The sequence below is a fragment of the Leifsonia sp. 71-9 genome (assembly GCF_001898805.1).
Taxonomy (GTDB): Bacteria; Actinomycetota; Actinomycetes; order Actinomycetales; family Microbacteriaceae; genus Leifsonia.
Genome location: NZ_MKVJ01000013.1, coordinates 1 through 52,954, shown reverse-complemented (window position 1 = coordinate 52,954; position 52,954 = coordinate 1). Strand labels below are relative to the sequence as shown.

Here is a 52,954-nt window from a genome sequence, read left to right as displayed (position 1 = left end):
ATGCCACGCCTGACTCGGGCGTTCCCGCGCGCCATCCGGCTGGTGGAGGAGGCTGCCCGGGCGGGGGAGCGGGGTGCGATCGTCACCTCCCGCCTCGGCCGCAGCTCGCCGCCGCCGAGCGCGGCCTGGCGCACGACGCAGTCCGCCGCCTCCTCGGCCGACTCGACGGCCGTCGACGAGCGCCGCGCGCGCAGCCAGGCCCGCGACTGGGGTCGCTTCACCCGCAACTTCGTCGTGCAGGCGAGCGCGGCGGAGTGGGCGCTGTGCTGGATGGCGGAGCTGCGCAACCGCCTCACCGCCCTGGCGCCCGGCCGGCCGTTGACCGACTCCCCGCACCTCGTCTACTTCCTCCACGACGAGGTGATCGTCCACACGCCCGCCGAGCTCGCGGACGAGACCGCGGCCGCCGTGGAGGAGTCCGCCCGGCTCGCGGGACGGCTGCTCTTCGGCGCGTTCCCCGTCGACTTCCCGGTCACCGCCGCCGTCGTCGACTCGTACGCCGAAGCGAAGTGACGCCGGCACGGAATTCCCGGGTGTCGGAGTTGGTTGTCAGTGGCGACCTGACCGAGGATGGAGACCATGACTGACACCGCCGCCGCCCCCACCGACCCCAACGCCGTCCTGGCCCGGTACCGGCAGCGCCGCGAGCAGGCGGTCACCGCCCCGCAGGGCAACCTGGCGCTCGTGAACACGCAGTGGATCACCGGCGACCCGGAGGCTCCGGCGCAGCCCGTCTGGGGCGTCCCCGGCCTGTGGTCGCCGCTCCCCGCCGGCCAGTCCGGCCTGAAGGTCACCGCGACGCCCGCGGACGGCATCACGGTCGACGGCACGCTCGTCGACGGTGAGGCGATCGTCCGCGGCAAGGACGACGCGAGCCCGAGCGCGATCACCTTCAGCGACACCGTCAGTGGCTTCGTCATCGCCAGCGAAGAGGGCGACTACGCGCTCCGCGTCTGGGACGCGGACTCCGAGGCGATCCAGGAGTTCGGCTCCATCGACGCGTTCCCGTTCAATCGCGAGTGGATCATCCAGGCGACCTTCAGCCCGATCGAGGGCGGCAAGTCCGTCGGCTTCGAGCACCTGAAGGACGACGGCAAGACCCGCGAGATGGTCATCCCGGGCGAGATCACTTTCAGCAAGGACGGCGTCGACTACAACCTCGCCGCGTTCAAGGCCGGTCGCGCGCTGCAACTCGTCTTCGCCGACAGCACCAACGGCGACAGCACGTACTCGGTCGGGCGCTTCCTCTTCGTCGTCCCCAACGAGGACGGCACCGTCACCCTCGACTTCAACCTCGCCGTGCTGCCGCCCTGCGCGTTCAGCTACAACTTCAACTGCCCGCTGCCGCCCGCGCAGAACCGCTTCGCCGTGCCGATCGAGGCCGGCGAGAAGAACGTGCTGAACAAGGAGGGCGCGCTCCTCCACTGAGGCGCGACGCGGCGGGACGGATCAGGCGGACTCCGCCGCCGGCCGGCGCCCACGGCGCGGACGCTCCGGCGAACGCGGCTGGAGTAGCACCTCCGGGTGCGCGCTGAGCGCGGCGGCGACCTCGTCGAGCCACTCGATCGCCGCGTTCGCCCCCAGTTCGGCGGCCCGGTTGGCGGCGAGCAGCGCGCGCGAGTCGGCGTCGTGCGTCAGCTCCCGGATGCGCTCCGCATAGGCGGTGCGGTAGTCGGCGACGATAGCGGCGGGGTCCGACCCGGCGATGGAGGCGGCGATGAGCACCTGGTCCTGCATCTCGTCCCAGTCCGGCTCGGTGTCCCGCGGCCCCGTGGTCAGCCACGCGCGCGCCTGCGTCTCGCCGTCCCCGGTGAGCGCGTGCAGCGGGAGGCCGTCCTCCGTCGCTCCCGCCGGCTCGATCAGCCCCTGGTCCGTCATGCGGTCGAGGGTCGAGTAGACCTGCCCGGCGTTGAGCTGGCGACGGTGGGCTGCGCGCGCCAGGAACTCGTTCTGCAGCTGCGAGCCGTACGCGGCGCCCTGCGTCAGCACGGCGAGGAAACCATTCTGAACGGACATACTCGGTATGCTATTCCGCCTCGGCGCGCGCGGCACGCGGGAATCGCCGAATCACAATCTTGTAACTCCGGCGCGTTGTCCGGCATAATCGTGGCAGAGGTCCCGGTGGGGCCCGCAAACTTCATACGCAGTCATGGCACACCCGCTCGTTGGTCGTTGGGGAAGACGCACCAAGCGATCGGAGGAAACCATGACGGGTCACGCAAGTCGGGGAGTGCTCTACGTGCACTCCTCTCCTGGCGCGCTCTGCCCCCACATCGAGTGGGCGGCCGGACGCGCCCTCGGTCGCGCCGTCAACTTCACGTGGGAGACGCAGCCGGTCTTGAAGGGTGCCCAGCGGGCCGAGTTCTTCTGGGAGGGCCCGCAGGGCACCGGAGCGCGCCTCGCCACCGCCCTGCGCGGCTGGGAGCACCTGCGCTTCGAGGTCACGGAGGACGCCGGTCTCGGCACCGACGGCGGCCGGTGGATGCACACCCCCGATCTCGGCGTGTTCTTCGCCCAGACCGACACCGTCGGCAACATGGTCGTGCCGGAGGACCGCATCCGCTACGCCATGGAGCTCGCGGGCGGCAACGCGCACGAACTGCAGCGCGAGCTGCGTCTCGCCCTCGGCCAGGCCTGGGACGAGGAGCTCGAGCCGTTCCGGCACGCGCACGACGACACGTCGGTCATCTGGCTGCACAAGGTCGGCTGACAGGATCCCGCGGCGGGCCCGGCGAACGCCGCCCGCCCGCGGTGAAACGGGAAAGGCCCCGGTCCAGTGGACCGGGGCCTTCTCACGTGCGCTGGGATCAGACCGAGCGGAACGCGACGACGGCGTTGTGGCCGCCGAAGCCGAACGAGTTGCTGATCGCGAGCTGCGGGCCGTCGCCGAGCGGCTGGGCCGAGCCCGAGACCTTCAGCGGGATCGCCGGGTCCTGCTCGGTGAGGTTGATCGTCGGCGGGGCGACGCGGTCGCGCATCGCGAAGATCGTGAACACGGCCTCCAGTGCGCCGGTGCCGCCGAGGAGGTGACCGGTGGACGCCTTCGTGGCCGACACGGGGATGCTGTGCACCCGGTCGCCGAACACCTCGCGCAGCGCGACGTACTCGGCCGGGTCGCCCACGGGCGTGCTGGTCGCGTGCGCGTTGATGTGGGTGACCTCGTCGGGCGAGGCGCCGGCCTGCTCCAGGGCGAGCCGCACGGCACGGCTCGCGCCGCGGCCCTCGGGGTCGTTCGCGGTGATGTGGTACGAGTCCGCGGTGACGCCGCCGCCGACGACCTCCGCGTAGATGCGGGCGCCGCGGGCGAGCGCGTGCTCCTCGGTCTCGAGCACCAGGGCGCCGGCGCCCTCACCCATGACGAAGCCGTCGCGGTCGACGCTGTAGGGGCGGGAGGCGGTGGCGGGGGAGTCGTTGCGGCGCGAGAGCGCCTGCATCGACGAGAAGGAGGCGATCGTGATCGGGTGGATGGCGGACTCGCTGCCGCCGGCGATGACGATGTCGGCGAGGCCTGCCTGCAGGTGCTCGTACGCGTTCACGAGCGACTCGGTGCTGGAGGCGCAGGCGGAGGCGACCGTGCGGGCGAACGCGCGGGCCTCGAAGTGCATGGAGATCGCGGCCGACGCGGCGTTGGGCATCAGCATCGGCACGGTCATGGGGAGGACGCGGCGCGGTCCGCGCTCGCGCAGGGTGTCCCACGCGTCGAGCAGGGTCCACACGCCGCCGATGCCGGTGGCGTAGTCGACGCCGAGGCGCTCGGGGACGACCTCGGGCGAGCCCGCGTCGGCCCAGGCCTCCATCGCGGAGACGAGGGCGAGCTGGCTCGACGGGTCGAGGCGCTTGGCGACGGGGCGCTCGAGCACGGTGTCGGGGCGCACCTTGGCCTCGGCGGCGAAGGTGACGGGCAGCTCGTACTTTTCGACCCACTCGTGTTCGAGGGTGCGGGCTCCGGACTCACCGGCGAGCAGGCCCTGCCAGCTCTCCGGGGCGGTGCCACCGAGCGGGGAGGTAGCGCCCACGCCGGTGACGACGATCTTCTTGGTCATTACGACAACTCTCCGTTGTTCGGTAACGTCGGACTCGCGCGGGCGCACGAGAACTCGCGCGGGCGGCGGCCGGAGGGCGCGCCGCCCGCGCGGAGGACGATTCTTGCGGGGCCTAGGCGTCCTGCGCCTTGACGATGAACTCGACCGCGTCGCCGACCGTCTTGAGGTTCTTGACCTCCTCGTCGGGGATCTTGACGTCGAACTTGTCCTCGGCGTTGACCACGATGGTCATCATCGAGATGGAGTCGATGTCGAGGTCGTCCGTGAACGACTTGTCCAGCTCGACGGTGTCGGTCGCGATGCCGGTCTCGTCGTTGATGAGCTCGGCCAGGCCGGCAAGAACTTCTTCGGTGGACAATGCCATGGTGTTATCTCCTTGAGGGGTGTCGTTTTGACCGTTGATCAGTCTAGGGCAGGGCCTACGGCAGCACGACGACCTGCGCGCCGAAGACCAGACCGGCGCCGAAGCCGATCTGCAGCGCGAGGCCGCCGGACAGCTCCGGGTGCTCCTGGAGCAGCCGGTGCGTGGCGAGGGGGATGGAGGCGGCGGAGGTGTTGCCCGTCGTCTCGATGTCGCGGGCGATCGCGACGGTCTCGGGCAGCTTGAGCTGCTTGGCGAACTCGTCCACGATCCGCATGTTGGCCTGATGCGGGATGAACGCGGCGAGCTGGTCGGGGGTCACGCCGGCGGCGTCGAGCGCCTCCTTGGCGACCTTGGCCATCTCCCACACGGCCCAGCGGAAGACCGTCTGGCCCTCCTGGCGCAGGGTCGGCCACGGCTTCTCGCCGTCGCGGAACTCGGTGAGCGTGTTGTCCATCCCGACCGCGTCGGCCTTGGACCCGTCCGAGCCCCAGATCGTCTTGGAGATGCCGGGGTACTCGCTCGGGCCCACCACGACCGCGCCAGCGCCGTCGCCCAGCAGGAACGAGATGGTGCGGTCGGTCGGGTCGACGACGTCGGAGAGCTTCTCGGCTCCCACGACGAGCGCGTAGTGCGCGACACCGGTGCGGATGAGGGCGTCGGCCTGGGCGATGCCGTAGGCGTAGCCGGCGCAGGCGGCGTTCATGTCGTACGCGGCGGCGGGGTTGGCGCCGACGCGGTCGGCCAGCACGGCGGCCAGCGAGGGTGTCTGGCGCGGGTTGGAGATCGTGGCGACGATGACCGCGTCGATCAGCTTCGGGTCGACGCCCGACTTCGCGATGGCCTCCTTCGACGCCTCGGTCGCGAGGTCGACCGCGCCGATGTCGTGGCTGGCACGGGTGCGGGTGATGATGCCGGTGCGCTGGCGGATCCACTCGTCGGACGAGTTGATCGGGCCGACGAGGTCGTCGTTGGGCACCACACGGTCACCGCGGGCCGCGCCGATGGAGAGGATGCGGGTGTACTGCGGGCCGTGGGACTGCTGCAGGGTGGGGTGGGTCATCCGGGTCCTCCTAGGCGGCCTGGTCGATGAGGTCGAACGCGGCGGGCAGGTCGTCGGGCGTCTTGATGGCGACGCTCGGCACACCCTTGAGGCCGCGCTTCGCGAGCCCGACGAGGGCGCCGGCCGGGGCGACCTCGATGATGCCGGTCACGCCCGCCTCCTGGAACGACTGCATGGTGAGGTCCCAGCGGACGGGCGAGGAGACCTGGCCCACCAGCAGGCGGAGGAACTCGGCGCCGTCGGTGACGCGGGAGCCGTCCTTGTTCGTCCAGAGCGGCAGCGTCGGGTCCTGCGTGGACAGGGTGGCGGCGAACTGCTCCAGCACGGGCGCGGCCGGAGCCATGTACCGCGTGTGGAACGCACCGGCGACCTGGAGCGGGATGACGCGGGCACGGGCCGGCGGGTTCTCGCTCAGGGCCGCGAGCGCGTCGAGGGCGCCCGCGACGACGATCTGGCCGCCGCCGTTGTAGTTGGCGGGGGAGAGTCCGAGGGTCTCGAGCTGCGCGAGCAGCTCCGCCTCGTCGGCGCCGATCACGGCGCTCATCCCGGTCGGGGTCTCGGCGGCGGCGCGGGCCATGGCGGCCCCGCGCTCACGGACGAACGCCACGGCGTCCGTCTCGCTCAGGACGTCCGCGCCGGCGGCGGCCGTCAGCTCGCCGACCGAGTGCCCGGCGATGCCGCCGACCTTCTCGCGGCGGCCGTCAGCCAGGAGCGCCGACAGCGTCAGCAGGCCGGCCGAGACGATGAGCGGCTGCGCCACCGCGGTGTCGCGGATGGTGTCCGCGTCGCTCACCGTGCCGTGCGCGACGAGGTCGATGCCGACGGCGTCGGAGATGCCGGTCAGCTGGTCGCGGAAGGCCGTCTCCGTCAACCAGGGGTCGAGGAAGCCGGGGGTCTGGGAGCCCTGGCCCGGGCACACGATCACAATCACTTGACTAAGTCTGCCAATCTTCCGCCGTGCGGATGTGTCGAATGGATACGAAGTATCGAGAGAAGCTCTGTGGAAGTCTACAAAGACTCAGGTGCGGCGCGATGCTTCCGGCTCGTTGATCGAGCCGACGATGAGCGCGGCCTGCAGGATGAGCGCCTCGCGGGCTCCCGTCGCATCCCAGCCGATGACGTCCGAGACGCGCTTCAGGCGGTAGCGGACGGTGTTCGGGTGGACGAACAGCTCGCGGGCCGTCGCCTCCAGGGAGCGGCCGTTGTCGAGGTAGCACCACAGGGTGGTGAGGAGCTCCGTCGAGTGGGCCTGCAGCGGGCGGTAGATGCGGCTGATCAGGGTCGCGCGCGCCAGCCCGTCGCCCGCCAGCGCACGCTCCGGGAGGAGGTCGTCGGCGTGCACGGGGCGTGGGCAGTTGCGCCACGCCTTCGCCACGGCGAACCCGGCCAGGGCGGCCTTCGCGCTCTTGGAGGCGTCCACCAGGCTCGCCACCTCGTGACCGAGCACCAGATGACCGGCGCCGAACTCGGGCTCCAGCTGCTGGGCGATCTCGAGGAAGCTGACGGCCGGCGTCGCGCCGATCGCGTCCTCTGGCACGCTGTCGCTCGGCCAGGCGCGGCCGATCACGAGCACGAGCCGGTTGCCCTGCACGCCGATGAGCACGTCCGCCGACATGTGCCGCGCGGTGCGCCGCAGCTGGTCGACGTCGAGCATGCGCGGCGCGGTTCCGACCAGTACGCTGACCTCGCCGTGCCCGTGCCAGCCGAGCGCGGCGATCCGGCTCGGCAGCTCGTCGTCGTACTCGCCGGTGAGGATGCTGTCGACCACGAGGGCCTCCAGGCGCGCGTCCCACAGGCCGCGGGCCTCGGCGGCGCGGGCGTAGACATCGGCCGCGGCGAACGCGATCTCGCGCGAGTAGAGCAGGATCGCCTCCCGCAGCGCCTCGCCGCCGCCGACCTTCACGCGCTCCTCGACCACCTCCACGGTGATCTTGATGAGCTGAAGGGTCTGCTGGAGGCTGACGCTCCGGAGCAGCTCACGAGGAGCCGCCCCGAAGACGTCGGCCGCGATCCAGGGCGTCGAGCGCGGGTCGTCGAACCACGAGATGAACGACGAGATGCCCGCCTGCGCGACCAGCCCGACCGCACTGCGGCGGCCGGGCGGCATGTCGCGATACCAGGGGAGCGTGTCCTCGAGCCGCTTGAGCGTGGTCGTGGCGAGCTCGCCCGAGATCTTGCGCAGCCACGCAAGGGTCTCGGCCTTGGTCCTCTCGACTGAACTCGGCACGGGAGTCGTCAGGACTCGCCGCCCGCGGAGCCGGTGGTGCCGGCGTTCACGTCGTGCAGCAGGTACTTCTCGATCGCCCACGCCGGCGCGTTCGGGTCCACCTGGCCCCGGGCTGCGAGCAGCTCGAGGGTGCGGACGACGAGCGACGGGCCGTCGATCTTGAAGAACCGGCGGGCGGCCGCGCGGGTGTCCGAGAAGCCGAAGCCGTCGGCGCCGAGCGTGGCGTACTCGCCGGGCACGAACTGACGGATCTGGTCCGGCACCGCGTGCATGTAGTCGGTGACCGCGACGAACGGGCCGTCGGAGCCCTCGAGCTTGCGGGTGACGTACGGCACCTGCTTCTCCTGCTGCGGGTAGAGGAAGTTGTGCTCCTCCGCCGCCAGGCCGTCGCGGCGCAGCTCGCCCCACGAGGTGACGCTCCACACGTCGGCCGAGACGCCCCAGTCCTGCGCGAGCAAGTGCTGGGCCTCGAGCGCCCACGGCACCGAGACGCCGGAGGCGAGCAGCTGGGCCTTGGGCCCGGCCACGTCGGACGCACTGAGCTTGTGGATGCCGCGGACGATGCCGTCCACATCCACGCCCTCGGGCTCGGCCGGCTGCACGATCGGCTCGTTGTAGACCGTCAGGTAGTACATGACGTTCGGGTCCGGGTGGTTGCCGCCGTACATGCGCTCGAGGCCGGCGCGCACGATGTGCCCGATCTCGTAGCCGTAGGCCGGGTCGTACGACAGGACCGCGGGGTTCGTCGACGAGAGCAGCAGCGAGTGGCCGTCGGCGTGCTGCAGACCCTCACCCGTGAGGGTGGTGCGGCCGGCGGTGGCGCCGATCATGAAACCGCGCGCCATCTGGTCGCCTGCGGCCCAGATCGCGTCGCCGGTGCGCTGGAACCCGAACATCGAGTAGAAGACGTAGACCGGGATGAGCGGCTCGCCCTGCGTCGCGTACGAGGTGCCGACGTTGGTGAACGCCGCGAGGGCGCCCGCCTCGTTGATGCCGACGTGGATGATCTGTCCCTGCGGGCTCTCCTTGTAGGCCAGGAGCAGCTCGCGGTCGACCGACGTGTAGTGCTGGCCGTTCGGGTTGTAGATCTTCGCGTTCGGGAAGAACGCGTCCATGCCGAAGGTGCGCGCCTCGTCCGGGATGATCGGGACGATGCGGTGACCGAAGTCCTTCGCGCGCAGCAGGTCCTTGAGCAGGCGGACGAACGCCATGGTGGTGGCGATCTCCTGCGTGCCGGAGCCCTTCTTGGCGATCGCGTAGGCGGAGTCGTCCGGGAGGTTGAGCTGCGTGTACTTGGCGCGGCGCTCCGGCAGGTACCCGCCGAGCGCGCGACGGCGGTCGTGCAGGTATTGGATGGCCTCGTCCTGCGGTCCCGGGTTGTAGTACGGGGGCAGGTACGGGTTCTCCTCGAGCTGCGCGTCCGTCACCGGGATGCGCATCGCGTCGCGGAACGTCTTGAGGTTGTCCAGCGTCATCTTCTTCATCTGGTGGGTCGCGTTGCGGCCCTCGAAGCTCGGACCGAGGCCGTAGCCCTTGATGGTCTTCGCGATGATGACGGTGGGCTGGCCCTTGTGCTCCACGGCCGCCTTGAACGCCGCGTAGACCTTGCGGTAGTCGTGGCCGCCGCGCTTGAGGCCCCACACCTGGTCGTCGGTGTAGTCCTCGACGAGCTTGAGGGTGCGCGGGTCGCGACCGAAGAAGTTCTCGCGCACGTAGGCGCCGTTCTCGGTCTTGTAGGTCTGGTAGTCGCCGTCCGGCGTCTGGTTCATCAGGTTGACGAGCGCGCCGTCGGCGTCGCGGGCGAGCAGGTCGTCCCACTCGCGGCCCCAGATGACCTTGATGACGTTCCAGCCGGCACCGCGGAAATAGCTCTCGAGCTCCTGGATGATCTTGCCGTTGCCCCGCACCGGGCCGTCGAGGCGCTGGAGGTTGGCGTTGATGACGAAGGTCAGGTTGTCGAGCTTCTCGTTCGCCGCGACCTGCAGCTGACCGCGCGACTCGACCTCGTCCATCTCGCCGTCGCCGAGGAACGCCCAGACGTGCTGGTCGGAGGCGTCCTTGATGCCGCGGTTGGTGACGTACTTGTTGAGCTGCGCCTGGTAGATGGCGTTGATCGGGCCGAGACCCATCGACACCGTCGGGAACTGCCAGAACTCCGGCATGAGCCGCGGGTGCGGGTACGACGACAGACCGCCTCCGGCGTGCGACTTCTCCTGGCGGAAGCCGTCGAGCTGGTCGGCGCTGAGCCGGCCCTCGAGGAACGCGCGGGCGTAGGTGCCAGGGGAGGCGTGGCCCTGGATGAAGATCTGGTCTCCGCCGCCGGGGTGGTCCTGGCCGCGGAAGAAGTGGTTGAACCCGACCTCGTAGAGGGCCGCGCTCGACGCGTACGTCGAGATGTGGCCGCCGACGGCGATGCCGGGGCGCTGCGCGCGGTGCACGAGGATGGCCGCGTTCCAGCGGATCCACGCACGGTAGCGGCGCTCGATCTCCTCGTCGCCGGGGAACTCCGGCTCGTTCTCGGGAGAGATGGTGTTGATGTAATCCGTGGTCGGGACCATCGGAACACCGAGGTGCAGTTCTTTGGAGCGCTTGAGCAGGCTCAGCATGATTTCACGAGCACGCTCGTGGCCGTGAGCCGCAACCAGTGCGTCGAGGGATTCCTGCCATTCGGCGGTCTCCTCCGGGTCCGAGTCGATGTTGTTCACCGAGTACGGGTCCTGGTCGTTTACAGTCACCCTCGACCTCTTTCTTGTGTCGGATGGATCGTGGACGGCTCGCACCGCTGTCGGTTCACGACAAACGAGCGGGCACCATCGTTCAGCCTAGCCTCACTCCGACCCTCCCCGTGACCGCGTCCTTGGCACTCGCAGCGGACGGGTCTAGGCTGTCTCCTCGTGCGCCGGCGCGAGGCCCTGCTCCTGCGAGGGCGACGCAGGCGATGAAAGGACGACACACACCTCATGGCTCTGGAGAACGACACCCAGGCTCCCGACTTCGAGCTCCTCAACCAGCACGGCCAGACCGTGCGGCTCTCCGACTTCCGCGGCCGCAAGGCGGTCGCCCTGGTCTTCTTCCCGCTCGCGTTCTCCGGCACCTGCACCGGCGAGCTCTGCGCCCTGCGCGACAACCTGGCGCTCTTCGACGACCACCGCGTCGAGCTGCTCGGCATCTCCGTCGACTCCAAGTTCACGCTGCGCGCGTGGGCCGAGCAGGAGGGCTACGACTTCAGCCTCCTGGCCGACTTCTGGCCGCACGGCGAGATCGCCAAGGAGTACGGTGTCTTCCTCGCCGAGAAGGGCTTCGCCAACCGCGCGACCTTCCTCATCGACGAGTCGGGCATCATCCGCGCCTCCTTCATCACCGCCCCCGGCGAGGCCCGCTCCATCGAGGCCTACCGCGCCGCACTGGAGCTGCTGCCCGTCCACGTCGGCTGACGCCGCCGCCGGCCGCCTCCCGCTAGGCTGGACCGGCACCAGGGCCTTTAGCTCAGCTGGTAGAGCGCCACGTTTACACCGTGGATGTCGTCGGTTCGATCCCGGCAGGGCCCACCATCGTCGCGGAGTCGTCGGTTCGATGCAGCGCCGCGAGGCAGGGCCCACCTCACCTCACCTCTCCCGCCGCCCACATTCGTGCCGAATGTCGGGAATGGGGCGCGCTTTCCCGACATTCGGCACGAATGTCAGGCCATTCGGCCGTCCGCGTTCAGCTCGATCGTCGCGTCGATGCCGATCCGCGCGAGGAAGGACTCGTCGTGGCTGATGACCAGGAGAGCTCCCCGGTAGGCGTCGAGCGCCTCCGCGAGCTGTTCGACGCTCGCGATGTCGAGGTTGTTCGTCGGCTCGTCGAGAACGAGGAATTGGGCGGGCGGATCGGCCAGCAGCACCCGGGCGAGTGCGACCCGGAAACGTTCGCCGCCCGAGAGCGTCCGCACCGCGCGGTCCGGGGTGCCCCCGCGCAGCAGCAGGCGCGCCAGCTGGTTGCGGATGTCGCCGGTGGTCGATCGCGGTGCGACGACGCGCACGTTCTCGATGGCGCTCAGGTCGTCGTCCACGCTGTCGAGCCGTTGGGGAAGATATCCCACGCGGCTCGTGAGGAGCTCCGCCTCCACACGCGCTGGCCGTGAGGCGTCGCAGCCCAGTAGTCGCTCGACCAGCGTCGTCTTGCCCGAGCCGTTCGGCCCCACGAGCGCCACGCGTTCGGGCCCCTGGATCACGACACTCCGGTCGGCGTCCCGGAACTCGGCGATGCGACGGCCGCGCGGCACGTCCGGGTCGGGAAGGACGAGGTGGATGTGCTCGTCCTCGCGGACCCGGGCGTCCGCCGCGTCCACGGCCGCCTGAGCGCTCCGCACCTTGTCGTCGTGCGTGCCGCGGAGTGCTCCGGCGGAGGCTTGCGCCTTGCTCGCACGTGCGCCCGCCAGGATCTTCGGAATGCCCCCGTCGCGCTGGGTCTTGGCGCCGGTACGTTCCCTGCGGGCGAGCTTCACCTCGGCCTCGGCTCGCTGCCGCTTCTCGACCTTCAGCGCCTGCTGCGCCGAGCGTGCGGCCTGCTGGGCGGCGGCCTGCTCACCGTCCTGGTGCGCCTTCCATGCGCTGTACGGGCCGCCGAACGACTCCAGGCGCCCGCCGTGGAGCTCGGCGGTGGTCTCCATCCGCTCGAGCAGCTCGAGGTCGTGGCTCACGACGACCACTGTGCCCGGCCACTCGTCCAGGAGCTCGCCGAGCAGCGCACGGGTGGGGCGATCGAGATTGTTGGTGGGCTCGTCGAGGAGGGTGACCGGAGTGCGCGCGAGACGGAGGCCGGTCAGGGCGATCAGCATCGCCTGTCCTCCGGAGACCTCCGCGACACGGCGGTCCAGGTCGTCTGCGGAGAAGCCGATGCGGTGCAGGGCTTCGTCGGCGCGGGCCTCGATGTCCCAGTCGTCGCCGATCGCGTCGAAGTGACGCGGGTCGGGATCGCCGCCCTCGATGGCGGCGATGGCTGCGAGGACGCGGTCGATGCCCAGTAGCTCGGCGACGGTCGTGCGGCGGCTCAGGGTGAGTGTCTGCGGGAGGTAGCCGACGTCGCCGACGGTGTCGATCCGGCCCGCGGTAGGGGTGAGCGACCCCGCGATCAAGCGGAGCAGCGTGGACTTCCCGGCGCCGTTGCGTCCGACCAATCCGGTGCGGCCGGGCGTGAAGGTGCAGCTGACGCCCGAGAGCGCGGCAGCGCCGTCGGGCCAGTCGAAAGCGACGTCGTGAAGGGTGATGGACGGTTTCGTGGACATGGAGCAATCTCTCTGCGCTGCCCGCGGGCGTGCGGCGGGCGAAGGATCGAGTCGGGATGGTGCAGGGCGCCACGAAAGGCGGCGCGCACGGCACGCGAACGCGGCACGGCGGGGCGCACGACGACGGATGGTCGACGCCTGGACAGGCGGACTCGATCCGTGCGTGCGGGCCCGGAGTGGGGACGGTCACCGGGGCGGGAGCAGCCCTCCCGCGCGGAGAAAGCCACCGGCGTGCCGGTGGCTAGATTCTGTCGACCTCGATCTCCATGCGTCCAGCCTAACAGCCGGCCGTCGCTAGACTCGCGGCATGCCCGAGGGAGCGTATCGCTGGTTCGTCTACGCCGAGCTCGCCCTCGCCGCCGTCACGTTCGTGGCGCTCTGCTTCATCGTCGCGCCGTACGGCGGGCGGCACGGCCGCACCGGATGGGGGCCGACCGTGCCGGCGCGGGTCGGCTGGGTGGTCATGGAGGCGCCAGCGTCGATCCTGTTCCTCGGCTTCTACCTGCTGGGGGAGCATCGCGGCGAGCTCGTGCCGTTGCTCTTCCTGCTGCTCTGGCAGGCGCACTACGTGCAGCGGGCGTTCGTCTACCCGCTGCTGATGCGGTCGGGATCGCGGATGCCGGTGGCGGTGATGCTGCTCGCGATCCTGTTCAACCTGCTCAACGCGTGGGTCAACGCGCGCTGGATCTCGGAGTACGGGTCCTATCCCGTCGCGTGGCTCGCGGATCCGCGGTTCTGGATCGGCGTGGTGCTGTTCGCGGTCGGCTACCTGCTGAACGTGTCCTCCGACCGGATCCTGCGGAGGCTGCGCGGCGACGGGACGACCGGCTACCGCATCCCGCACGGCGGCGGCTTCCGCCTCGTGTCGAGCCCGAACTACCTGGGCGAGATCGTGGAGTGGACGGGCTGGGCGATCGCCACGTGGTCGCTGGCGGGGGCCTCCTTCGCCCTCTACACGATCGCGAACCTGGCGCCACGGGCGATGGCGAACCACCGCTGGTACCGCGACACCTTCCCGGACTATCCGGCCGACCGCCGCGCTCTGCTGCCGTACGTGCTCTGACGGGACCGGATGACGGTGGCCGCCCGTAGGGTGGCCGCGTGCCGGAGAACGTCGAGCAGTGGTGGGCGCGCCGCCAGTGGTCCAAGGGGACCGCCGTGCCCTACGCCGTCGGCGCGTACCGGCCCGACTGGGAGCGCTACCCGACCCTCGTGCGGCAATACCATCCCGATCTCAACCACGGCATCGTGCTGACCCAGGTGCCGCCCGCGGCCGACGTCTACCTGCTGTGGGAGTGCGACTCCGGGCACCGGTTCATCGCGACGCCGGCGGAGCAGCGGGCACGTCCGGGCGGCACCCGGCGCCGCTCGGCGTGGTGCCCGTTCTGCTCGGAGGCCGCCGCTCCCCGGCGGGTGCGGCCGGCCGCCGACCCGGAGGCGCGCCCCCACCTCTGCGGGCACCCGCGGGATCCGCGCCGGCTCGAGCACGATCCGGACGACGACCGCTGCTGGCTCTGCCGCCGGCTCGACCGCACGAGCATGACCCGCGAGCAGCTCGTCGCCCTCGCCGCCCCTGGTTCGCGCGTCGCGGTGTCGAACGAGAACAGCTCGGCGGCCACGCACTCGTGGCAGTGCGCCGACGGGCATCCCGCGTTCCGCGCGAGCATCGAGCGCATCATCGACGGCCGCCGCTGCCCGGTGTGCCGGCACGCCAAGGAGGGCGCGGGGCAGCTGCCGGTGGGCACCGCCTTCCACAGCAGGTTCGCGCCGACCCCGGCCTCCGCCGCCGAGCCCGAACTGAAGCAGCGTCTCGCCGAGCGCCTCGACGTGGATCTGAGCCGCAACGCGGTGCGGGTCGCGCGTCCCTTCCACTCGCACCTGGAGGTCTGGCCCGACATCCTCATCCCGGAGCTGCAGGTGGCGATCGAGTACGACACGACCGGCCGGCACGGGCTGGAGCACGTCGGCCCGCGGGAGGCGTCCGACCGCACGAAGGACCGCCTGCTCCGCGCGGCTGGGTGGGAGGTCGTGCGCGTGCGCTGCGGCAAGCTGCAGCCGCTCGGCCCGTACGACATCGTCGCCGGCGGCGTGTCGGCGAAGGTCGTCGACCGCATCCTGGACCGGCTCGGCGAGATCCGCGGCGAGCTGCTCGTCGCCGCCTACCGACGCTGAAACTCCGCCCTCGTGCACGGGCGCGCCGCTGGCTACCCTGGGAGGCGAACCGGACGGACGAAGGAGATCCCGATGTCATCGACGCTCAACCCCTACCTCAACTTCCGCGGCCAGGCCCGGGAGGCGATGGACTTCTACGCCTCGGTGTTCGGCGGCGAGGTCACCCGCAGCACGTTCGCCGAGTTCCAGGTCAGCCAGGAGCCCTCCGAAGCCGAGTGGATCATGCACTCGCAGATCACGACGCCGGCCGGCTTCACCCTGATGGCCGCCGACGTGCCCGCGCACATGGACCTCAAGCCGGGCTCCACCATCTCGATCTCGCTCAGCGGCGACGACGAGGCGGAGCTGACCGGCTACTACGAGAAGCTGGTCGACGGCGGCACCGTGCTCGAGCCGCTCTCCAAGGCGCCCTGGGGCGACAGCTTCGGGATGGCGATCGACAAGTTCGGCACGCAGTGGCTCGTGAACATCGCGGGAGCAGCGGCCGCGCAGAGCTGAGCGACGGCCGCATCGTGACCTCCGCCTCCGCAGCGGGACCGGTCGTCGTGGGTGTGCTCTCCGGGCAGCATCGCGTCGTCGTCCGCGAGGCGGCCGCCCTGGCGGCCGGGTTGGGGCGCGCGCTGCTGTGCGCGACGGTCGCCGCCGACAGCTATCTCGAGGAGTGGGACCCGGCCGACGGCCGCGACCAGGGCTCCCTGCATCCGGCCGGGATGGATTCCGACGATCACGCGATCGCACTGGCGCTGGCCGGGTCGATCCGCGACACGCTCGGCGAGGGCGCGCCCGAGTGGAGCCTCCGGGTGCTCGCCGGGGATCCCCGGCACGCTCTCGCGCGACTGGCGACCGAGGTGGATGCGCGACTCATCGTGGTGGGAGCGCACCCACATGGCTTCGGTCACGCCGTCGAGGGGCTGCTGTCGGGGTCCGTGGCGACCCGGCTGGCGCACGACCAGCAGCGACCCGTCGTCGTCATCCCCGTGCCGACGGGCGCCGCCGTCGACCTCCTCGACTGACACCGGACTCCCGCCGCAACCGACGCCGGGCATTCCCGCGGGCACCGGGCCGGGACTATGGTCGAGCCGACCCGACCGGGAGGTGGTCGTCATGTGCCGTTGGCTCGCATACTCCGGAGAACCGCTCAAGCCCTCCGTGCTCATCCTGGACGCGCAGCATTCGCTGGTCGCCCAGTCCCTCAACTCGCCGCTCGGCGCGGAGACCGTGAACGGCGACGGGTTCGGCTTCGGCTGGTATCCCGAGGGCTCGGTCGCCGGCAGCATGCCGGCCCTGTTCCACAGCATCGAACCCGCCTGGCACGACGAGAACCTGCGGGAGCTGACCGACTCGATCGCCAGCCCGATCTTCTTCGGGCACGTGCGCGCCGCGGCGGGGCCGCCCATCCAGCGCACCAACTGCCACCCGTTCCGGCACGGCAACTGGATGTTCATGCACAACGGGTTCCTGGGCGGCTTCGAGGCGATGAAGCGCGACCTGACCTTCGCGGTCGACGCGTCGCTCTACCCGGAGATCCGGGGGACCACCGATTCCGAGGTGCTGTTCTACCTCGCCCTCACCTTCGGCTTGCAGGACGACCCGGTCGGTGGGATGGCGCGCGCCGTGCGCCACATCGAGAAGGTCGGGGAGGAGAAAGGGATCGCGTTCCCGATGCAGGGGACGATCGCCCTCTCCGACGGAGCCACCCTCTGGGCCTTCCGCTACTCGACGGCGCACCGCACCCGCACGCTGTTCCACTCGGCCGCCATCCCGGAGCTGCGCCAGATGTACCCGGACGCCGATCAGCTGAACCTGTTCGGCGACCACGCGAAGGTCATCGTCTCGGAGCCGCTGAACGACCTCCCTGGCGCGTTCGTGGAGGTGCCGGAGTCGACCGTCGCGATACTGGACGACTCCGGCTACCGTCACGAGCACTTCCTCGACGACGGCGAGTGAGCGCGGCGGCCGCGGCTCAGCCGTCGCCGAGCACGCGCCGCACGAACGCGTCGACCCGCTCGCGGAGGGTGTCGATGCGCTGCCGGCGCGCCGCCTCCACGTCGAAGCCGATGTAGGCGGTGGCCGGGCGCTTGCGCGCGTTCACCGAGCACTCGAACGCCGAGCAGACGAGGGTGCCGACGGTGTTGCCGTCGCGCCCCGCCTTGCCGGCGCGCTTCGCGATGAAGAAGACGACCTCGTTGGGGAGGTGGACGTCTTCGCACCACGAGCACTGCGGCCGCGAGCGGACGGAGCCCTCGGCGCGGCGCAGCAGCAGGCCCACGGGTTCGCCGTCGATCTCGGCGACGACGTAGCCGACGTTCGGGAGCTTGCGATCGCGCCAGCCCAGGAAGTCGATGTCGTTCCAGGCGACCGCGTCGAGGTCGGGGAGGGCGAGCTCTTTGCGCTCGCGGACGGAGGCGTTGACGAAGGACGCGCGGATGCGCGCATCGGAAAGGGGAAGCATGGGTAGGCCTAACGTGTCGAGAATTCTGTCCTGAAAACGGGCGCGCACGATGGCGCACCCGGGGTCACCGAGTGGGGGACAGGGTTATCTCACGCCGGCGCTGAGGGCGCCGACGACCTCCAGACGCCCGATGGGCCGAAGGGGAGGAGTGGAAGACACGAGCCCGAGTCTACGCCCCGAGGCTGGCCGGTGTCGGCGGAGGGGAGGAGGATCGGTGCGATCGACCAGAACGATCTCCAGAAGGGACCACCAGGATGTCCACGCTCCCCACCCCCGTCGACCCGCCCGCGCTCGTGCACAGCCCCGCCTTCGCCCAGGGGATGATCGCCCCCGCCGGCCCGACGCTCTACGTCGGCGGCCAGAACGGCATCGACGGCGACGGTGTGCTCCGCGACGGCCTCGGCCCGCAGACCGAGCAGGCGCTCCGCAACGTGCTCGCGGTGCTCGACGCCGCGGGTTCCGGCCCGGAGTGCGTCGTGAAGCTCACCATCCACCTCGACCCGTCGATCGACCCGACCGACGCCTACGCGGCCACCCGGACGGTGTGGGGCGACCATCGCACCGCCGTGACCGTTCTCGCGGTCGCGCCCGCGAATCCCGGCGCCCTGGTCGAGATCGAGGCGGTGGCCGTGCTGCGCTCCTGAGGAGCGCTCGGCCGCGGTCTACGCCTGGGCGATCGGTGCGGGCGCGGTGACGCGCCCCGGGCGGCACAGCAGGAGCGCACCGACCGCGCCGACGAGCCCGAACACCGCGAGGGCGGCATTCAAGCCGAAGCACATGATGAGGAACGGCGGGGCGGCGGCCAGCAGCACTGCGAGCTGGACGCGCCAGGCGGCGGGGCGCCGGGTCCGCACCGGATCCGCTGCCGGTGCGCGTTCGAACCGCACGAGCACCAGCGAAAGCACCGCGACGAGGACGAGGGCGGCGGCGAGGACCAGCGGCCGCGTCGCCCACCAGGCGGCGCTCCCGGGTGCGGGCAGGGGCAACGGCAGCAGCAGGCAGATGCCCGTCACCGCGATGATGCAGGTGAGGTGCCAGAGGTAGACCGTCATCAGACGGCTGCCGACCGCGAACGTCAGGGCCTGCGCCGCGCGCGTGCGCATCAGGGCGGTGAGTGCCGGATGCAGCAGCGCGAGCACGCACAGCTGCGCGATCCCGAGCAGGCCGAGCGCGAACAGCGGCGGGTACTGGTTGGTCAGCATGTCGGGGGAGTAGAGGCCGGCGGCGACGCCCGCGCCGAGCAGTGCGAGGGAGGCGGCGGCGACGCCGGCGAGCACGCCACGGGAGGCACGCAGCACCACGCCGTCGGCGTACAGGAAGCCGAGCTGCTGGACGAAGAACCACACGAAGAGCACGTTGACCAGGCCGACGGCCTCGACGCCGGTCGCGACGCGCACCGCGTCGACGAGCAGGGCGCTGGCGGCGAGGGCCACCAGCGCCCGCACCGGTGCCCGCTCGTGCAGCCGCGCCATCAGCGGCACGCACCACTGGCAGAGCAGGTACGCCGCGAGGAACCAGAGCGGCGTGCCGACCCCTTGAGCGACGCCGGCGACCAGCGACGCGGGCGCCCCGGCGACCAGGGCGCCGATGATGACGACCGAGAAGAACGCGAAGACCGGGACCGTCGGGCGCATCAGGCGGACGACGCGCGTGCGCACGTAGTCCGCCCCGGTGGCGCCCCGGCGCTGGGACGACCGCCACGCGGTCAACGACGCGAAGCCGCCGAGCACGAAGAACAGCGGCATCACCTGGCCGAACCACGTGGCGAGCGGGAACCAGCTCTGCTCGGTCACGGGCTTGCTGATCGTCAGCGCGCCCGAGGCGTCCACGCCGACGCCCACCATGAGCAGGTGCGCCACGACCACCATCAGCACGCAGAAGACACGCACTCCGTCGACGGCGAGATCGCGGCCGGAGAGGTCGGGGGCGGGCCGGTCGGGGGCGGCGGGACGGGAACGGCGGGAACGGATCGATGCTGCTGTTCTGATCACGGCGGCCTCCAGGTTCAGGGTCGTTCGCGTCAGCCTATGAGGCGGCCGGGAGCCCCAGGCACCGTGCTGTCACGGAACCGTGAACCGCGTTGCCCGCAGTGCGCGCCGCCTGTTCGGCGTAAGGTCGGCGGGTGGACGAAGACGACAGCAGAGCGCGCGACGTCGCGCCGGAGCACCGCTGGCCCGCCGTGATCGCGACGCTGCTCGCGCTGGCCTCCTACGCCTTCCTGCCGAGCGTGGTGCCCGCGCTCGAGCGGTACCTGGTCGTCGGCGTCTGCCTCCTGATGCTGGTGGCGCTGGTCGTCTACAACCCGCACCGGCTGTCCCGCGAGTCGCGGTGGTCGCGCTGGCTGGAGTTCGCGCTGGCCTTGCTCATCCTGGTCGCCAACCAGGTCGCGTTCGTCGAGACGGTCATCCGCCTCCTGAACAAGAGCGGCAACGGCTCGGAGATCCTGCTCGCCTCGGTGCAGGTCTGGGTGACGAACGTCATCGCCTTCGCGCTCGTCTTCTGGGTCATGGACCGCGGCGGTCCGGTCTCCCGGGTGACCAGGGCGCGCCACGCGCTGCCGCTCGCCGACTTCCGCTTCCCGCAGGACGAGGACCGGGACACGGTGGAGGAGGTGTCGCGCGGGTCGAGCCAGGCTCTCGATTGGGTGCCCAACTACATCGACTACTTCTACAGCTCCCTGTCGAACTCGATGGCGTTCAGTGCCACGGACGCCATGCCGCTCTCGCACCGGGCGAAGCTGCTGATGGCGCTGGAGTCGTTCTCGGGTTTCGTGCTGCTGGCCCTCGTGATCGCGCGGGCCGTCTCGCTCATCGGCTGAACGGGTCGACGCGCGCGACCGCGGGGTTCAGTCGGCGAGGCCGTGCGCGACCATGCTCTCGCCGGCCGCCGTCACGGCCTCCTGCCAGGTGCGCGGGCGGAAGCCCAGGAGGCGGCGCGCCTTCTCGCTCGACACCTTCTTGCGGTAGCCCAGCTCGGCGGCCATCGGTCGCATCCCCGGGTTCGCCTCCGCCGCGGCGCGCACGGCCTCGGAGGGCAGAAGGCCCGTCGGCACCTTCGGGGCCCGGTCGCCGAGAGCGGCGCGGAGTTCGGCTCCGACCTCGGCGAGAGGGACCGCATCCTCCTGGCTGGTGAGGAGGAACCGCTCGCCCGGAGCGCCGTCCGCGGTCAGGGCGGAGATGTGCGCGGCGGCGACATCCCGCACATCCACGATCGGCACCGCGAAGTCCGGGTAGCCCGGCAGCTCGCCGGTCAGCACGCGGTGGACCAAGTGGTTGGCGCCCGAGATCCCGTCGCCGAGGAGCGGCCCCACGACCGCGACCGGCAGCATCGTGACGAGCTCGGTGCTCCCGCCCTCCGCGGCGATGAACTCCCACGCCGCGCGCTCGGCCAGGACCTTGCTGCGGCCGTAGGCGTCCATCCCCGGCCCGTCGAGCACCGACCAGTCGTCCTCGGTGAAGGCGCGGTCGAGCGGGGGATGGCCGAAGCCGACCGCGTGGAACGCGGAGGTGACGACGACGCGCGGCACGCCCGCGTCCCGGGCGGCGCGGAGCGCACGGAGGGTTCCCTCGCGTGCCGGCGCGATGACCTGCTCCTCGTCGTCGACGGGGCCGAGGTGCACGGGCGACGCGACATGGAGCACCCCGTCGACGCCGGTCATCGCGTCGGCCCATCCGGCGTCGTCGAGGAGGTCGGCCGCGACGAACTCGAGGGCATCGTCGCGGGTCAGCCCCGCCTCCCGGAGCACCCGCCTCACCTCGGGCTCGCGGTCGAGCGAGCGGAGCGTCGCACGCACGGCGGCGCCGCCGTCGAGGAGCTGCAGGATGATGTGGCCCGCGATGAAGCCGGAGCCGCCGGTGACGAGGACGCGCTGGGTCGACATGGGATGTCCCTTCGTGGGTGTGCTGACCCTCTGATCGTTCCCCGCGGCGCGTGCCCGATCCAGTGCTCCCGTGACACCGGTACCGGCAGGAACAGGCACGGCGACACGCGCGGTGGGTAGCGTGGGCGCATGGACGGCGAGCAGAACCTGTTGGGGGAGTTCCTCCGCGCCCGGCGCGAGCTCGTCTCGCCCGAGACGGTGGGCATCCCGGTGCACGGCACCCGGCGCGTGGCGGGGCTGCGGCGGGAGGAGGTCGCGATGCTCGCCGGCATCAGCGCCGAGTACTACCTGCGGCTCGAGCAGGGACGCGATCGCAACCCGTCCGGCCAGGTGCTCCGGTCGGTCGCGCGGGTGCTGCAGCTCGACGAGGAGGCGACGGCGCACCTCCTGGGTCTCGTCCGGGCCGACGAGCGGCCGCGGCGTCCGCGGCGGCCGCGCGCCGAGACGCTGCCGGCGAGCATCGCCGCCCTCGTGCCGCAGCTGCCGTTCCCCGCGTTCGTGGAGGGACGCTACCTCGACGTGCTGGCCGCGAACGAACTCGCCACGGCGCTCTCGCCGCGGCTCGTCGCGGGCCGTAACCGGATGCGCGACGTCTTCCTCGATCCCGCCGAGCAGGCGCTCTTCCCCGATTGGGAGGCGGCGTCGGCCGTGCTGATCGCCGGCTTCCGGCGATCGGTCGGAGCGGACGCGGACGACGCCCGCGTCATCGAGCTGGTCGGCGAGCTGTCGGTCGCGAGCCCGACCTTCCGCCGGCTGTGGAGCCGCCACGATGTGCGCGAACGGCAGGGCGGCGCGCTGACCTTCGACCATCCCGTCGTCGGCGCGCTGAGCGTGCACCGCGAGAAGCTGCAGGTCACCGGGACGGACGGTCTCGTCCTCGTGCTCTACCACCCGTCGACCGCGGAGGCGGGGGAGAAGCTCGCCCTGCTCGGGTCGTTGCAGGCGCCCGCGACCGCTCCCGCCGCGCGGGAGGACGCCGCGCGCTGATGGCCGCTCCCCCCCGACGGCTATCGTGAAGGGAAAGACGGCTGGGAGGCCTCATGCGGGAGATCGTCGATTTCGTGAACGTGTCCACCACGGGGCTGGAGTCCAGCCCGGTCGCGGAGGCGCTGGCGGGACTGCGCGCCAACGAGGCGCGCTACTACAAGAACAAGTACGACCACGACTTCGCGGTCGGCCCGGCCGACGAGGAGACGGAGGCCGTCGAGCGGCTCACGCGCGTGCTCGCCGAGGAGCGCGACATCCACATCGCCTCCCGTCCGCTGCAGGCGACGACCTTCGAGGTCGACGGGCTGCGGATGGACTACGTCTTCTACGAGTCCGGCCTCGCGATCAACGTCATGTACGCGCTCGACCCGGCGGGCAAGCGCGCGGTCGGGTTCAAGCTCTCGCAGGGCATGGAGGTGCCGGCCGAGCTCGCCGAGCGCTTCAAGTTCGCCCGCCAGAAGTCGAAGCTCGCCGGGGAGATCCGCGGCTCGTTCTTCGTCATCAAGGGCGAGTACTAGGACAGGGTGGTGGTGCAACGAGAGGCACGACGCTGAGCGACCTCTCCGGCGTCGACTGGCCTCCGGTACCCATCCGGACCGATCGACTTGTACTCAGGGCCTCGGAAGGGCAGGATCGCCCGACCTTCCTCGACCTTCTCAGTTCTGCCGATGTGTACGCGTTCCTGGGCGGAGCGCGCTCGCGCGACGAGCTCGATGCGGCGATGCCGATGCTTCCAGGAAGCCGGCCGGGCGCTTTCGTCGTGACGCTCGGGGCTGCCATGATCGGCATCGTCACGATCGACCGTCGCGAACAACCGCGTCCTGGCCACCTGACGGCGGGAGCGGAGGAGCCCGAGCTCGGCTACCTGTTCCTTCCAGAACTCTGGGGCCGAGGATATGCGACGGAGGCGTGTCGCGCGGTGCTCGACTGGACGGAGACGGCGCTCCCTGGAGAGCCCGTTGTCCTGTGCACGCAGAGCTCGAATGCGGCCTCTCTTCGCGTTGCGGCGAAGCTCGGCTTCACCGAGCGTGAACGCTTCGAGGAGTTCGGCGCTGAGCAGTGGTTCGGCGTCCGTGTGCCGGGCCGCACGCCTCGACCGCCGGGGGTCGCACCCGGACAGAGCGACCTCGTCGAGGCAGAGGGAGCCCCGTCACGGCCGCATCGTCAGGGCGATTGTACCGATTCACCCACCGGCGTCCACGGGGACAGCCGCGGCAGCCAGCACCGCACGCCGCTCCGGTAGCGGTCGAACGCGGGGCCGAAGCGCTGGGCGAGGTCGGCCTCCTCGAACGGGCGCACCAGGTGGTTCCAGACCAGGGAGCCGATGAGGGCGTAGAGGACGACCATCCACGACTGCAGGAGGAGGCCGACCGCGACGGCCTGCATGATGCCGGCCAGCGCCATCGGGTTGCGCACCCAGCGGTAGGGCCCGGCGACGACCAGGCGGTTGGGCATCGCCACCGGGAGGGGTGTGCCGCCGCCCCGCGTGGACATCGACACGGCCGACCAGATGCCGAGCGCACTGGCGAGGACGAGCACGACGGCGCCGAGCGCGGCCGCTTCGGGCGGGAAGGGGAGGCGGAAGCCCCAGCGGCTCTCCAGGAAGGCGATCGCGAGTGGGAGGACGGCGAGGAAGAAGCCCCAGAAGACGACGATCTGCGCGAACGTGGCCACGACATGCGCGGCGACGCCGCTCCGGTTCGACGCCGGCCGGAAGCGGAACGGACCCTGCACGATCCACTCCGCCGGGAGCCGGCCCAGGAGGAGCGCGCACAGGGCGAGGGCCGAGCAGCCGGCCGCCGCCAGCATGAGGAGGACGCCCCACCCCGCCAGCGTGCTGACGGTGGCGTAGACGCCGAGGGCGACGGTCACGACGGCCGTCCAGGCGGTGGCGACCACGGCCGCTGCCCGGCTGCCGAGTGCGGCGATCCCCGATGCGACGACGAACAGCGGGATGTCGGCGGCCGCGACCAGCACGGGGTCGAGCGCACCCAGCGTCGCCGCCCGCACGAGCGGCGACGAGAAGACGGCCACCCACCAGGCCGCCCCGGCCAGCGCCTGCAGCGCGAAGTACGCACGCCCCCAGCGGCGCGGCAGAACGAACGAGACCCCCATCGGTCACATTCTGGCAGGAGGTTCGACCGGCCGGCGGGAGGGACGCGGTGGTAGCGTCTGGCTATGCGCCGGTGGGGGAGTGCAGGGCTCGTGATCGCCGTCATGGTGGGTGGCACGGTTCTCGCCGGCTGCTCCACCGTCGGGACCTGCGGGGAGGCGATCACGCCCGGGGCGAGGGTCATCGTCTCGGTGAAACCGTGGGTGACCGAGCATCCCGAGACCAATGTGCGCGTCTGCGTCGGCAGTGAGTGCACCGTGGGGTTCAACGACGTGACCGTCTACGGGGCCATGCCGTCGACTCCCTTCGATCGTGGCAGCACCGTCGAGGTCGAGGCGGATGCGGTGAGCGGCTCGATCGTCGTCCGCTCGATGCGCACGACCGCCTCCGTCGTCCCGGAGGGCTGCGGGCAATGGGGCGCGCAGCTGACCCTCACCGCCGACGGGGACCTGCGGCAGTGAGGGTGCCCGGCGCTCAGGTCGTCCGCGTGCCGAGCAGGGTGCCCGACGCGAGCACGTGACCGGCGAGCGTTCCGGGTAGCTCGGCGGCCGAGGAGAGCGCGGTGAGGTCGATGCGGGTGTCGAGCGCGTACAGATGGAACCGGTAGCGGTGCGTCCCGTGACCGGGCAGCGGGCGCGGGCCGACGTATCTCCCGATGCCGAGGCGGAGGGGCAGGAAGCGGAAGCGCGGATCGTCGGCGCGGAGGGCGCCCTCCACGAGACCGCCGGTCGGCGGGAACGCGACGACCGTGTGGAGGCCGGGCACCGCGGCCGGGACGTCGAGGTCTTCGAACACGAGCAGAAGGTCGACGGTGCCGTCGGGCAGTGCGCTCCAGTCGAGCGCGGGGGAGGTGCTGGTGCCGATCAGTGCGCCGCAGTGCTTCGCCGGGATGACGCCGCCATCGGCGAACGCGTGCGACGTCAGGGTGATCCGCCCGCTCGTCCGCAGTTCGGGGGCGTTGGCGAGACTCAGCGCCTCGTCGGGGCGGCGCTTGCGCATCGCGCGGCCGAGGGGGACGAAGAGGGCTTCGACGGGATGCATGGTGTTCCTGTTCACGAGTCGGCGATGCGGAGGAGGAGGGGAGCGACGCGGGCGATGTCGGCCCGTTCCGCGGCGGTCAGCTGCGCGAGGCGACCGTCGAGCCAGTCCTCGCGGTGTCGGCGGGAGACGTCGGCGGCGATGCGGCCCGGCTCGGTCAGGGTGAAGATCACCTTGCGGCGGTCGTCCGTCGCCCGGGCTTTGGTGACGTGACCGAGCTCTTCGAGTCGCCGGACCGTCTGGCTCATCGAACCGAGGGTGACCCGCCCGGCCTCGGCGAGCTCGCTGAGGCTCATCGGCCCGCGCTTGCCGAGCACCACCAGCACCAGCAGTGCGGCCTCGGAGACCTCGCCCTCCGCGCGCTCCGAGCGGAAGCGGCTGTAGAGCCGGAAGACGGCGCGCCGCAGTTCGGCGCCGATGTCGTCGGCCTCTGCGGTCATCCCGTGCCTCCATGTGCTTAGTACACCTGAGCAATTACTTAGTACACCATAGCATTGTGGGAAGAGCTCGCCGGGCGCGCCGGATCCCGGCGGTAGCCTTGCTCTCATGTCGACCGAGGAGATCCCGCTCGCGGGAGGGAACGCCTCCCTCGGGGTCGTGCGCGTCGGCGCGACCGTGCGCAAGCCGTGGACGGCCGCCACTCCCGCGGTCATCGCGTTCACCGAGTGGGTGGGCGAGCGTGGAGTCGACGTCCCCCGCCCTCTCGGCCGCGACGACCGCGGACGGCAAGTCATCGAGTTCGTGCCGGGCCCGCTCGCCCAGGGGTCCGCGCGACTGGACCTCGACGCGCTCGCCCGGGTCGGGCGCCTGGTGCGGGAGATCCACGATGCCGCCACCGGATTCATCCCGCCGGCCGACGCCGAGTGGGACCTGCTCCTCCCGGCGCCGGGTCCGGAGGCCGACCTCGTCTGCCACAACGACCTCGCCCCGTGGAACCTCATCGTGGGGGAGCGCTGGACCTTCATCGACTGGGACGGCGCCGGCCCCAGCACCCGCCTCTGGGATCTCGCCTACGCCGCGCAGGCCTTCACCCTGAACGACGCGGCGGAGCCCCCCGACGAGGCCGCGACCCGGTTGGCCGCGTTCGTCGCCGGCTACGGAGCCGACGACGCTCTGCGCGCCGCCCTCCCGCGAACGCTGGGCCGGCGCGCGGCGGCGATGCACGCCCTGCTCCGCGATGCCCACGAGACCGGACGAGAACCCTGGGGCACCATGTACGTCGAGGGACACGGCGAGCACTGGCGCGCTGCGACCGCGTACGTCACCGGCCACGAGGAGATCTGGCGGAGCGCCCTCGCAGCGCCCGCCGCCCACCGAGAGGACACAGCATGATCGAGAGGACGGCATGACCGAGAAGGAGGAGCCTCCCGTCTTCCTCTCCGGAGGGATGCGGCCGGGCCTGCCGCCGACACCGGTCGGACTGCCCCCGGCGGAGGATGTGGTGCCGGGATCGGTGATGCTCGACGGAGCCGGGGTGCGCTGGCGCGCCACCGGCGGCGAGTGGACCCGCGTCGTGATCGTCACCGGCCGGGAGCACCGCGCCCTCGCGATCCGCACCGGGGTCGTCGGCGCCCTCACTCTGCTCGCCCTCGTCGGTCTGATCGCGATCGCGATCACGGCACTGGTGGGGAACTCGACGGTTCCCGTCCTCTCCGTCGCGCCCTTCATCATCGTCGGCGCGGCGCTCGGCTCCTGGTGGACGCGGCTCCGCCGGCGCTCGAGGGCGCAGGAGGTCGTCCCCGAGTCGCTGCCGCCGGAGCAACGCGGCCCCGCCTCCCGCTGACCGGTCGGCGGCCGGACGGACGGACTTCACGGCATCTCGCCCTTCCCCCGGGCCCGCCGCACGCGGGACGATGCAGGGACGAACCGAGGGAGGTCGGGATGCTGACGACGGTCGCACCGGGCGTGCTGGTGCACGAGAGCACGTTCTGCCAGAGCAACACGATCGTCGTGCAGGGGGAGAGCGGCGCGCTGCTCATCGATCCCGGCATCCTGGAGGACGAGCTCGCCTGCCTCGCGCGCGACCTGCGGGAGCTGTCCGGGGCGGGTTCGACGGTCGTCGCCGGGTTCTCGACACACCCGCACTGGGACCACCTGCTCTGGCATGCAGGGCTCGGCGAGGGGCCTCGTTACGCCACAGCGCTGGGAGCGGCGACGGCTCGGGAGCGCCTCGCCGGCGGGATCGATGCGAAGTGGTTCGGCATCCCCGACGAGGCCCCGCTCGAACTGCTCGGCGGCACGGTCGGCCTGCCGGCGGACGCGACGCGGTTGCCGTGGGCGGGTCCCGGAGTCCGGATCGTCGAGCATCGCGCGCACGCACCCGGACATGCGGCCCTCCTGATCGAGGAGGGTAGGGTCTTGGTCGCCGGCGACATGCTCTCCGACCTCCTGATCCCGATGCTCGATCTGAACGGCCCCGACGACCCGATCGGCGACTACCTCGCCGCCCTCGACCTGCTCGAGAGCGCCGCGACGGCCGCCGAGGTCGTCATTCCCGGCCACGGCTCGGTCGGGGATGCGGACGCACTGCGCTCGCGGATCGCGCTCGACCGGGAGTACCTGCGCGCCGTGCAGCAGGGCCGCACTCCCGACGACCCGCGCATCGGCCCCTCGGCGAAGCCGGGCTGGGAATGGGTCGCCGAGGTGCACGCGGGCCAGGTGCGGCGGCTTCGCGAGGGGACCGCGCCGCACCGGCCGACGCCCTAGGCGGCCGCCAGGAGGCGTTCGACCCGCGGCTTGACCTCGGTGGCGAGCAGGGTGAGCGACTCCAGGAAGACGTCCTGCGGGAGTCCGCCGAGGTCCATCTGCAGGAAGTGCCGGGCGTGCCCCAGGTGGGAGTGCAGGTCGACGATGCGGGCGGCCACGTCGTCCGGGTCTCCGACGTAGTACGCGCCCGGAGCGTGCGCCTGCGCGAGGTAGGCGCGGTCGTCCGGCGCGGGCCAGCCGCGGCGCGTCCCCATGACGGTGTGCATGTTGCGCCACCCGGGGTAGAACCGCTCCAGAGCCTCGCTCTTGGTGGGGGCGATGAGGCCGAAGGCCGCCACCGATACCTTGATGTCGGGACCCCGGTGGCCGGCACGCTCGGCGGAGGTGCGGTAGAGCTTCGCGAGCGGGGCGAAGTTCTGGGGCGCGCCGCCGATGATCCCGTAGCTCACGGGGAGCCCGAGCCGGCCGGCGCGGGCGGACGACGGAGCGCTGCCTCCGGTGCCGATCCAGATCGGGAGGCGTCCGTTGACCGGGCGCGGGACGACGGAGACACCGTCGATCGGCGGACGGACCGTGCCGCGCCAGGTCACGTCCGTGCTCTCGTTGACGGCGAGGAGCAGGTCGAGCTTCTCCTCGTAGAGGCGGTCGTAGTCGGTGAGGTCATAGCCGAACAGAGGGAAGGACTCGATGGAGGATCCGCGGCCCGCCGTGATCTCCACGCGCCCGCCCGAGATGCTGTCGGCCGTGGCGAACTGCTGGAAGACGCGCACCGGGTCGTCGGTGCTGATGATGCTGACGCCGGAGCCGAGCCGGATCCGCGTGGTCGCCGCGGCGGCGGCCGCGATCATGGCTCCGGGGGAGGAGGCGGGCATGTCGACCGTGTGGTGCTCGCCGACGGCGAAGTAGTCGAGCCCCGCCCGGTCGGCGTGGACGATCGCGTCGAAGAGGTTGCGGATCGCCTCGGAGGTGCTGCGATAGCCGCCCTCGGGGGTGCGTTGCGTGTCGCCGAAACTGTAGGCGCCGAGTTCCATGGGGTGTCCTTTCGTGGGTTGTCAGACTGTGAGGGCGCTGCCCAGCACCTCGGCCACGGCGTCGCGGGCGAGCACGCCGGTGAAGATCGCCGTCCCGGGTTCGAGGGCGGCGCCGTTGCGGAGCGGGCCGGCGTCGACGGGGTCGAAGCCGAGGCGGTCGATCAGAGTCATGGCCGCCTCGACCGCGGCCCGGTCGTCGCCGGCCACGGCCAGCGCCCGTCGCGCGGGCGCCCCTGCGGGCGACCCCGCCTGCGAACCGTCCGGCCGCGCGTGCTCTTCGAGGTCGTGATAGCCGATGTGGTTGAGCGTCTTCACGACCCGGGCGGTGCCCAGGTGCCGGGCGACGACCTCGCTGCTGCCGAGCGCGGCGTCGCGGAACTCCGCGAGCTCGCCGTCCACCGGCTCCCAGTAGTTCATCGCGTCGACCACGATCCGGCCCGCGAACAGCTCGGGGTCGAGCGTCCGGTACTTGTGCAGCGGGATGGCGAGGACGATGACATCCGCATCCGCGACGGCATCGGCCGCATCGCGAGCCCGCGCTCCGGGGATGACGATCTCCGCGAGGAGCGCGATCTCCTCCGCGGGGCCCGAGGCCGCCACGGTCACCTCGTAACCGACGGCCAGCGCGGCGCGGGCGATGGCCGAGCCCACCCGGCCGACACCGAGCACGGCGATCCGATTCATCAGTTTCTCCCTTCGACGGTGCGTCGGATCCATCCTCCGTGGGCCGCCGCGCACTGGCGAACCGAAGATAAGTCGCTTACCATTGGTTAGCGTGACCGCACTTCTTCCCGCTCCCGCAGACACCCAGCCGCCGAGGGCCGCAGCGCCTGCGCTCAGCGCGCAGACCATCGACGAGGAGGCCTGCCGCGCCTTCCAGGACGCCGCCGAGCTGGCGGGCAAGAAGTGGAACGCCGCGATCCTCCTCGCGCTCGCACGGGGCGCGGTGCGGTTCTCCGAGATCCGCGGGCTGGTGGACGGCGTGTCCGATCGCCTTCTCACCGCGCGGCTGCGCGAACTGGAGCAGGAGGGTCTCGTCGATCGCGAGGTCATCCCGACCAGCCCGGTGCAGGTCCGCTACGCACTGACCCGCGGAGGCCAGGAGCTCATCCGGATCCTGCACCCGCTGGTGCAGTGGTCGCAACGCCGGTCGACGGAGCGCGGGCGCCGCTGACGGTCAGGCGGTGATGGCGCGCGTCCCCGCGATGCGGGACTTCACCGCGTCGAGCTCCGCCGCATCCCGGTACCGGCCACCCCGTACCGTGCCGGCGATCCGATGCAGCGCGTCGACGCTCGTGAGGGGATCCGCCTCCAGGAGCACGAGATCGGCGTCTTTGCCCTCGTCGACCGAGCCCTGGCTCGCGGACGTACCGAAGAACTCCGCCGCGTTGGCGGTCGCCGCCCGGAGGACGCTCAACGGCGACAGGCCCGCCGCGGCCAACTCGTCGAACTCCTGGTGCAGGGAGTGGCCCGGGACGACCCAGCCCGCGCCGCAGGAGTCCGTACCCGTGAGGAGCTTGACGCCCTCCTCGTCGAAGATCCTGGTCAGGCGCAGCTGCAGGTCGTACGTGCGGCGGTAGGTCGCGTGCGCGCGCTCGCCCTGCCCGGCGTACTTCGCGTTCGCCCGCTTCCAGGACCGGATGGTGGCCTCGGCGATGTAGCGGAGCTCGGGGTCCGCCGTGTGGCGCGGGTCGTCGGCCAGCTCCTGCGTCCGCACGCGGATGAGCGTCGGGCACTGCCAGGTCTCGTTCCGGACGAACTCCGCCGCCACCGCGCGCGCCTTCGCCTCGTCGAACGTGTCGTCGGCGCGGGCGAGCAGGTCGACGTCCCGCGGCGTGTTCATCGTCACCGGATTGATCACGATCTTCTTCAGCAGCAGGCCCATCAGGCGCGCGGCGCCCGGGAAGGAGAAGGCCGGGACCTTCAGGCTGCGCGCACCCGCCGCCGCCTCGGCGCGGATGCTCGGCTCCGCGTCGGCCGTCGCCGCAGTGATGCCCACGCCCGGGCCGAGGTGCTCGATGCAGCGCATCCCGTGGCGGGACGCCTCACGCACGTCGATGCCGTTGGGCAGATGGCCCGCGACGGGGATGCCCAGCGCCGCCGCCTCGTCCAGCAGGCCCAGCAACACGTCGGGTGTCACGGCGACCACCTTCACGAAGTCGGCACCCGCTTCCTTCTGCTGCCGGATGGTCGCCACCGCCGCCTCGAGCGTTCCGGCGTTCATCGGCATCAACAGGTCGCCCGGCAGCGCGAGCAACGCGGGCCCGTCGTCGGGGAGGCCCAGCTCCGACCGTGCACGCGCGGCGAGCAGCGGTGCCGACCCGCTCATCTGACGGAAGCCGGTGATCCCGAACGCGCCCATCAGCTGCAGGGCGGCGGCCGCGTCGTGCAGCCCGAGCGGATGCGCGTGGGCGTCGACGTAGCCGGGGACGACGTAGCGCCCGCGCACATCGACGACCTCCACGCCGCTGTCGGAGACCGAACCTGCCGGGGCGATGCGCTCGATCACGCCGCCCCGGAGCAGCAGGTCGACCTCGGGGCGCAAGCCGCCGGAGAGCACGTCGACGACGGTGCCGCCGCGGAGGAGCAGTGGGCCGGTGATGCGCATCGTTCCTCCTGGGCAGGGTCGGCTGGCAGCGCGAGCACCACGCACGCTACTCCGGCGGCCGCCTCACACCCACTGCTCGAAGACCAGGAACGGGATGCGGGCGTGCCACGACTGGTACGCCTTGCTCGACCCGAACGTGTCCTTGGTGGAGAAGTCGATGCCGCCGTTCATCCAGAACCAGACGAGGTACCAGTCGTCGCTACTGGCCCAGAAGTAGTTCTGGTTGGGCCAGTAGCCGCCCCCGCTGTCGCTGTGGTCCTCGTACCAGGAGGTGCCGTCGGCCCACAGCTGGTCCCGCGTGTCGAGGATCGTCTCCAGGTCGCCGGGACCACGCCGGTGCTGCACCATCACGCAGAGCTGGGCGCGATTGTGCGCGACCTGCAGGCTGGAGCTGTCGGCCCAGTCGTACTCGTAGTCGACGAGTCCGGAGACGCGCACGTAGGTCGAGGGCGCCTTCGGCTTGAACCACAGCCCGAGGCCGGCACCGGCGTACATCCAGCCGCCCTCCGCCACCGGGCGGTCGACGTAGGTCTCGATGAGGTCGATGAACATGCTCGCCTGCTGCGGGTAGACGCTCGGTCCGTGCGCCTGCGTGCCGGCTGCCCCGGGAGGCTGGAACGTCGACCACGTCACGTCGTAGGGCGGGGTGGCGAACGAGAGGCGGTCGCTCGTGCCCGTGGTGACCAGGCTCAGCGTGTGCAGCTCGCCGGGAGTGGGCTGCGCTTCGCGCGGGATCGCGACCGGCGCCTCCAACCGCCCGATCGCGCGGGTCAGCTCGGCGATGCGCTCGTCGCCCTTCAACGCGTCGGCCACGAGCTCGGCGCGTCGGGATGCGCGGAGGTAAGCGTTGCGGGACGTCCGCAGCTGACGGTCGAAGAGGCGGTCGAGGGCCCGGCCCGCCTCGGGCTCGTCCGGCTTCTCGTCCGATGCTCTGGCGTTCTCCGATCCGGTGTCGTCGGGTCGAGTGGACATGGTGACCTCCACGGAGCTGCGTGCGTGACACGAACAGGCTCGGGTCTTTCGCGCGACACGTTAAGCCCGCGGTGCGCCGTGCGGCAACCGCTGGTTGACGCGCCTCCCACGGTCTGTCAGTTTGGACGTCGTCCGCTCACTCCCGGAGGCTCCCATGACCGTTCGCGTCGATCTCAACATCTCCCTCGACGGCGTCGTCGTGCCGGAGGACCCGATGGGCGCCGAGTGGGGGAGGCTCGTGGCGCACTACACCGCCACCCGCACCTTCCGCGAGCGCGTGTTCCACGACACGAGCGGCGCGGGCACGACCGGCGTCGACGATCGGTACGGTGCGGCCTACTTCGAGGGCATCGGCGCCGAGATCATGGGGGCCGGGATGTTCGGCCTGCACACCTACCCCGACGACCCGGACTGGCGCGGCTGGTGGGGCGACGAGCCGCCGTTCCAGACCCCGGTCCTGGTGCTGACGAACCGGGAGCGACCGCCGCTCGAGTTCGCCAACGGCACGCGGTTCGAGTTCCTCGCCACGACTCCGGAGGCCGCGCTCGAGCGCGCCCGGGAGCTCGCCGGCGACGCGGACGTTCGCATCGGCGGGGGAGCGAGCACCGTCCGCGCCTTCCTCGCCGCGGGGCTCGTCGACCGCCTGCACGTCGCCGTCTCGCCGATCGTCCTCGGCGAGGGCACCCGCCTGTGGGACGGTCTGAGCGACCTCGATCTCGGGTACACGGTCACGTCGGAGCTCGCCGAGAGCGGCGTGGTGCACGTCACGTTCGCGCGCTGAGCGACGCGCGCGCTTCGGCGCCGCGGTGGTCGGAGCGTGCCGGCTCCGGTCGACGCGTCGGGATTTCTTGACGCGTCGGGATTCTCCGACATATAGTCGGACCATGACCACGGACGTCTTCTCGGCACTCGCGAACCCGGTGCGCCGCACCATCCTCGCGGCGCTCCTCGAGCGGCCGCGCACCGTCACGGAGCTGGCCGAGGGCATGCCCGTCGGCCGCCCGGCCGTGTCCGAGCATCTGCAGCTCCTCGTCCGCGTGGGTCTCGTCCGGGACGAGCGGCGCGGCCAGCACCGGGTGTACCACCTCGAGGCGGATCCCCTGCGCGAGATCGGCGAGTGGTTGAACCCCTTCGAACGCTATTGGCGCGACAGGATGCGCGACCTGCGGGCGACCCTCGACGAGCATCCCGACCTCCACAGCACCGAAAGGCGATCATGACCGACGCCCCGCTTCCCGCCGCCATCGAGCACGACGAGTTCCTGCCCTACGAGCCGTCGGCGGTGTGGCGGGCCCTGACCGACCCGGAGCTGGTCGGCCGCTGGTGGGCGGCCGCGGCGGACCTGCGGCCGGAGGTCGGCCATCGCTTCACACTCGACATGGGCGCCTTCGGCGTGCAGCACTGCACGGTGGCGGCCGTCGAGCCCGAGCGCCTGCTGCGCTACACGTTCGCCGAGGGGGTGCTCGACACGACCCTCACGTGGACGCTCGTTCCGGAGGGCACCGGAACCCGGCTCATCCTGCGCCACGAGGGCTTCGACCTCGACAGCCCCCTCGGCCGCCAGGCCTTCGCCGGAATGGGCAAGGGCTGGTCGCTCGTCCTCTCCCGCATCGCGCCCGTCCTGGCCGCATAGGGCGCCCGGGTCGCATCCCGGACGGCGGGCCCGCCTTCCGTGACGAACACGCGCCTCCCGCTCACCGCGATGGGACGGAGTGGTCGTCGCCCTCCGCCGAGGGCGGGCTCCACACGGGCGCGCCGTCGACCGCCTCCGCGAGGCGCCGCGCGATCACGCCGAGCTGGCGCGCCTGGGCGGGCGTGAGGGTGTCGAAGACGAGGCGCTGCACGAGCGCGTCGTGGGCGGGGGAGGAGGCGACCACCTTGTCGTGGCCGTCCGCCGTGAGGACCGCGAGCGTGAACCGCCCGTCCGTCGGGTCGACCTCCCGCCGGACCCAACCCTTCTTCTCGAGGCGCGTGACGGCCCGGGAGAGCCGAGACAGTGTCGAGCTCGCATACCCGGCGAGCGTGCTCATCCGCAGCGTCCGGTCCGGAGCCGTGTCGAGCGCGTAGAGCACGCCGTGCTCGAAGTGGGTGAGGCCGCTGTCGCGCTGCAGCTGGGCGTCGAGTGCCGCCGGCAGCCGCTCCAGCAGTGTGGCGAGGGAGGCCCAGACCTCCAGGTCCTCCCCGCGCAATCCAGCGGGCTCCGGCGGTGTCGACATGTCAGCAGCGTAGGGCCGATTGACTTGCTCAAGCAAGTCACGACGACGACAGTCACTTTCCTGAGCAAGTGAACGGTGCGGATGGAGCGTCGTCCGCGGACAGAGGAGAGCATGGAACTGCAGTTGCACGGCAAGCGCGCGTTCGTCAGCGGGTCGACTCAGGGGATCGGCTACGCCGTCGCGTCGGCGCTCACCGCCGAGGGAGTGGACGTCATCGTCAACGGCCGGGACGCCGCCCGCGTGGAGACGACGGTGGAGCGGTTGCGACGCGAGCATCCCGGGTCCGAGCCGGAAGGGCGCGTCGCGGACTTCGGCGAGCCGGAGCAGGTGGCGCGGCTCCTCGACGGGCTCGCCGACGTCGACATCCTGGTGAACAACGTCGGGCTCTTCGGGCTCGCCCCCTTCGCCTCCATCGACGACGACGAATGGGCCCGCTACCTCGAGGTCAACGTCATGAGCGGTGTACGGCTCTCGCGCCGGCTGCTCGACGGGATGCTCGAGCGCGGCTGGGGCCGGATCGTCTTCATCGGCAGCGAGTCCGGTGTCAACGTGCCGGCGGACATGGTCCACTACGGCGTGACGAAGGCCGCGATGCTCGCCCTCGGCAACGGGCTCGCGAAGCTGACGCGCGGGACCGACGTCACGGTCAACACCGTGCTCGGCGGCCCGACCTACTCCGACGGCGTCGCCGCGACGGTGAGTGCGATCGCCGACGCGCAGGCGCTCCCCGCGGATGCCGTGAAGCAGGCGATCATCCGGCAGAACCGGACGACCCTCCTGGAGCGCTTCCTCGCGCCGGCCGAGATCGCGAACCTCGTGACGTACCTCGCGAGCCCGCTGGCCTCGGCCACGAACGGCGCCGCTCTGCGCGCCGACGGCGGAGTGCTGACCGGGATGCTCTAGCGGCGGTCAGGATCCGGGGGCACGCACATCCGCGGCCCAGACGATGCTGAGCTTCTCCAGCGAGCCGGGCGGGAGCCGGGACGCGGCATCGGAATCGAGACCGTAGACGGCGCGCACGATGACCGCTTTCGCCTGCGCGTCCGCGCGGAGCGAGACGGTGAAGCCGGAGTCGTCGCGTTCGAGGGCGCACTGCGACGACGTGACGCAGTCCACCACGTCCCCGCCGTCGACGGGCGTCCCACCCGGCGAGACCGTGCGGAACTGGCCGATGCTGAGCGTGCGGGGGCGCGAGGCGCCGTCGAGGTGGAGGCGCAAGCGTCCGCCCTCGAACGTGACGGACGGCCGTCCTCCGCTCGACGACTCCACCTGCGGCTTGCCGGCGTGCGGCACGCGGGTGACCTGGGCCGGGTCGATGGCGGTCGTGCCGAGCGTCAACGCGGGCGGGCGATCGGGGAGTGCCTGCGCCCGCGGTGCGCAGCCGGTCGCCGCGACGAGGACCGCGGACGCGACCGCGAGGACCGCGACCGAACGGCGCGGCCTCACGCGTCCGACCAGTCGTCGTCGAATCCGCCGTCGTACCCGTCGTCGCCGAACGTGTCGTCCGCTCCCGGGTCGGCCCGGTGAGATGCGCCGCCGTCGAACAGGCCCGAGATGCCCTGCGCGAGGAGAACGCCGCCCGCGACTCCCGCCGCTCCCGCGGCCGCCGTCTTCAGGAAGCTGCCACCGCCCGAGGCCGCCGGTGCGGGCGCAGTCGCCGGAGCAGGCGACACCGGCGCATCGCCGCGCCGGCCGCCGAAGAACCCGCCGAAGCCCCGGCGCTGCGCTCCGGGCTGCTCGACCGGCTCCGGCGCGGCGGCCCGGGCGCCCTGGCTTCCGCGCTCGGCCGCCTCGAGAGCGAGCTTCTGCACCAGCACGGTCTGCACGAGGAAGTACACGGCGTCGGGCTGCGAGGCGATCAGGTGCGTGATGAGCCCGGCCGACTCGGCATCCTTCTCGACCGGTGAGGCCACACGGATCGACTCCGCGAGGTCGGCGATCATCCTGATGTCGTTGGTGTCCATGAACAGCTCCGATCGGTGACGGGGCGGGCGGTGGGTGCTGGTCCAGCCTCGCCCGCGCGCCCGGCCGCGCACATCCGCCGTTCGGCTGATCCGGGGCCGGGACGATCACCCCCGGCGGGAGGCAGGAACCCGCCGATCGGCGGGTGCGGACGGCAGGCGGGCCGGGTTGCCTGGGAGGGTGACCCGAACGTCCGCCGCCCGCGCGGCCTCCTCCCTGACCGGCCGTGCTGCGCTGATCGCGCTCGGCGCCCTCGGCGTCCTGGCCGTGCTGATCGCCGCGCAGCCCGTCGCGCGGTTCGTCGACGGCCTGTTCGCCGGGACGATCGAGGACGAGTCCGCCCTTGACGACCCGTATCCGAACGAATAGCGCGGGCAGGACGGGTCGCGACCGCCCTCAGTCGGCGACGATCGGGACGGTCATCCGCACGCGGAATCCGCCCTGCGCCGTCGCTCCCGACTCGAAGCCGCCGCCCAGCAGCTCCGCTCGCTCCTTCAGCCCGATGAGCCCGACTCCCGCTCCCGGGAGGGCGAGCGCCGGCCGCGTCGCACGGGTGTTCGTCACCGACACGGTGACGGTCGTGGCGGTCGACGCGAAGTCGATCGTCACGGCGGCGTCGGGAGCGTGCTTGCGCACGTTCGTCAGCGCCTCCTGGACCGTGCGGTAGAGCGCGCGCTGCACGGGAGCGCCGACGCCGTCGGGCAGCTCGCCGCGCACCTCCACCCGGATGCCGCTCGTCTCGATGAGGGAGCGCAGGTCCGACATGGTCGGCTGCGGTGCGAGGCCCGGGCTGGAGCTGCCGGCGACGCGCAGCACCGCGACCATCGACCGCAGTTCGTCGAGGGTGGTGACGCTCAATCGACGGATGGTGCCGCCCGCCTCCCGGGCCTCGGCGCTCGGGCTCGCCACCTGGAGGGCCGCCGCCTGCACCGCGATCAGGCTCACCTGGTGCGACACGACATCGTGCATCTCGCGGGCGAGCTGCGCCCGCTCGCGCGCGAGCACGGACTGCGCGTACAGCTCCCGCTCGTGCTCGCGGGCCTCCTCGATCTCCGCCAGGCGCTTCGCGAGATCCTCCCGGGCCTGCACGAGCTGCCCCAGGAAGACAGGTGCGGCGGCGGTGGCGAGCTGGTAGACGAAGTACACCGCCGTCCCGAACTGGTCGCCGCCGTCGCTCGAGAACGGCCAGGGGAAAACGGTGGAGACGGCGAACGCCCCCGCGCACGCGGCCAGGAGCCAGCGCCGGCGCGAGAGGCGGGAGAGGGTGAACAACGCGATCATCGGAGCCGCGAGCAGGTTCTGCACCAGATTGGAGGGAAGGGTCAGGATGAAGGCCAGCAGCGGTAACCGACGGCGCACGAGCAGGCCGCCGCAGGCGACCGCGGTGAGCACGAGCGTGAGCGGGTCGACGTCGCCTGCGTAGATCAGGGCGTCGGCCACCGCCACGGCGACGGCCAGCAGATCGATCACGAACGGCGGAAGCCGCCGCCAGAGCCGCACGAAGCCGTTCACAGCGCGCCGGGAGCGTCGGCGCCGGCGTCGGTCGCGCCGTCGAGCAGTCCGGCCCGCTGCGCCGCCAGCGCGGCCTGCACCCGGCTGGCGACGCCGAGTTTGGCGAGGATCGAGCTGACGTGGTCCTTGACCGTGCCGGCGCCCAGGAACAGGCGCGCGCCGACCTCGCCGTTGGAGAGCCCGGTGGCGACGAGCCGGAGCACCTCCTTCTCCCGCGCGGTCAGGTCCCGCACCCTGGCGGCCTCCGCGTCGAGCGCCGGCTCGAGCCCGCGGTCGCCGCGCATCAGCGTGGTCGACGCCTTCGGCGACAGCACGACGCCGCCGGCGGCGAGCGCGCGGACGTAGTCGGCCAGCTGCTCCGGCTCCGTGTCCTTGAGCACGAACCCGGCGGCGCCCAGGCGCAGGGCCGTCATGATGTACTCGTCGGCGTCGAACGTCGTCAGCATGGCGACCACCGGTGCGTCCGGCATGCTCCGCAGCGAGTTGAGGACCGCGAGCCCGTCGACGTCGGGCATGCGGATGTCGAGGAGCACGACGTCCGGCCGTTCGCGCCGGATGGTCTGCAGCGCGTCGCCGCCGGTCGCGGTCGCCACCACGTCGATGTCGCCGGCGGCGCTCAGGATGAGGCTGAAGCCCGAACGGACGAGCGCCTCGTCATCGACGACGACGACCCTGATCATGCCGTGCTCCGCTTCCCGGGCCGCGAGGGGCGTCCCGTCCTCTCCGACGTTAGAAGATCCCGCGCCCGCGCGGGGGACGCGCGGCCGGATACCCCCCGATCGGCGGGTGCGGATCCGCCTCCCGGCCGATGCGATCGCGGTGCGGCGGCGGGTTGGCTGGGAGAGTGAACCCGACCATCGACCGAACCGCGCGCCTGCTGCTGCGCCATCCGGTGACCCCCGTCGCCGTCGTGCTGGCGGTCGTCGGTGCGGCGATGTCGGCACCCGCCGCCGCCGAGGGCGATCTCGGGAGCGCGCCCCTCAACATCGTGGCCCTGGTCTCGGCCGTGACCGCGATCGCGCTCTCGGAGCGCGTGGTCGGGACCGCGCGCACGGTCGTCTTCGGCGGCATCGCGGTGATCGCGGCCCTGCTCGTCGGCGACGCCCTGGTGGCCGCCGGCTCGCGCCTGGGCGAGGCCGTCGCCGCGGGCATCGAGGGGGAGCAGCTCTGGGCTCCCTCGCTCGTGACGGCCGCCCTGTTGATGGCGCTGTCCGCACGGCTGCGGCCGCGCCCGCGACAGGCGGTGCGCTGGGGAGTGCTGACCACCTCCGCAGCGCTGCTCCTCTTCGACGGGCACGCCGCCGACGTCGTCCGGCTGCTCTCCGCCCTTGCTGGACTCGCCATCGGCGCCCTCTCCACGCGGACCTCGCGCGATCTGCACGTGCGCACCTCCCTCCTTCCCCGGACCAGGGCGACGGTGTGCGCCCTGCTCTTCCTGATGGGTGCGGGCGCGCTCATCACGCTGCTGCTACCGGAGGCCGACGGCCTGCTCGCTCCCGTCGGGTTCGTGATCGGGCCCGTCGCCAACCTCCTCGTCGGCCTGCTGACCCTGGTGTCGGCCGTCCTGCTGCTCCGCGGGCGGCTGATCGGGGTCGTCCTCGCCGTGGCCGCTCAGACGACCGTGGTCGTGCTCGTCGTGTCGGAGGGCGTCGTCGCGGCCATCGTCAGCGACACCCCTGAGCAGAGCTTCTCGGTCGCCGACCTCGAGTGGTACCTCGGGGCGGTCGTCGCGTGCGCGCTGCCCGCCGGGATGGCGATCGCGCTGATCCTCCTGGCCCGCCGCCTGGTGCGTCGGAGGGCGACACCCGCCGACGCCGACGCCCGCGACCGGATGCGGTCCCTCGTCGTCGAGACGGGCAGCGGCTCCCTCGCGTTCATGGGCACGTGGGAGGGCAACTCCCTCTGGTTCGCGCCGGACGGCGCCGGTGCCGTCGCCTATCGCGTCGGCCGGGGCGTGGCGTTCACGGTGTCCGACCCCGTCGCCCACCCGGGCCGCCGGCTCGACGTGATGCTCGGCTTCGTCGAGCACTGCGAGCGGATGGGCTGGGTGCCGGTGTTCTACAGCGTGCACGACGTGGTCGTCGAGGAGACGGAGCGTCTCGGCTGGGTGCGCACGGCCGTGGGGACCGAGTCCTCGATCGACCTGGCCTCGTTCTCGCTCTCCGGCAAGCGCCGCCAGGACCTGCGGACGGCGGTCAACCGCGCCGGCCGCGAGGGGCTGCGCGCCGAGTGGCGGTCCTTCGCCGACCTGACCGCGCGGCAGCGGGCGGACGTCGAGCGGCTGTGCACGGGCTGGGCCGACCACAAGGCTCTCCCCGAGATGGGCTTCACCCTCGGCGGATTCCCGGAGCTGCAGGACGGCGCCGTACGGCTGATGCTGGCCTACGACGGCGACGGGCGCCTCCACGGGGTGACGAGCTGGCTGCCGGTCTTCCGGGACGGCGCGCTCACCGGCTGGACCCTCGACGTGATGCGGCGGGCCGACGACGCGATGCCCGGGGTCATGGAGTTCCTCATCGCCTCGACCGCCCAGCGGGCCGCCGAGCGGGGCTGCACGACGGTGAGCCTGTCCGGCACGCCCCTGGCCCCGCACGTCGGCGCGGCCGAGACGTTCGTCAACCGGCTGATCCCGCGCCTGGCCACCTGGCTCGAGCCCGCGTACGGCTTCGCCTCCCTCCGCCGGTTCAAGGCCAAGTTCGGGGCGACGGAGCAGCCGCTGTGGATGACCTACCCGACGAGCGGCCAGCTCGCCCGGATCGCACCCGCTCTCGCGGCGGTCTACGTCCCCGACCTCTCGGCGAAGGACCTCGTCCGCCTCGCGCAGCTGCACCCGGCGGATGCGGAGCGATCCGTCTCCGCTCCCCGTCGCTGAACCGGGGGAGTACCGTCGAGGACTGACGGACGGAGGTGGATGTGCCGAGCACCTATGCGGGCCCCGTGCCCGCCGGACTGACGACCGCGGAGTTCGTCCTCCGCCCGATCACGGCGGCCGACGCCGCGAACGATCACGCCGCCCTGATGGACACGCGCGACGACCTGCGGCTCTGGGAGCAGTCGTCGTGGCCCGCGGACGACTTCACCGTCGAGGCGAATCGGGAGGACCTCCAGTCCCTCGAAGCACGCCATGCGGCCGGCCGCGCCTTCACCTACACGGTCGTCGCCCCGGGCACGGGGGAGTGCCTCGGGTGCGTATACCTGTTCCCACCGGACGCGACGTTCCTGACGAAAGCGACGATCACGCCGGTCGGCGCCGATGCGTGGACGGACCTCGACCTCGTCGTCTACTTCTGGACGCGCCGGACGCGGACGCGACCCGGGCTGGACGAGCGCCTCCTCGCCGCACTGCGCGCCTGGCTCGCCGATGAATGGCGGGTCGACCGGTTCGTCGTCGTCACGAACGAGCAGTTCGCCCGGCAGGCGGAGCTGCTCCGTGGCAGTGACCTCCGCCAGCGATTCGAGCTCGTGGAGCCCGGCAAGCCGGGGACCTACCTCGTCTTCGGCTGAGCCTGGCCTCCCGGCCCCGAGCGGACTAGCATCGCGCCATGCCACGCGTCGGAGGCGGGAAGCGGTGAGGCCGTGGGCCTCAGCACTGCAGGCGACCCGATGAGCAGGACGCTGGGGACGACCCGCGACGGTTACGCCGACGCACGGTACCGACCGTCCCCGGCGATCCGGTGGAACGGCTGGTGGTTCCTCCTCGCCATCGCACCGGTCGCCCTCCTCGCCGTGCTCTCGCGCGCCGTCCCCGTGCACCTCCCGTATCCCGTCGCACGTCCTCTGTCCACGGCTCTCGTGGTGATCGTCTACGCCTGGATGGTGGCCACCCTGATCGCCGCGTCCCGCCTTCGCGGGCTGAGGTCGCTCGAGAAGGACTTCGGCTGGGCGATCGAACCCGTCGACGTCGCGATCGGCGCGGGTGCAGCGGTGCTGCTCATCGTCCTCGCCGCGTTGATCGCGCCGCTCGGCACGCCGGAGACCAACCTCCACCTGACGGGGGATCGCGCGTGGGACACGATCGGGGTCTTCCTCCTCCCAACCGTCGTCGCGGCGCCGGTGGAGGAGCTGCTGTTCCGCGGACTGCTGATGCGCTGGATCCGGATCTGGCTCGTGCGGCACCGACCGGCGGCGAACCCGTCCGGTGCGGTGCACGCGAGCGTGCTGCTCTCGGCGGCCGTCTTCGCCGCCGCCCACCTGTACGAGGCGTCCACCCTCGCGGGCGTCGTGAACCTCGGCCTCCAGACCCTGCTGCTCGGGATCGTCGCCGGCTATCTCGCCACACGAACAGCTCGCCTCGGACCGGCCGTGGTCACCCATGGCGTGCACAACGCCATCGTCGGCGTGCTGGCGCTGCTCTCGGCATCCTGAGCCGACGGATGCGACGAGGCAGTTGGACCGGATGAGCGACGAGATGCCCCGACGGACGCGGCGTATGCGGCGCGTAGCCGTCGCGGGCCGCTACCGCTCTACGACCCCGATCGGACGGCGTACTAACTCCGCCCGACCGGGTCGCCGATCATCCGCGATCGCGTCCCTGCGGCGCGAGGGAGGCGATCCACCGCTGCCACCGCACGAGCACCCGCGGCTCGGCGGTGTGCTGGTGCGGGCGGTTGGGGCGCCCCCGGTGTCCTCGGGCGGAATGGGCGTGCTGCTGCGCGGAACGGTCCGCGTCGTGCTCGGGCACACCGGAGATGCGGTGGGTGAGGGTGTGCAGTCGTTCGCTGATCATGATCGGTTCTCTCCTTCGGTGATGCGGTCGGGGACGATGACGAGGCGCGAGCCGCGCAGGTCGGTGCGCTGCCAGGCGTCCGCGATGCGGCTGAGCGGCATCGCGGTGACGTCCACGGTCAGCGCGCCGCTGCGGATCCAGTCGACGACCTGTCCGTAGGCGGTCGCCATGCCGGCGGCCAGGTTGCGGGCGGCGCCGTAGAGCTCGAGGCCGGAGGTGCGGATGGCGTCGGCGGGCAGGGTGATCGCCGACCCCGCGGACTCGCCGATCTGCACGAGACGGGTCGGGGAGGGGAACGTGAACGCGTCGGGCACGAGCGCGCGGACGAGGAGTTCCGTCGGTCGCCCCCACAGGTAGTCGAGCACGACATCGAAGCCGTCGCCCCGCGCAGCGCGATACGCGTCGACCACCTCGTCGTCGGCACCCTCGGTCGTGATGAGCACGTCGGCGCCGAGCGCGCGCAGGCTGTCGAGGGCGGCGGCATCCCGGCCGGTCGCGACGATCCTCCCGGCGCCGAGGAGCTTCGCGATCTGCACCGCGAGCCGTCCGGCCACGCCGGTCGCTCCCTGGATCAGCACCGTCTCGCCGGGCTGCAGACCGGCCGCGGTCCGCATGCTCATCGCGCTGATCGCGGTCGTGAGCACGGCGGCCGTCGTCGCCGGGATGCCCTCGGGGATCGGCGCGGTGAAGCCGGCCGGGACGACGACGTACTCGGCGAGCGCGCCCCGCGGCGGAGTCAGACCGCCGAAGCCGACCAGCGTCCCGTCGGGCAGGCGGCCGATGCCGTCGAAACAAGGGACGGCCGGCAGGCTCGCGGCGAAGGGTCCCGCAGAGAAGTGCGTGCCGGCCACGATCGCCCGATCGACGTTCTCGACCGCGACCGCCTCCACGGCGACGACGACCTCCCGTCGCCCGCCACCGGTGCGGCGACCTCCCGATACTGTGGGGTGCCGCCGATCTGATCGACAACAGCTGCGTACATGTCCACCGTCCTACCGCTGTAAGGATGTTAACCTTACGACGTTAGGATGCGATGTCAAGGAGTCCGATGCCACTCAGCAGAGAAGATGTCGTCTCCGCCGCACTGACGCTCTCGGACGAGCGCGGCGCGGAGTCCCTCACCCTGCGCGCGCTGGCCGCGGTGCTCGGGGTGCAAGCACCGTCGCTCTACACCCACGTGCGAAGCAAGGCGGATCTGTTGGACGCGCTGGGGGACCGGATCATGGACGAGGTGCTCGCGACCGTGGGGCCTCCTGAGGGGGAGACCGGGTGGCGCGAGTGGATGCTGGATGCCGCCCGCGGGCTGCGCGCCGGCCTCCTGCGACACACCGACGGCGCACGGATCGTCGCGAGCGCCCGCTCCTCGCTGCGCCGGGCGGACTTCTCCGAGCGCGCCGTCACCGCATTGATCGACGCGGGCGTGGGCCGACCGGAGGCGCGGCTGACAGTCCTGGCCGTCGAGCGATTCACCGTCGGCTACGTGCTCGAGGAGCAGTCGGCACCACCGGACGACGGGGGAGCGGGGGTCGACCCTGCCGCATTGATGGCGCGACTCCCGAACATGACCGCCGCGATCATCGAGTACTTCGAGCCCGGCCGCACCGCCGACGACCTCTTCGACGACGAGATCCGCCTCATCCTGCGCGGCTGAGCTCCGGGCGGGCGCTGGCGCCACCGGACTTGCACTGCGTGCGTGGTACAAAATTGTGCTACGGTCGTGGCACAAGGCGGGATGCTCCCGCGAGGAACGAGAGGCGCCGATGCTGACTTCCCTGTCAACCTTCCTGTTCGCGATCAAGAGCCTTCTGCCGCTGGAGGTGGCGATCACGTTCGGCGTGATCCTGTTCGCCCTCTCCTGGGTGCGACCGCGGCGCATCGTGTCGTTTCCTCAGGTCGGCCTCCGGCGCTCCATCCTGCTGTGGGCCGGAACCGCGGGCTCGTGTGCGATTGCCCTGACCGCGACGGTCGCCAGCGCGCTCAACGTCGCCGTTCCGGATGCGTCCGGCTTCGACGGCTGGTGGCGTCGTCCCGCGCCGCTGATCGTCGCGACGGTGGTGATCGTGGCTGCGGCCGTGGCGCTGCGCCGCACGCCGCTTCCCGCGCCGGGTGAGCGCGCCATCGCTCCGCGGCGCGCGTGGTACACCTTCGCACCGCCCGCGCTGCTCTGGACCGCAGGCATCGTCGGCGCCCTCACGGCACTGATCGCGGGATGGCAGATCGCCATCGCCACGACCGCGCCCGCGACGGGCCCGTTCTTCGGGAATGTCCCCGACCACTCGACCCTTCCGCTCTACATGAGCTTCAACAGCGGCTTCGGCTACGTGGCTGGCGCCGGGTGGCCGAATCAGCTGGCCACCGTGCTCGCGCTTCTGCTCGCCGCTGTGGTGCTCGTGACCGTGCTGCGGACCGACGCGAATCGCCCTCTGTTCGCCCGCGCGTCGGCGCCGAGCGTGCGGCCCGAGCGGGAATCCACGGCGCGGCTGCTCACTCTGCTTCTGCTCGCCGGGCTCACCGCCACCGCCGGCGCCGTCTTGATGCACGTCGGCGCGGTCGGCACCTCCCTCGTCGGTCTCGAGGGCTCCGTGGTCTCGGGTGACGCGTCGAGCCCGCGTGTGCTGATCGACGGCGGGTACAGCGCCGTGGCTCGACCGATGAACCTCGTCGGCTACCTGCTGCAGGGAGCCGGAGTGGCGCTCGCGCTCCGGCTCGCCGTGGACAGCGTGCGGGCCGCCCGTGCCGGCCGCGCCGCGCCGCCCGTCGCCGCTGCCGCGCTCAGCGGGGCGTCGCGATGACGACGGGTCCGTCGTTCTCGGCCGACGACATCGCCGATCGTTTCCGCGGGGCGATCCGATCCGGCCTCCTCGGCGACGGCGAGCGCCTCCCCACCGTCCGTCAGACCGCGCGGGACTTCGGCGTCGCGCAGGCCACCGCCGCGAAGGCGTACCGCGCCCTCGAACAGGACGGCTTCGTCGTCACGCGGACCGCGGCCGGGACGCGCGTCGCTCCGGGCGCATCCAGTGCCCCGCAGCCGGTCATCGAACGCGCCCGGGCGCTCGCGGAGGCGGCCAGGGAGGCGGGCGTCGCGCTCGACGACCTGCTCGCCATCGTCCGCAGTATCTCGACCCACGAGGCGGTCGCGCACGCGGAGGCGATCGAGCGGGGGACCGCCTCGCGGTCGTGAGCCGCCGAGGTTCAGCCCGTCGGCCGAGCTGGGCCCTCCGCGGACTAGGCTCGAGGACAGCTGGAGGATGGACGACGGGGGAGGGGCATGTCGGCGATCGAATGGGCGCTGCTCGAACTCGCCATGTCGGCCGACCCGGTCGGTCGCGTCTCGGCACTCGTTGTGGTCGCGACGGTGCTCGTGGCCTTCGGCCTCGCCGCCGTCGTCATCGCGGGCGCGGCGCGGACCGTGGTCCGATCGGGTGCGACACCCGCGACGGTGACGCATCCCGGCCGCCGGTTCGCAGCGATTCCCGCGGCGCCGCCCGGTGCGGTCTGGCGTCTCCCGCTCTCCGGCCGTCCTGCTCCGCGTGCTCCCGGCGGCGTGCTCCGCCGGCCCCTGCGCGCGCTCTGACGATCACGTCCGCCCGCAGTGCGGATCGGCACACGACCGATCTTCCACTGAGCACGGACGGACATCATGCACCGCACCTCCCTCTGGCGACGCCTGCACACGCGCGCCACCCTCTTCAGCGGCTGGACCTGGGTCGCCGCCGGATGCCTGATCGGCTTCGAGATGTTGGACGTCGTCTTCGGCGCGTTCATCCTCGCCCCGGAGTTGCTGCCGCTGGCCATCCTCGGCCTCGCGCTCGTCTGGCAGTTCCGCGATCGGTTGCGGCGCGCCCGCGTCAGTCTCCGCGTCCGGGTCCGGCTCGCCCGCGTGCGTCGGCGGACCTCTCAGCGACGCGCGCGGTAGCGCACGTGCAGCACTCCGTCTCCTGGGACGACCTCCTCGGGTCCGCCCAGCAGGTGCTGCGCGTCGACCGAGCCGAAGTACCGGATGCCGGAGCCGATCACGACCGGCACGACATCCATCCGCACCTCGTCGACGAGCCCGGCCGCGAACGCCTGCCCTCCGACATCCCCGGCGGCCACCTCGACGAGACGGTCGCCCGCGAGCTCCTGCGCTCTCGCGATGGCGGCCGCGATTCCGTCGACGAAGTGGAACGGCGCCGCGGGATCCCACCCGTCCGGTGCCGGTCGATGGGAGACGACGACCACGTGGTCGATCCCGCTCGGCGGCGTCCCGTCCCACCCGTCCGTCAGGTCGAAGACGCGGCGGCCGGCGACGGTGACGCCGATCCGGTCCCAGTAGGGCCGCACGTAGTCGTAGGAGGTCTGCGAGACCTTGAGCACACCGCTCTCGTCCAGCGGCACATCGCCGCCGAGCAGCCAGTCGAACAGTACTCCCGGCTGATCCTCGTCGTCGGCGATGAACCCGTCCACTGACACCGACGCGTACATGACGACGTTCCCCACGGATCGCTCCTTCGCTCAGCTGGCCCTACCGTAGCGTGTCGTGCCCCACGCGCCGAGGGCGGGGCCGCGACAACCGGCGCCGTGCGGCGTACTCTGTCGGCCAGGCATCCGACCGGGGCGACCCGCCCCTGACCATCAGGCACGAGGACCCGTGGCAGAGAAGCACTCTCGCAAGCCGAGATCCCTGCGCGGCTGGCGCGCGGCCGGCATCGCCTCCTACGCCATCGGACTCGTGGTCGGCGCGAGCGTCCTCCTCTTCACCCCCTTCCCCCAGTGGGGAGCCCTCTCCCTTGTGCCGTTCACCGCGCTCGGCAGCTGGCTGTTCTGGCGCGGCACCAGTGCCCCGCGTGCGCGACGCCGACTGTGATGGTGGCTCGGGATCGAACCGCCTCTATCCGTCTGGCACGCGATCGGCGATGATGGTGGGGCTGCCGGAGGGGGAGGGCACCATGGTCGCATCCGACATCTCGACGGGCCTGAGCGGGAGGCCACGCGTCCTCGGCCGGACGCTGGCGTCGATCGGCGTCGGCATCCTCGTCGGCGCGCTGTACGACTACGCCATCGCCGTGGCGGCGAGCGCCCCCGTCCCGGGCGGGTTCACGACGCCTCCGCTGACGCTGGCCCTGATCGCCATCGTGGCAGCCCTCGCGGTCGCTACCGCCTGGCGCTGGCCGGTCGTCGGCCTCACGGCCGGCATCGTCGTTCTCGGGCTCGTGGCGTTCGCCGTCGGCGGGCGGATCGGGTGGACTCCGTACGGGTACGACTGGTGGAGTCCGTTCAACGCCGTGGCGTTCGGGGCCGCCAGCGGCTACCCGACGATCGTCGGCGCCACCATGATCACCAGCGCCGCCCTGAGCCTGCGCCGGACGCACCAACCCGTGGGGGAGTAGGTGCCCAGCTCGTGACCGCCTCCGCAGCGGGGTGCTCGCGCCTGTGCTCGGTGCTCGCCACGCGGGTGAGACAATCTCCTGCATGGCGTCCTTCATCTTCATCTATCGGGCTGGCCCCGACCCGATTCCGGCCGAGCGGATGGAGGAGAACCGGGCGGCCTGGCGAGCCTGGAACGCCGCCCTCCAGGAGGACTACGGCATCCACGCCGCCGACGGAAAGCTGGTGGCGCGAGCTCAGGCCTGATCGTCGATTCTCTCGGCGTCGGCGGCGCCCTCTACGGCGGCGGAGGATTACTTGTCGACGCCATCGGAACCGTCAAAGACAGTGGAGGATGCGACTATTGTCCCAAGACCAACAACCAAGTGGAAGTCGATTCGCCCCGCGCAGCGCTCCCGAGCGGTGGGGCGGCAGGCTGAGCGCCGAGGCCCTGGCGCGCTACAAGCAGACGAACGTCCTTCTGACCGTGTTCCTGGTCTGGGGCGTCGCCGGACTGGTCGCCACTGTGGCAGTCAGCCTGGCTCAGGGACACACGAACTACTTCCTCGGCCTCACCTACACGGCAGTCTCGGCCCTCCTCGGGGTCTTGGCGCTCGTCGAGTACCACCGTCTCAAGATCGCCGTTGCAAAGCAATATCAACTAACCAAACGGGACGCGCGACGCCTGAGCATCTGGGATGCGCCTTCCTTCGACCAGTCTCTCCAACGCGTCACTAACGCAAGACAGGACCGCCCGAGCACTCGATAGCACGTAAGTGCTCGTCGACCTCAACCCTCACCCGTCTGGTCCCACCACGACAAGTGAGAATAGATCGGTTACGGGTTGACGGATAGGGGGATGCGGTCCTGGCGGCCGAGCAGGCGGTGGTCAGCAGGGCGATCAGGAGCGGAACGACCGCGGAGGCTCGGTGGATCCTGCGACGCATGGCGGCTCCTTCGGAAGTCGCGGTCCGGGGCTGGGATGACCAGAGGTACGTGGTGTGAGTCTGTCCGCCGTTGCCGAGTGCAGGGATGGCGATGTCTGGCCGGCACGCCCCCGTGCGAGTGCCACCCGGCTACCGCCTCCATGACTGAACCTGTCTTTGGTTGTAGGGCGGTCACTTCCCGACCTGTCAGCGCTCTGTCTGGCTGGAAGCGCCTATGGGAGCGCGCGGGCATTCCTACCTGAGGGCGGCCGCAAGAACGATAATGGCGCATGGCGTCCTTCATCTTCATCTACCGGGCTGGCCCCGACCCGATTCCGGCCGAGCGGATGGAGGAGAACCGGGCGGCCTGGCGAGCCTGGAACGCCGCCCTCCAGGAGGACTACGGCATCCACGCCGCCGGCGGAAAGCTGGTGACCGCCGACGGCGTCAGCGACTACACCGGCGATGTCCGCGGCGCGTCGATGGTGGAGTTCGACTCCCTCGAGGCGGCGATCGAGATGGCCACGAAGAGCCCCAACCTCGCATTCGGCGGCAGCGTCGACGTGCTGCCGGAGTTCTGACAGAGCGCCAGGCACGCGGGAGCGGGAAGGGGAGTCGGCGCGGAGCTGGTCGTCAGGAGCAGTCGCACGGCGGCTCGGCCCCGCCAATGCCAACCGGTACGCCTTCGCCGGCGGCGACCCCATCAACAACGATGACCCGTCGGGCATGTGTTCACATGGTGCCAGTACTACCGCAAACGTGTTCGGAGCCGTCTCCCTCGGGGCCCGCCGCTGTCGGTAGCCGAGCGGATGGAGGAGAACCGGGCGGCCTGGCGAGCCTGGAACGCCGCCCTCCAGGAGGACTACGGCATCCACGCCGCCGGCGGAAAGCTGGTGACCGCCGACGGCGTCAGCGACTACACCGGCGATGTCCGCGGCGCGTCGATGGTGGAGTTCGACTCCCTCGAGGCGGCGATCGAGATGGCCACGAAGAGCCCCAACCTCGCATTCGGCGGCAGCGTCGACGTGCTGCCGGAGTTCTGACAGAGCGCCAGGCACGCGGGAGCGGGAAGGGGAGTCGGCGCGGAGCTGGTCGTCAGGAGCAGTCGCACGGCGGCTCGGCCCCGCCAATGCCAACCGGTACGCCTTCGCCGGCGGCGACCCCATCAACAACGATGACCCGTCGGGCATGTGTTCACATGGTGCCAGTACTACCGCAAACGTGTTCGGAGCCGTCTCCCTCGGGGCCCGCCGCTGTCGGTACTGTCGCGGATGGAGTAGCTGCGGTTGCGGCGGCTCCTGTGACCGGAGGAGCGAGCCTTGCGGCTGGCGCTGCGGGTGCGGTATCCCTTGCCACGGCCGCCCCCGGTGTTCTCATCGGATTCGCATGCGGATAGTGGTGGAACCGGGAGGCGGGAGCAACCGTGACCAAGAGGACAGCGTTCTTCTACGTACTTGGCCTCACCGTTTTGGTGATCGTCGTGACAGTGGTCGTTTTCCTGATACCGCTGCCTCGTGGCACAGGAGATCAGTGGAGCGCGGCCGGCCTCATTGGGGCCGTGGCGGTCCTGCTTGTCGCGCTTGTGTTCCTTTATGTGCTTCGGCCCCGCACATGGCGATAAGCAGAGGTCAGGCAATCGATCTGTTGTCGCGCTGCTCCTAGGCGGAGTGCTGGGGGCGTCGCCGTACGGCCGCTGGGTTCACCCCGTTCGGGGGTCATCCGCGCCGAGTGTCTTGCGCGGGGTAGACCGTCGGGTACGGAATTCGTTCAGCCTAATCCGCCCATCCGGTGCGATTGACGCCAGTCGGTTACGCGATCCTGTCCTATTCGCCAGCCGGAACGGCGACAGCCGATAGCTGGATGCCGAGAGAGTCGTGCGCCGCCTGTTTCACTGCTAGCGGGGAGGAATGAACCCATGCTGAGCAAACAAGCGACGAATCGCATCGTGGAATTGTGGACGCTCGGCATCGGGGCAGTCGTTGCTCTCGTGTGTCTCCTGGTCTCTATTGCGAACATCTCACTGCTCGAAGCAAACGCCTGGTGGGCGATATTGGCGAGTGCCGCGCTGACGCTGTTCTGCTTAGGGATGCTGGCATATCGGCTTCTAGGCCGGCGCCCTGAGGGCCGCTAAAGTCCTCAGGGCGATGCGGATCGTTACCGCAACGCTCCCGCGATTTCTACAGACGATCTGCATATCATGCAGGGCTACAACGTCAACACCAACCAGGCCTACCTGCTCAGCGACCCCAAGACCGGGCAACCGATCATGCTCTCCACCAGCGCCGACCAGGACTGCCTCTACGTCATGGACGGCATCGGCAACCCCGTCGGGCTGATGACCGACTTCGCCCTGAGCTCCTACACGTACACGTTCGACCCCTACGGGGCGGCGAACCTCACCACTGGCGGCACCGGCAACGGGGCAGCACAGAACCCCTACCTGTTCAAAGCCGGCATCCAAGACCGTGCCACCGGCCTGGTCAAATTCGGCCTCCGCTGGTACAACCCGGTGACGGGCACCTGGACCCAACAAGACACCCTCGACACACCGCTCGACCCCGCCAACGCCAACCGATACGCGTACGCCGGCGGCGACCCCATCAACGGCAACGCCCCGGGTGGACTGGATGCCACACTGGGTGACTATGCGGGAAGTTGTTTGGTCAGTGGTGGCGTAGACGTGCTCGTTGGACTGGTGGGACCTGACTGGACGGGCGTAGGGCTCGGCGCAGCGTTTGCGATTGGCTGTGCGCAAGGGGTCGCATCCACCGCCATCGACGAGGCGACCGACTCGTACGAAGGAACTGACGCAGACATCGGCGCTACGGGCATCGAATTGGGCCTCAACCTCGCAGCTCGGTTTCCCTTGTGACCGGCTGGGCCTGGGTCCTCGTCCCCGTCTTCCTCCTCTTGCTCACCGCCGGCGGTTGGTTCGTGACGGGCGGGCTCGGCAGAAGGCAACGAGCAAGAACTGGCCGTGTCAACCGCGGTGGCCCAGTCACGGTCGCCGTCGTGAGCGCGCTCATGCTCGTGGCCATCGGATTCGGGGTTTACCTTCTCCTTCAGGGCCAGTGAGCCGGCCCTCAGATGGACGGCATCGGCAACCCCGTCGGCCTGATCACCGACTTCGCCCTGAGCTCCTACACGTACACCTTCGACCCCTACGGGGCGGCCAACCTCACCGCCGGCGGCACCGGCAACGGGGCAGCACAGAACCCCTACCTATTCAAAGCCGGCATCCAAGACCGCGCCACCGGCCTGGTCAAATTCGGCCTCCGCTGGTACAACCCGGTGACGGGCACCTGGACCCAACAAGACACCCTCGACACACCGCTCGACCCCGCCAA

At 71.3% G+C, this 52,954-nt stretch carries 67 protein-coding genes and 1 tRNA gene (1 of these 68 cut by a window edge); 42 read left to right on the top strand and 26 right to left on the bottom strand.

Features of this window, described 5'->3' with window-relative positions; genetic code table 11:
- Positions 1-513, top strand: the 3' portion of a protein-coding gene (locus BGO91_RS06755; protein ID WP_290472033.1) for a bifunctional 3'-5' exonuclease/DNA polymerase. The gene continues 1,200 nt to the left of window position 1, outside the view; 513 of the gene's 1,713 nt are visible here — the last part of the coding sequence; its start codon lies beyond the left edge, outside the window; it ends in the stop codon at positions 511-513.
- A gap of 66 nt (positions 514-579) precedes the next feature.
- Positions 580-1,428, top strand: a complete 849-nt coding sequence (locus BGO91_RS06750; protein WP_290472032.1) for a DUF1684 domain-containing protein — start codon at positions 580-582, stop codon at positions 1,426-1,428.
- Positions 1,429-1,449: 21 nt separating this feature from the next.
- Here the strand turns inward: BGO91_RS06750 and BGO91_RS06745 are convergent, their stop codons facing one another.
- Complete coding sequence (locus tag BGO91_RS06745; protein ID WP_290472031.1) at positions 1,450-2,016, bottom strand: PadR family transcriptional regulator; 567 nt, start codon at positions 2,014-2,016, stop codon at positions 1,450-1,452.
- A gap of 190 nt (positions 2,017-2,206) precedes the next feature.
- Between BGO91_RS06745 and BGO91_RS06740 the strand changes: the two genes are divergently transcribed.
- Entirely contained in the window at positions 2,207-2,710 is a 504-nt protein-coding gene (locus BGO91_RS06740) for a DUF3145 domain-containing protein (protein WP_290472030.1), read from the top strand.
- A gap of 97 nt (positions 2,711-2,807) precedes the next feature.
- On the opposite strand, the gene BGO91_RS06735 is transcribed toward BGO91_RS06740, so the two are convergent.
- The 6 genes from BGO91_RS06735 to aceE form a co-directional block, all read right to left on the bottom strand.
- Positions 2,808-4,043, bottom strand: a complete 1,236-nt coding sequence (locus BGO91_RS06735; protein WP_290472029.1) for a beta-ketoacyl synthase — start codon at positions 4,041-4,043, stop codon at positions 2,808-2,810.
- Positions 4,044-4,155: 112 nt separating this feature from the next.
- Positions 4,156-4,407, bottom strand: a complete 252-nt coding sequence (locus BGO91_RS06730) for an acyl carrier protein (protein WP_021765217.1) — start codon at positions 4,405-4,407, stop codon at positions 4,156-4,158.
- A 55-nt stretch (positions 4,408-4,462) separates the two neighbouring features.
- The gene (locus BGO91_RS06725; protein WP_179702154.1) at positions 4,463-5,467 is read right to left on the bottom strand and encodes a beta-ketoacyl-ACP synthase III; all 1,005 of its coding nucleotides are present in this window, start codon (positions 5,465-5,467) and stop codon (positions 4,463-4,465) included.
- Positions 5,468-5,477: 10 nt separating this feature from the next.
- Positions 5,478-6,398, bottom strand: a complete 921-nt coding sequence (locus tag BGO91_RS06720) for an ACP S-malonyltransferase (RefSeq protein WP_290472028.1) — start codon at positions 6,396-6,398, stop codon at positions 5,478-5,480.
- Positions 6,399-6,485: 87 nt separating this feature from the next.
- Positions 6,486-7,694 (bottom strand): CdaR family transcriptional regulator, encoded by a 1,209-nt coding sequence (locus tag BGO91_RS06715; protein WP_290472027.1) that lies wholly within the window; start codon positions 7,692-7,694, stop codon positions 6,486-6,488.
- 8 nt (positions 7,695-7,702) lie between these two features.
- Complete coding sequence (gene aceE / locus BGO91_RS06710) at positions 7,703-10,429, bottom strand: pyruvate dehydrogenase (acetyl-transferring), homodimeric type (RefSeq protein ID WP_179702151.1); 2,727 nt, start codon at positions 10,427-10,429, stop codon at positions 7,703-7,705.
- A gap of 225 nt (positions 10,430-10,654) precedes the next feature.
- Between aceE and BGO91_RS06705 the strand changes: the two genes are divergently transcribed.
- Both BGO91_RS06705 and BGO91_RS06700 read left to right on the top strand, forming a co-directional pair.
- Positions 10,655-11,128, top strand: coding sequence for a peroxiredoxin (locus tag BGO91_RS06705; RefSeq protein ID WP_290472026.1), 474 nt, complete (start codon positions 10,655-10,657; stop codon positions 11,126-11,128).
- Positions 11,129-11,169: 41 nt separating this feature from the next.
- Positions 11,170-11,245: transfer RNA gene (locus tag BGO91_RS06700), tRNA-Val, on the top strand.
- Positions 11,246-11,373: 128 nt separating this feature from the next.
- Here the strand turns inward: BGO91_RS06700 and BGO91_RS06695 are convergent.
- The gene (locus tag BGO91_RS06695) at positions 11,374-12,960 is read right to left on the bottom strand and encodes an ABC-F family ATP-binding cassette domain-containing protein (protein WP_290472025.1); all 1,587 of its coding nucleotides are present in this window, start codon (positions 12,958-12,960) and stop codon (positions 11,374-11,376) included.
- 307 nt (positions 12,961-13,267) lie between these two features.
- On the opposite strand from BGO91_RS06695, the gene BGO91_RS06690 reads away from it, so the two are divergent.
- From BGO91_RS06690 to BGO91_RS06670, 5 genes are all read left to right on the top strand, one after another.
- A complete protein-coding gene (locus BGO91_RS06690) occupies positions 13,268-14,023 on the top strand; it encodes a DUF1295 domain-containing protein (protein ID WP_290472024.1) in 756 nt (251 codons plus the stop codon).
- A gap of 38 nt (positions 14,024-14,061) precedes the next feature.
- Positions 14,062-15,132, top strand: a complete 1,071-nt coding sequence (locus tag BGO91_RS06685) for a zinc-ribbon domain-containing protein (RefSeq protein WP_290472023.1) — start codon at positions 14,062-14,064, stop codon at positions 15,130-15,132.
- A gap of 72 nt (positions 15,133-15,204) precedes the next feature.
- Positions 15,205-15,630 carry a VOC family protein gene (locus BGO91_RS06680; protein ID WP_290472022.1) on the top strand — a complete coding sequence of 142 codons (426 nt, stop codon included), beginning with the start codon at positions 15,205-15,207 and terminating at the stop codon, positions 15,628-15,630.
- 14 nt (positions 15,631-15,644) lie between these two features.
- A complete protein-coding gene (locus tag BGO91_RS06675; protein ID WP_290472021.1) occupies positions 15,645-16,145 on the top strand; it encodes a universal stress protein in 501 nt (166 codons plus the stop codon).
- Positions 16,146-16,236: 91 nt separating this feature from the next.
- Positions 16,237-17,079 carry a class II glutamine amidotransferase gene (locus BGO91_RS06670; RefSeq protein ID WP_290472020.1) on the top strand — a complete coding sequence of 281 codons (843 nt, stop codon included), beginning with the start codon at positions 16,237-16,239 and terminating at the stop codon, positions 17,077-17,079.
- 16 nt (positions 17,080-17,095) lie between these two features.
- Here the strand turns inward: BGO91_RS06670 and BGO91_RS06665 are convergent, their stop codons facing one another.
- On the bottom strand, positions 17,096-17,584 hold the full coding sequence (locus BGO91_RS06665; RefSeq protein WP_290472019.1) for an FBP domain-containing protein: 489 nt from the start codon (positions 17,582-17,584) through the stop codon (positions 17,096-17,098).
- Positions 17,585-17,838: 254 nt separating this feature from the next.
- Between BGO91_RS06665 and BGO91_RS06660 the strand changes: the two genes are divergently transcribed.
- Positions 17,839-18,228: a RidA family protein gene (locus BGO91_RS06660; protein ID WP_290472018.1), complete on the top strand. Its 390-nt coding sequence runs from the start codon at positions 17,839-17,841 to the stop codon at positions 18,226-18,228.
- An 18-nt stretch (positions 18,229-18,246) separates the two neighbouring features.
- Here the strand turns inward: BGO91_RS06660 and BGO91_RS06655 are convergent, their stop codons facing one another.
- A complete protein-coding gene (locus BGO91_RS06655) occupies positions 18,247-19,575 on the bottom strand; it encodes an acyltransferase (RefSeq protein ID WP_290472017.1) in 1,329 nt (442 codons plus the stop codon).
- Positions 19,576-19,706: 131 nt separating this feature from the next.
- Between BGO91_RS06655 and BGO91_RS06650 the strand changes: the two genes are divergently transcribed.
- Positions 19,707-20,402, top strand: coding sequence for a hypothetical protein (locus BGO91_RS06650; protein ID WP_290472016.1), 696 nt, complete (start codon positions 19,707-19,709; stop codon positions 20,400-20,402).
- A gap of 27 nt (positions 20,403-20,429) precedes the next feature.
- Here BGO91_RS06650 and BGO91_RS06645 read toward each other — a convergent pair whose 3' ends face one another.
- Positions 20,430-21,464 carry an NAD-dependent epimerase/dehydratase family protein gene (locus BGO91_RS06645; RefSeq protein WP_290472015.1) on the bottom strand — a complete coding sequence of 345 codons (1,035 nt, stop codon included), beginning with the start codon at positions 21,462-21,464 and terminating at the stop codon, positions 20,430-20,432.
- Between the two features lie 129 nt (positions 21,465-21,593).
- On the opposite strand from BGO91_RS06645, the gene BGO91_RS06640 reads away from it, so the two are divergent.
- Genes BGO91_RS06640 through BGO91_RS06630 form a run of 3 tightly spaced genes read left to right on the top strand, consistent with a single transcriptional unit; the run spans position 21,594 to position 23,694 of the window.
- A complete protein-coding gene (locus BGO91_RS06640) occupies positions 21,594-22,451 on the top strand; it encodes a helix-turn-helix transcriptional regulator (protein ID WP_290472014.1) in 858 nt (285 codons plus the stop codon).
- A 53-nt stretch (positions 22,452-22,504) separates the two neighbouring features.
- Complete coding sequence (locus BGO91_RS06635; RefSeq protein WP_290472013.1) at positions 22,505-22,969, top strand: phage tail protein; 465 nt, start codon at positions 22,505-22,507, stop codon at positions 22,967-22,969.
- 32 nt (positions 22,970-23,001) lie between these two features.
- Positions 23,002-23,694: a GNAT family N-acetyltransferase gene (locus BGO91_RS06630; RefSeq protein ID WP_290472117.1), complete on the top strand. Its 693-nt coding sequence runs from the start codon at positions 23,002-23,004 to the stop codon at positions 23,692-23,694.
- Here BGO91_RS06630 and BGO91_RS06625 read toward each other — a convergent pair.
- On the bottom strand, positions 23,616-24,566 hold the full coding sequence (locus BGO91_RS06625; RefSeq protein WP_290472012.1) for an isoprenylcysteine carboxylmethyltransferase family protein: 951 nt from the start codon (positions 24,564-24,566) through the stop codon (positions 23,616-23,618). The genes BGO91_RS06630 and BGO91_RS06625 overlap by 79 nt on opposite strands.
- A 63-nt stretch (positions 24,567-24,629) precedes the next feature.
- On the opposite strand from BGO91_RS06625, the gene BGO91_RS06620 reads away from it, so the two are divergent.
- The gene (locus BGO91_RS06620; RefSeq protein WP_290472011.1) at positions 24,630-25,025 is read left to right on the top strand and encodes a hypothetical protein; all 396 of its coding nucleotides are present in this window, start codon (positions 24,630-24,632) and stop codon (positions 25,023-25,025) included.
- Between the two features lie 13 nt (positions 25,026-25,038).
- Here the strand turns inward: BGO91_RS06620 and BGO91_RS06615 are convergent, their stop codons facing one another.
- Both BGO91_RS06615 and BGO91_RS06610 read right to left on the bottom strand, forming a co-directional pair.
- Positions 25,039-25,605 (bottom strand): YbhB/YbcL family Raf kinase inhibitor-like protein, encoded by a 567-nt coding sequence (locus BGO91_RS06615; protein ID WP_290472010.1) that lies wholly within the window; start codon positions 25,603-25,605, stop codon positions 25,039-25,041.
- Between the two features lie 11 nt (positions 25,606-25,616).
- Positions 25,617-26,042 (bottom strand): MarR family transcriptional regulator, encoded by a 426-nt coding sequence (locus BGO91_RS06610; RefSeq protein WP_290472009.1) that lies wholly within the window; start codon positions 26,040-26,042, stop codon positions 25,617-25,619.
- A 106-nt stretch (positions 26,043-26,148) separates the two neighbouring features.
- On the opposite strand from BGO91_RS06610, the gene BGO91_RS06605 reads away from it, so the two are divergent.
- From BGO91_RS06605 to BGO91_RS06595, 3 genes are all read left to right on the top strand, one after another.
- Positions 26,149-26,934, top strand: coding sequence for a phosphotransferase (locus BGO91_RS06605; RefSeq protein ID WP_290472008.1), 786 nt, complete (start codon positions 26,149-26,151; stop codon positions 26,932-26,934).
- 13 nt (positions 26,935-26,947) lie between these two features.
- Positions 26,948-27,385, top strand: coding sequence for a hypothetical protein (locus tag BGO91_RS06600; protein WP_290472007.1), 438 nt, complete (start codon positions 26,948-26,950; stop codon positions 27,383-27,385).
- Between the two features lie 98 nt (positions 27,386-27,483).
- Positions 27,484-28,308 (top strand): MBL fold metallo-hydrolase, encoded by an 825-nt coding sequence (locus tag BGO91_RS06595; protein WP_290472006.1) that lies wholly within the window; start codon positions 27,484-27,486, stop codon positions 28,306-28,308.
- Here BGO91_RS06595 and BGO91_RS06590 read toward each other — a convergent pair.
- Together BGO91_RS06590 and BGO91_RS06585 are read right to left on the bottom strand one after the other, a co-directional pair.
- Positions 28,305-29,339 (bottom strand): LLM class flavin-dependent oxidoreductase, encoded by a 1,035-nt coding sequence (locus BGO91_RS06590; RefSeq protein WP_290472005.1) that lies wholly within the window; start codon positions 29,337-29,339, stop codon positions 28,305-28,307. The genes BGO91_RS06595 and BGO91_RS06590 overlap by 4 nt on opposite strands.
- 21 nt (positions 29,340-29,360) lie before the next feature.
- Complete coding sequence (locus BGO91_RS06585; protein WP_290472004.1) at positions 29,361-30,023, bottom strand: NAD(P)-binding domain-containing protein; 663 nt, start codon at positions 30,021-30,023, stop codon at positions 29,361-29,363.
- Positions 30,024-30,114: 91 nt separating this feature from the next.
- On the opposite strand from BGO91_RS06585, the gene BGO91_RS06580 reads away from it, so the two are divergent.
- Positions 30,115-30,513, top strand: coding sequence for a helix-turn-helix domain-containing protein (locus tag BGO91_RS06580; protein WP_290472003.1), 399 nt, complete (start codon positions 30,115-30,117; stop codon positions 30,511-30,513).
- Between the two features lie 3 nt (positions 30,514-30,516).
- Here the strand turns inward: BGO91_RS06580 and BGO91_RS06575 are convergent, their stop codons facing one another.
- The gene (locus tag BGO91_RS06575; RefSeq protein ID WP_290472002.1) at positions 30,517-31,947 is read right to left on the bottom strand and encodes an amidohydrolase family protein; all 1,431 of its coding nucleotides are present in this window, start codon (positions 31,945-31,947) and stop codon (positions 30,517-30,519) included.
- A 63-nt stretch (positions 31,948-32,010) separates the two neighbouring features.
- Positions 32,011-32,919: a hypothetical protein gene (locus BGO91_RS06570; protein ID WP_290472001.1), complete on the bottom strand. Its 909-nt coding sequence runs from the start codon at positions 32,917-32,919 to the stop codon at positions 32,011-32,013.
- A 154-nt stretch (positions 32,920-33,073) separates the two neighbouring features.
- On the opposite strand from BGO91_RS06570, the gene BGO91_RS06565 reads away from it, so the two are divergent.
- The 3 genes from BGO91_RS06565 (at position 33,074) to BGO91_RS06555 (ending at position 34,552) form a co-directional block, all read left to right on the top strand.
- Positions 33,074-33,700: a dihydrofolate reductase family protein gene (locus BGO91_RS06565; RefSeq protein ID WP_290472000.1), complete on the top strand. Its 627-nt coding sequence runs from the start codon at positions 33,074-33,076 to the stop codon at positions 33,698-33,700.
- 103 nt (positions 33,701-33,803) lie between these two features.
- Positions 33,804-34,139 (top strand): metalloregulator ArsR/SmtB family transcription factor, encoded by a 336-nt coding sequence (locus BGO91_RS06560; protein ID WP_290471999.1) that lies wholly within the window; start codon positions 33,804-33,806, stop codon positions 34,137-34,139.
- Positions 34,136-34,552, top strand: coding sequence for an SRPBCC domain-containing protein (locus tag BGO91_RS06555; protein WP_290471998.1), 417 nt, complete (start codon positions 34,136-34,138; stop codon positions 34,550-34,552). The genes BGO91_RS06560 and BGO91_RS06555 overlap by 4 nt, the downstream gene beginning before the upstream one ends.
- Positions 34,553-34,613: 61 nt before the next feature.
- Here BGO91_RS06555 and BGO91_RS06550 read toward each other — a convergent pair whose 3' ends face one another.
- Entirely contained in the window at positions 34,614-35,135 is a 522-nt protein-coding gene (locus tag BGO91_RS06550) for a MarR family transcriptional regulator (protein ID WP_290471997.1), read from the bottom strand.
- Between the two features lie 111 nt (positions 35,136-35,246).
- On the opposite strand from BGO91_RS06550, the gene BGO91_RS06545 reads away from it, so the two are divergent.
- On the top strand, positions 35,247-36,038 hold the full coding sequence (locus BGO91_RS06545; RefSeq protein ID WP_290471996.1) for an SDR family NAD(P)-dependent oxidoreductase: 792 nt from the start codon (positions 35,247-35,249) through the stop codon (positions 36,036-36,038).
- A gap of 6 nt (positions 36,039-36,044) precedes the next feature.
- Here the strand turns inward: BGO91_RS06545 and BGO91_RS06540 are convergent, their stop codons facing one another.
- Both BGO91_RS06540 and BGO91_RS06535 read right to left on the bottom strand, forming a co-directional pair.
- Positions 36,045-36,581 (bottom strand): hypothetical protein, encoded by a 537-nt coding sequence (locus BGO91_RS06540; RefSeq protein WP_290471995.1) that lies wholly within the window; start codon positions 36,579-36,581, stop codon positions 36,045-36,047.
- Positions 36,578-37,099, bottom strand: coding sequence for a DUF2076 family protein (locus BGO91_RS06535; RefSeq protein ID WP_290471994.1), 522 nt, complete (start codon positions 37,097-37,099; stop codon positions 36,578-36,580). The genes BGO91_RS06540 and BGO91_RS06535 overlap by 4 nt, the downstream gene beginning before the upstream one ends.
- A 178-nt stretch (positions 37,100-37,277) precedes the next feature.
- Here BGO91_RS06535 and BGO91_RS06530 point away from each other — a divergent pair, with 178 nt between their 5' ends.
- The gene (locus BGO91_RS06530) at positions 37,278-37,466 is read left to right on the top strand and encodes a hypothetical protein (protein ID WP_290471993.1); all 189 of its coding nucleotides are present in this window, start codon (positions 37,278-37,280) and stop codon (positions 37,464-37,466) included.
- A 27-nt stretch (positions 37,467-37,493) separates the two neighbouring features.
- Here BGO91_RS06530 and BGO91_RS06525 read toward each other — a convergent pair whose 3' ends face one another.
- Entirely contained in the window at positions 37,494-38,609 is a 1,116-nt protein-coding gene (locus BGO91_RS06525) for a histidine kinase (RefSeq protein WP_290471992.1), read from the bottom strand.
- Positions 38,606-39,289, bottom strand: coding sequence for a response regulator transcription factor (locus BGO91_RS06520; protein WP_290471991.1), 684 nt, complete (start codon positions 39,287-39,289; stop codon positions 38,606-38,608). The genes BGO91_RS06525 and BGO91_RS06520 overlap by 4 nt, the downstream gene beginning before the upstream one ends.
- Before the next feature lie 164 nt (positions 39,290-39,453).
- On the opposite strand from BGO91_RS06520, the gene BGO91_RS06515 reads away from it, so the two are divergent.
- From BGO91_RS06515 to BGO91_RS06505, 3 genes are all read left to right on the top strand, one after another.
- Positions 39,454-41,481: a bifunctional lysylphosphatidylglycerol flippase/synthetase MprF gene (locus BGO91_RS06515; protein WP_290471990.1), complete on the top strand. Its 2,028-nt coding sequence runs from the start codon at positions 39,454-39,456 to the stop codon at positions 41,479-41,481.
- Between the two features lie 41 nt (positions 41,482-41,522).
- A complete protein-coding gene (locus tag BGO91_RS06510; protein ID WP_290471989.1) occupies positions 41,523-42,113 on the top strand; it encodes an N-acetyltransferase in 591 nt (196 codons plus the stop codon).
- A gap of 99 nt (positions 42,114-42,212) precedes the next feature.
- The gene (locus tag BGO91_RS06505) at positions 42,213-42,974 is read left to right on the top strand and encodes a type II CAAX endopeptidase family protein (protein ID WP_290471988.1); all 762 of its coding nucleotides are present in this window, start codon (positions 42,213-42,215) and stop codon (positions 42,972-42,974) included.
- A gap of 148 nt (positions 42,975-43,122) precedes the next feature.
- Here BGO91_RS06505 and BGO91_RS06500 read toward each other — a convergent pair whose 3' ends face one another.
- Both BGO91_RS06500 and BGO91_RS06495 read right to left on the bottom strand, forming a co-directional pair.
- Positions 43,123-43,335, bottom strand: coding sequence for a hypothetical protein (locus BGO91_RS06500; protein ID WP_290471987.1), 213 nt, complete (start codon positions 43,333-43,335; stop codon positions 43,123-43,125).
- The gene (locus tag BGO91_RS06495) at positions 43,332-44,225 is read right to left on the bottom strand and encodes a zinc-binding dehydrogenase (RefSeq protein ID WP_290471986.1); all 894 of its coding nucleotides are present in this window, start codon (positions 44,223-44,225) and stop codon (positions 43,332-43,334) included. Before BGO91_RS06495 ends, BGO91_RS06500 begins: the two co-directional genes overlap by 4 nt.
- 158 nt (positions 44,226-44,383) lie before the next feature.
- Here BGO91_RS06495 and BGO91_RS06490 point away from each other — a divergent pair, with 158 nt between their 5' ends.
- From BGO91_RS06490 to BGO91_RS06470, 5 genes are all read left to right on the top strand, one after another.
- Positions 44,384-44,986, top strand: coding sequence for a TetR/AcrR family transcriptional regulator C-terminal domain-containing protein (locus tag BGO91_RS06490; protein WP_290471985.1), 603 nt, complete (start codon positions 44,384-44,386; stop codon positions 44,984-44,986).
- 109 nt (positions 44,987-45,095) lie between these two features.
- Positions 45,096-46,127 carry a hypothetical protein gene (locus BGO91_RS06485; protein ID WP_290471984.1) on the top strand — a complete coding sequence of 344 codons (1,032 nt, stop codon included), beginning with the start codon at positions 45,096-45,098 and terminating at the stop codon, positions 46,125-46,127.
- Positions 46,124-46,516 carry a GntR family transcriptional regulator gene (locus BGO91_RS06480; RefSeq protein ID WP_290471983.1) on the top strand — a complete coding sequence of 131 codons (393 nt, stop codon included), beginning with the start codon at positions 46,124-46,126 and terminating at the stop codon, positions 46,514-46,516. The genes BGO91_RS06485 and BGO91_RS06480 overlap by 4 nt, the downstream gene beginning before the upstream one ends.
- A gap of 87 nt (positions 46,517-46,603) precedes the next feature.
- On the top strand, positions 46,604-46,909 hold the full coding sequence (locus BGO91_RS06475; RefSeq protein ID WP_290471982.1) for a hypothetical protein: 306 nt from the start codon (positions 46,604-46,606) through the stop codon (positions 46,907-46,909).
- Positions 46,910-46,975: 66 nt separating this feature from the next.
- Complete coding sequence (locus tag BGO91_RS06470) at positions 46,976-47,251, top strand: hypothetical protein (RefSeq protein ID WP_290471981.1); 276 nt, start codon at positions 46,976-46,978, stop codon at positions 47,249-47,251.
- Here BGO91_RS06470 and BGO91_RS06465 read toward each other — a convergent pair.
- The gene (locus BGO91_RS06465) at positions 47,233-47,814 is read right to left on the bottom strand and encodes a dihydrofolate reductase (RefSeq protein ID WP_290471980.1); all 582 of its coding nucleotides are present in this window, start codon (positions 47,812-47,814) and stop codon (positions 47,233-47,235) included. The genes BGO91_RS06470 and BGO91_RS06465 overlap by 19 nt on opposite strands.
- 151 nt (positions 47,815-47,965) lie before the next feature.
- Between BGO91_RS06465 and BGO91_RS06460 the strand changes: the two genes are divergently transcribed.
- The 9 genes from BGO91_RS06460 to BGO91_RS06420 all read left to right on the top strand — a co-directional run.
- Entirely contained in the window at positions 47,966-48,181 is a 216-nt protein-coding gene (locus BGO91_RS06460; protein WP_290471979.1) for a hypothetical protein, read from the top strand.
- Between the two features lie 82 nt (positions 48,182-48,263).
- Positions 48,264-48,704, top strand: a complete 441-nt coding sequence (locus BGO91_RS06455; RefSeq protein ID WP_290471978.1) for a hypothetical protein — start codon at positions 48,264-48,266, stop codon at positions 48,702-48,704.
- A gap of 82 nt (positions 48,705-48,786) precedes the next feature.
- Positions 48,787-48,948, top strand: a complete 162-nt coding sequence (locus BGO91_RS06450) for a hypothetical protein (RefSeq protein WP_290471977.1) — start codon at positions 48,787-48,789, stop codon at positions 48,946-48,948.
- Between the two features lie 97 nt (positions 48,949-49,045).
- Complete coding sequence (locus BGO91_RS06445) at positions 49,046-49,450, top strand: hypothetical protein (RefSeq protein ID WP_290471976.1); 405 nt, start codon at positions 49,046-49,048, stop codon at positions 49,448-49,450.
- A gap of 447 nt (positions 49,451-49,897) precedes the next feature.
- Positions 49,898-50,188: a YciI family protein gene (locus tag BGO91_RS06440; protein WP_290471975.1), complete on the top strand. Its 291-nt coding sequence runs from the start codon at positions 49,898-49,900 to the stop codon at positions 50,186-50,188.
- Positions 50,189-50,416: 228 nt separating this feature from the next.
- On the top strand, positions 50,417-50,650 hold the full coding sequence (locus BGO91_RS06435; RefSeq protein WP_290471974.1) for a YciI family protein: 234 nt from the start codon (positions 50,417-50,419) through the stop codon (positions 50,648-50,650).
- Between the two features lie 872 nt (positions 50,651-51,522).
- Entirely contained in the window at positions 51,523-51,738 is a 216-nt protein-coding gene (locus BGO91_RS06430; RefSeq protein WP_290471973.1) for a hypothetical protein, read from the top strand.
- Between the two features lie 66 nt (positions 51,739-51,804).
- Positions 51,805-52,479: an RHS repeat-associated core domain-containing protein gene (locus BGO91_RS06425; RefSeq protein WP_290471972.1), complete on the top strand. Its 675-nt coding sequence runs from the start codon at positions 51,805-51,807 to the stop codon at positions 52,477-52,479.
- 215 nt (positions 52,480-52,694) lie between these two features.
- Positions 52,695-52,954 (top strand): RHS repeat-associated core domain-containing protein (locus tag BGO91_RS06420; RefSeq protein WP_290471971.1); only part of this gene is annotated, 260 nt, incomplete at its 3' end.

Coding starts and splice junctions, on each gene's coding strand:
- BGO91_RS06750 (WP_290472032.1), top strand. CDS start 580: ATGACTGACACCGCCGCCGCCCCCACCGACCCCAACGCCGTCCTGGCC.
- BGO91_RS06745 (WP_290472031.1), bottom strand. CDS start 2,016: ATGTCCGTTCAGAATGGTTTCCTCGCCGTGCTGACGCAGGGCGCCGCG.
- BGO91_RS06740 (WP_290472030.1), top strand. CDS start 2,207: ATGACGGGTCACGCAAGTCGGGGAGTGCTCTACGTGCACTCCTCTCCT.
- BGO91_RS06735 (WP_290472029.1), bottom strand. CDS start 4,043: ATGACCAAGAAGATCGTCGTCACCGGCGTGGGCGCTACCTCCCCGCTC.
- BGO91_RS06730 (WP_021765217.1), bottom strand. CDS start 4,407: ATGGCATTGTCCACCGAAGAAGTTCTTGCCGGCCTGGCCGAGCTCATC.
- BGO91_RS06725 (WP_179702154.1), bottom strand. CDS start 5,467: ATGACCCACCCCACCCTGCAGCAGTCCCACGGCCCGCAGTACACCCGC.
- BGO91_RS06705 (WP_290472026.1), top strand. CDS start 10,655: ATGGCTCTGGAGAACGACACCCAGGCTCCCGACTTCGAGCTCCTCAAC.
- BGO91_RS06695 (WP_290472025.1), bottom strand. CDS start 12,960: ATGTCCACGAAACCGTCCATCACCCTTCACGACGTCGCTTTCGACTGG.
- BGO91_RS06690 (WP_290472024.1), top strand. CDS start 13,268: ATGCCCGAGGGAGCGTATCGCTGGTTCGTCTACGCCGAGCTCGCCCTC.
- BGO91_RS06680 (WP_290472022.1), top strand. CDS start 15,205: ATGTCATCGACGCTCAACCCCTACCTCAACTTCCGCGGCCAGGCCCGG.
- BGO91_RS06670 (WP_290472020.1), top strand. CDS start 16,237: ATGTGCCGTTGGCTCGCATACTCCGGAGAACCGCTCAAGCCCTCCGTG.
- BGO91_RS06665 (WP_290472019.1), bottom strand. CDS start 17,584: ATGCTTCCCCTTTCCGATGCGCGCATCCGCGCGTCCTTCGTCAACGCC.
- BGO91_RS06660 (WP_290472018.1), top strand. CDS start 17,839: ATGTCCACGCTCCCCACCCCCGTCGACCCGCCCGCGCTCGTGCACAGC.
- BGO91_RS06645 (WP_290472015.1), bottom strand. CDS start 21,464: ATGTCGACCCAGCGCGTCCTCGTCACCGGCGGCTCCGGCTTCATCGCG.
- BGO91_RS06640 (WP_290472014.1), top strand. CDS start 21,594: ATGGACGGCGAGCAGAACCTGTTGGGGGAGTTCCTCCGCGCCCGGCGC.
- BGO91_RS06635 (WP_290472013.1), top strand. CDS start 22,505: ATGCGGGAGATCGTCGATTTCGTGAACGTGTCCACCACGGGGCTGGAG.
- BGO91_RS06625 (WP_290472012.1), bottom strand. CDS start 24,566: ATGGGGGTCTCGTTCGTTCTGCCGCGCCGCTGGGGGCGTGCGTACTTC.
- BGO91_RS06620 (WP_290472011.1), top strand. CDS start 24,630: ATGCGCCGGTGGGGGAGTGCAGGGCTCGTGATCGCCGTCATGGTGGGT.
- BGO91_RS06615 (WP_290472010.1), bottom strand. CDS start 25,605: ATGCATCCCGTCGAAGCCCTCTTCGTCCCCCTCGGCCGCGCGATGCGC.
- BGO91_RS06610 (WP_290472009.1), bottom strand. CDS start 26,042: ATGACCGCAGAGGCCGACGACATCGGCGCCGAACTGCGGCGCGCCGTC.
- BGO91_RS06605 (WP_290472008.1), top strand. CDS start 26,149: ATGTCGACCGAGGAGATCCCGCTCGCGGGAGGGAACGCCTCCCTCGGG.
- BGO91_RS06600 (WP_290472007.1), top strand. CDS start 26,948: ATGACCGAGAAGGAGGAGCCTCCCGTCTTCCTCTCCGGAGGGATGCGG.
- BGO91_RS06595 (WP_290472006.1), top strand. CDS start 27,484: ATGCTGACGACGGTCGCACCGGGCGTGCTGGTGCACGAGAGCACGTTC.
- BGO91_RS06590 (WP_290472005.1), bottom strand. CDS start 29,339: ATGGAACTCGGCGCCTACAGTTTCGGCGACACGCAACGCACCCCCGAG.
- BGO91_RS06585 (WP_290472004.1), bottom strand. CDS start 30,023: ATGAATCGGATCGCCGTGCTCGGTGTCGGCCGGGTGGGCTCGGCCATC.
- BGO91_RS06575 (WP_290472002.1), bottom strand. CDS start 31,947: ATGCGCATCACCGGCCCACTGCTCCTCCGCGGCGGCACCGTCGTCGAC.
- BGO91_RS06570 (WP_290472001.1), bottom strand. CDS start 32,919: ATGTCCACTCGACCCGACGACACCGGATCGGAGAACGCCAGAGCATCG.
- BGO91_RS06565 (WP_290472000.1), top strand. CDS start 33,074: ATGACCGTTCGCGTCGATCTCAACATCTCCCTCGACGGCGTCGTCGTG.
- BGO91_RS06560 (WP_290471999.1), top strand. CDS start 33,804: ATGACCACGGACGTCTTCTCGGCACTCGCGAACCCGGTGCGCCGCACC.
- BGO91_RS06555 (WP_290471998.1), top strand. CDS start 34,136: ATGACCGACGCCCCGCTTCCCGCCGCCATCGAGCACGACGAGTTCCTG.
- BGO91_RS06550 (WP_290471997.1), bottom strand. CDS start 35,135: ATGTCGACACCGCCGGAGCCCGCTGGATTGCGCGGGGAGGACCTGGAG.
- BGO91_RS06545 (WP_290471996.1), top strand. CDS start 35,247: ATGGAACTGCAGTTGCACGGCAAGCGCGCGTTCGTCAGCGGGTCGACT.
- BGO91_RS06535 (WP_290471994.1), bottom strand. CDS start 37,099: ATGGACACCAACGACATCAGGATGATCGCCGACCTCGCGGAGTCGATC.
- BGO91_RS06520 (WP_290471991.1), bottom strand. CDS start 39,289: ATGATCAGGGTCGTCGTCGTCGATGACGAGGCGCTCGTCCGTTCGGGC.
- BGO91_RS06505 (WP_290471988.1), top strand. CDS start 42,213: ATGAGCAGGACGCTGGGGACGACCCGCGACGGTTACGCCGACGCACGG.
- BGO91_RS06500 (WP_290471987.1), bottom strand. CDS start 43,335: ATGATCAGCGAACGACTGCACACCCTCACCCACCGCATCTCCGGTGTG.
- BGO91_RS06490 (WP_290471985.1), top strand. CDS start 44,384: ATGCCACTCAGCAGAGAAGATGTCGTCTCCGCCGCACTGACGCTCTCG.
- BGO91_RS06485 (WP_290471984.1), top strand. CDS start 45,096: ATGCTGACTTCCCTGTCAACCTTCCTGTTCGCGATCAAGAGCCTTCTG.
- BGO91_RS06480 (WP_290471983.1), top strand. CDS start 46,124: ATGACGACGGGTCCGTCGTTCTCGGCCGACGACATCGCCGATCGTTTC.
- BGO91_RS06475 (WP_290471982.1), top strand. CDS start 46,604: ATGTCGGCGATCGAATGGGCGCTGCTCGAACTCGCCATGTCGGCCGAC.
- BGO91_RS06470 (WP_290471981.1), top strand. CDS start 46,976: ATGCACCGCACCTCCCTCTGGCGACGCCTGCACACGCGCGCCACCCTC.
- BGO91_RS06455 (WP_290471978.1), top strand. CDS start 48,264: ATGGTCGCATCCGACATCTCGACGGGCCTGAGCGGGAGGCCACGCGTC.
- BGO91_RS06450 (WP_290471977.1), top strand. CDS start 48,787: ATGGCGTCCTTCATCTTCATCTATCGGGCTGGCCCCGACCCGATTCCG.
- BGO91_RS06440 (WP_290471975.1), top strand. CDS start 49,898: ATGGCGTCCTTCATCTTCATCTACCGGGCTGGCCCCGACCCGATTCCG.
- BGO91_RS06435 (WP_290471974.1), top strand. CDS start 50,417: ATGGAGGAGAACCGGGCGGCCTGGCGAGCCTGGAACGCCGCCCTCCAG.
- BGO91_RS06430 (WP_290471973.1), top strand. CDS start 51,523: ATGCTGAGCAAACAAGCGACGAATCGCATCGTGGAATTGTGGACGCTC.
- BGO91_RS06425 (WP_290471972.1), top strand. CDS start 51,805: ATGCAGGGCTACAACGTCAACACCAACCAGGCCTACCTGCTCAGCGAC.